The organism is Novosphingobium sp. UBA1939, from assembly GCF_002336885.1.
GTDB lineage: Bacteria > Pseudomonadota > Alphaproteobacteria > Sphingomonadales > Sphingomonadaceae > Novosphingobium.
Genome location: NZ_DDFB01000137.1, coordinates 1 through 57,671, shown reverse-complemented (window position 1 = coordinate 57,671; position 57,671 = coordinate 1). Strand labels below are relative to the sequence as shown.

The following is a 57,671-nucleotide window of genomic DNA, read 5'->3' as shown; positions in this document are numbered from 1 at the left end:
CGCGCTGAGGGCTGTCCTGTCCATAGCCGGATACGGAGCAATAGACGATATCGGGGCGCAGTTCGCGCACCGCATCATAACCGAGTCCCAGCCGCGCGATCACCCCTGGGCGGAAGTTCTCCAGCAGCACATCGCTGCGCGAAACGATGGCGCGGGCAATGCCCAGATCGGCTTCGTCCTTGAGATCGAGCGCGATCGATTTTTTGCCCGCGTTGGCGGCGATGAAGGCGGGCGCCATGCCGTCGAAACGGCGATCCGAGCCGTAGGAACGGAACCCGTCGCCGCGTTTGGGCTCGATCTTTATCACCTCTGCCCCCATCTGCCGCAGCAAGTGGGATGCGTAAGGCCCGGCCATGACGTGGCTGAAATCGGCGATGCGGATGCCCGCAAGCGGCTTGGTCATGGTTTCTCCGGAAATTGCTTGCGAACGACGGTCCAGCCCGTTCCCGCGCAAAGACCGCAGGGATCGCCCGCGAACATCGCGCCGGCGCGCTTGCTGCCCTTCAACTGCCAATCAAGCCAGGCCACCCCGACGCGCGCATATTCGCCCCCGTTGACCATTTGGTACGTGCCGCCATGCCCGGTCGGCAGGTTGCCGTAGAACACGGGAACGTGATCGATGCGATTCACGTCGTCCGTGCCGTTGGGATAGGCGATATCGGTCGGTCCGCCCAGGATATAGGCAACGGGCGTATGCAGCTTGCGCAGATCATCCTTGGTCACGGGAACGCCGCTGATGCCGGTGTTCCCGCGATTATAGACACCGCTGTTCATCACCATGACGGTCTTCACGCGCGGATCCGCGCCGGCGACAATCGCCTGCAATCCGCCGCAACTGTGCCCCATCACCGCGATGCGGGTCGTATCGATCCGCCCCTTGAACGATCCCGCCCGGTCCGCGCGCACGGCCCAGTCGATCGCCGCGACCAGCTGCCCGGCGGTCGTTTCGTCCGGCGTCGGACGCGGCGGCGGGAACGCGACCGGTGGGCCATCGGGCAGCCGATCCAGTGCGGGACTTTCCACACCCGGCGCGCCGTTGGCGATCACGAAATAGCCATGGCTGGCGATCTCGCGCAGGAAATGGCTGGCGGAAAGCCCATTGTTCTTGCACCCGCCGTTCCCCCACAGCACCAGCGGCAAACGCTGGCGCGGAAGGCGGGCCGGGCGGTAGATCGTATAGCCCGGCGCATCGGCGCGGCTTTCCGCGACCGCTGGCCAGGCACCGGCGCCCGCAGGCGCGCCGATAACCCCCGGCCCGTGTGGAGCATCCGCCGCTTGCGCGGACGCCATCGTCGCGACCAGCCCCGCCAGGACGATCAATCGTTTCATGATTTGCCCCCACATTCGATCCGGTCGCGGCCGCGCACGGCGGCGCGCGCGGTGCGAAACGCTCTCATTCCATCAAGGCCAAAACGCGCGAGCGCCCGGGCATTGGCTTCGGAATCCCGCAGATAAAGCGCATCGAAACGCGCCTGTTCGGACGGAGAAACGCCGCTGATCACGACATGCCGCGCGCGCGCCTCCTCCATACCCTTGTCCAGCGCGACACGGATTTCCCGCGCCAGCGCCGCTTCCCATACGGGTTGAGCTTCGGTCAGGATGGCGCGTTCCTCATCCGTCAGCCTGTTCCAGCGCGCAGCCCCCATTGCCCTTGCGGGATAGGCACCGCGCGGGACAGCCAGCGTGTTGTAATACCTGGCCACTTCCGCAAAATGCAAAGCCTTGAAGGTATCGCCTGGCGCGATCACGCCATCAATGACGCCCTTGGCCATGGACGAATAGACATCCGCCATCGGCATGTTGACGGGATCGGCTCCAAGCGATTCCAGCACCGTCAGCAATTCCGTCGGCGCCCGCAAACGCAGGCCGCGCAGATCGGCAAGGCTGCGCACCTGCCGGTTTGTCGTAACGATGCCAGCCAGCGATCCGCCCTGAACCGCCAGAACCTTGAGGCCCTGAAGCTCGCGGCCGATTTCAGGCTCCGCAGCGGCGATGCAGCGATAGAGCGCAACCTGCGATTCCACGCTATCCGCGCCGCTGTAGAAGCCGGTCTGGATGCGCAGCAGATGGGTGCCGCCGCGCGCGTAGATCGGCGTTATCAACCCCACGTCCGCCACACCGTGACGGAGTTCCTCCATCGACATATCCGATGAAAGCAGCGCGCCCGACCAGCTGGGACGAATCCGGATACGGCCGTGCGAGCGCTGCTCCACGAACGCCATCCACGCCTGATCCGCCTTGCTGAACGGATGGTTCGGGCTGTACGGCGTTGCATAGGTCAGCTCGGTCACACCCGGCGAAGCTGGCCGCGCGCAGGCGCTGATCAGCATTGCCAGGGCCAGCACCAGGCGTTTCACGCAAGCCCCCGCGCGACCAGGAAATCGGCAACCAGCGTCACCATGCGGTCGTGATTCCAGTTCTTGGCATCGACCATGTCCGCGTCGATCGAAAGGACGGGGACGCCCGCCGCTTCCAGCGATTGCGCGGTGATCTTCGTGCCCGATTGCGAGAGCCGGTTGTCCGGCGGCAACAGCACGACGCAGGCATCGATCCCGCAGCGCTCCGCCTCGCTGGTCATCCAGCCGTTCATCCACGGCGGAAGGTGCAACACCTCGTTCATCGAGCAGATACGGCTGGCCAGGGCATCCATCGGGCGTCCGTGCAACTCGCGGATATACTGCGGCCCGGCGAACGGCATGTACATGGACCAGACGAACACGGCGCCGAGCCGCTCTTCCAGCGCCTGGTAGAAGCCCGGGTCGTGCCACACCCCGGCACCGATCCACATCAACCGGATCTTCTCATGCGCGGCGGTGCCCGCCCCGCTGGAGATGCGCTCCATCACTTCATCGCGGAAGCGACGAGCATGATCCACCGCCCAGTCCGATCCCCGGTGCCATTGCGGGATCATGGTGTTGGGCATCTGTTCGGCGATGGATACCGGGCACGGACGCGCGCGGCCGATCGCCTGCGCGGCCTCCCAGATATACCCTTCCTGCTCGTTGATCCGCTCCATCAGGTGATGGAGCCTGGCTTCGTCGAACTTGCGGCCGGTGCGATTTTCCAGCAGCGCGATAAGGTCGCGCATCTCGGAAACCATCAGCGCGATGCGGTCGGCATCGTAGATTTCCTGCCAGTCGTTGCGGGAATGCGCGAACCAGCGCGGGTCCTTGTGCTCCCACGCGGGGGCCTCCATCGGGAAGAACTCGCTGCCCAGCGCCTCGGCCCACTGGCCGAAGACGTGCTGGATGCAATCGCAGGTCATCCGCGCGACCAGAACGGTCGGCTTGGGCAACCCGCCCCACGGCGCGGATTTGGGATCGTTGGCCAGCGTGCAAGCAAGGCCCAGCGAACAATACTTGCAGCTGTTCTCCGGAAAGCCATGGCGCGCCATCACTTCGAAGTACTGGTTCGAAAGCTGCTTGGCCGAAATGTAGGCCGACCACCACTGGTTGGTGATGATCGGGATGTCCATCACGTGAAAGATCTCGTGCGGCGTATCGGCCTGGACGATGGCGAAAGGTTCGCCTTCATCCACCACCCGGCGCTTCAGATCGATGCCGAACTGCTTCTGGTAGGCGTTGGCGGCGGCGGTGCAGGCCAGGTCCTTGCGGCTGCGCTGTCCGGTGGCTTGACTCATTGGAATACTCCTGCCGCTTCGAGTTCGGCGATGCGGGCTTCGGACAGGCCGCAAAGGTCACGGGCGATGGCGTGTACGTGTTCGCCCATGCGCGGTGCGCGGAAGGGCGCGGGCCGATCCCGGGAGAACAGGATCGGCGTGGCGATATGGCCAAATGGCCCCAGCAGAGGATGATCCAGCGGCACCAGCGCACCCCGCCCCGCCAGCTGCGGATCGGCATCGATCATGTCCTGGCAATCCTGCACCACGCCGCACGCGATGCCGGCCGCCTGCAGTTCCGCCGCGATCGCCCGATCTTCCCGCACGGACGTCCATGCCGCAATGTCGTTGCCTGCGATCGCCGCCAGCCGCGCCCGGTCCTCTTCCCCAAAAACGGTGATCGCCACCCACCGGTCATCGCCCAGCGCCGGGAACACATCCTGGAACAGCACGCGCGGATCGGCGTTGCCCGCCCGTTGGGGACGTTCGCCACGCTTGGCTGCCGCGAGATAGTCCCGCATCTGCTGCACGCAGATTTCGTACATGGAGGCATCGATATGGCAGCCGAGGCCGGTTTCCCGCCGGTGCTGGAGCGCCGCCGCGACCGAGCCCGCCATCACGAAGGGCACGATCACGTCGCCATAGGGGACGGCCCCCGGGATCACCGGATCGCGATCGGGATAACCCGTCAGGAAGGTGCGCCCGGAAAGCGCGCCACCGGTGCCGTCCACGCCCCATTCCTGCGCCAGCGGGCCGGTCTGGCCGAAGACGCTACCCGATACCATGACGATACCGGGGTTGCGCGCCGCCAGCGCATCGTAGTCGAGGCCCAGCTTCCTCATCGTACCGGGCGAGAAGTTTTCGACGACGACGTCGGCCCAATCGATCAGCGGATCGATCAGTTCGCGCGCCTCCGGCTTTTTCATGTTCAAGGAAACACTGCGCTTGGACGAATTGAGATGCGCGAACCAGGGCTTATCGTCCCAGTTGCCGGCCTGCGATGCCGAAACCTGCACGTCCAGCCGCGCCAGATCGGGCCGCGTGCGGCTTTCGATCTTCACCACCTCGGCGCCGAGATCGCCAAGCGTCTTGGTCGTGATCGAACCCACCAGCGCCCAGGCGAAATCCAGCACGCGCACGCCCGCAAGCGGACCGGGGCGAATGCCGGCATGGACGGCGGGCGCCGCTGGCGTGGTCCCCGGACGGAACGTCGCAAAGCGGTCGGGCAATCCCGATGGCGTGTCAAAGAAGGAGCGCGCGGCAAGATGGGGATCGGCCAGCACATCCGCCGGCTCGTTCGCCACGCACGCGTTGATGCCGCGCCGCAGCCCCTCGATGGCGATTTCCCGCTTCGTGCGCGAACGGAAGAACGCGTCGATCGCGGCTTCCCAGATCGCCCGCGTTTCCGCTGGCAGCGTCGAACGGTTGTACGCCAGCCAGTCCGTGCCGCGCAGCGGATTTGGCATACCGGCATCGTCGATCCAGTCGGACAGCGCCTGGTTGGCGGGCGCGCCCAGCCGCCCCGTCATCAGCGAATGGAAGCACCAGCCGTCCGCCAGCCGCCAGATCGCGCGGACAGTGGCCTGGCCATAGGCCAGCGCTCCACCAACGCGCGCAAGCTTGCGCCGGTCGAATTGCCAGCACAGCACGCCGTTGAAATTGCGGCTGAACGCGACCTGCTGGATCGAGACATCGACATGCTGCCCCTTGCCGTGCGTGCCGCGTGCATAATGCGCGGCCATCGCGCCCGATGCCGCAACCATGTCGGCGTGGAAGGTGCAAGCGTCGCCCGCCTCTTTCACCGGCGGCAGCCCCGGCTCTCCGGTAACGCGCAAAGCGCCGCCCATTGCCGAGGCAACCAGCTCCCCACCCTTCCAGCGGGAGCGCGGGCCGCCGGACCCGAAAGGCGTGACCGACACGTGAATGGCCGCGTCCGGCACGGCAACGCCAGCCAGCCCTTCCAGCCCGATGTCATCGATCACGAACGAGGCGCCTTCGACCGCGCCGCCAAGCTCGGCCCCCAGAGAGACCAGGAACCGTGCGAGAGGGCGTTCCGCCATGCCGCCGAGCACGGCGACACGATGGCCAGCAAGCGGTATCATGCGGCGCCTCCCTGCAGGAAAGCGGCGATCTCGGCCTCCACGCCATCGTTCGCGCGCCAATCGCGCCGCGTCAGGATCAGCGCGGGAATATCGATCCTTGCCAGGACATCGCGCTGCGCGGGCAGATGCCAGACGCGGGCATCGTCCTCTTCGGCGAACCAAAGCACCGCCGCCAATGCGCCGCATTCGTCCGCCTGCGCTTCCAGCGCCTGCGCGCGATCGAAAAACGCCCGCACATCCGCGCGCCTCGCGTGAAGCTGACGAGCAAGCGCGGCGAACGGATCGCCAGTGCCTTCCTCGACCGGCGGCCCCGGGTCCGCCCACGCATCGCCCAGCGTTTCACCGGCCGCGATCCAGCCGGCGCGTTCGACCATGCCATGCAGCCGGCGATCCGGGGGCGGCGTACCCGCGATCAGGCAGACCCGCCCGGGCTGCGCATCCGCCGCAGCAGTCGCATTCGCCCGGCGAACGTTGGTTTCCGCGATGCCCCGCTCAAGCGCGATCTCACCGACGCCAAGACGCTCGGCCAGCTTGCGCACGCTGGCAACCATGTGCTGTGCGCTGCTGGCACGTCCGATCTTGGCGACATCGAAGATCAACGGTTCGGGGCCGCCGACCTCGCCGAGCCGGCGCAGCTCGCTGATGTAGTAGTAAAGGCGCTGCGCGCCATCGTCGGCACGGGAAAACACCACGGCATCCAGGTGGTCGAGCCGGCCATCCAGCCAGTCTTGCAGGACGGAATAGGTCCAGCGCGGAAACTTGCTCTCCAGCCAGCGGTCTGCGGCGGGCGTTTCGCGGTCGATGTCCCAGGGAAGCAAACCGGCATGCACGCCTGTGGCGGCAAGCAGGTCTTGCGGCAAATCCGGGCCGAGTGATGCAATCATGGTCATTGTCCGAAAAGGCCCGGCAGCCACAGGGCCATCGCGGGAAACAGGATCAGAAGAAGAAGATGGACCAGGTCGCTGGCGAGAAACGGCATCACCCCCTTGAAGATGCGGTTGATGCTGACGTCCTTGGCAACGCCCTGGATCACGTAGAGATTCATGCCGAGCGGCGGATGAACGAAGCCGATTTCCATCGCGCGGGTGATGAAGATGCCAAACCAGATCGGCGACATGCCCACGCTTTCCACCACGGGCAAAAGGATCGGCGTGGTCAACAGCATCAGCGCCAGGCCATCGAGCACGGAGCCCAGCAGAAGCAGCAACCCCGCCACGACGATCAGCGTCGGTATCGTGCCCAGGGCAAGGCCGGTTACCCAATGGCCGACGGCGTCGGTAAGGCCCGTCACGCTGATGAACGTCGAGAAGACGAGCGCGCCGATGATGACCAGAAAGATCAGACCGCTGGTCCGCAGCGTTTCGGAAAAGGCGCGGAACAGCACTTCGCGCGTCAGGCGCCCCCGCCAGGCCGTGATTGCCAGAGCGCCAACCGTGCCGATCGACGAGGCTTCGGACGGGCTGAACCACCCCAGCACGATCCCGCCCAGCACAAGGCACAACAACCCGAGCATGTCCGCGATGCGCAGCATGGCCTGCCCGCGTTCGCGCCAGGTCGCCCGCTCGCTCGCCGGGGCGATCGAAGGCCGCCAGCGGACCAGCAACCAGACGACGAGGCAATAGAACAGCATCTGCGAGATGCCGGGAATCAGCGTTGCCGTGAACAGCTTCCCCACGGACTGTTCCGCGATGATGCCATAGACAATCAGCGCGCCGGACGGCGGAAGCATCTGGCCCAGCGTGCCCCCTGCCGCGACCGTTCCCGTGGCGAGCGCGTCCGAATAGCCGCGCTGGCGCATTTCCGGCAGGGCCACCAGCCCGATCGTGGCGGCGGTGGCAAGGCTCGATCCGTTGATCGCACCAAACCCCGCGCACCCGCCGATCGAGGCATAGGCAAGTCCGCCACGTCTGTGCCCGACCAGCTTGGCCGCGGCATCGAACAGGTCGCGGCTGGCATTGGCCGAAAAGAACAGATGCGCCATCAGCATGAACAACGGCAGCGTGCCCAGTTCGTAGCGTGTCAACGTTTCCACCACGATCACGCCGGCCTTGATCAGCGCGGGTTCGAAGCCCAGCGCAACGATCAACCCGCCGGCGCCGACAAGCCCCAGCGACACGCCGATCGGCACACCCGAAATCAGCAACGCGAACAGCAGGACAAGGCCGATCAGGCCGGTTTCAGGCGTGGCGAACATCAGCGCTTGCGCTCCACCAGTTGACGCGCAAGCAGGACAAGCACGGCGACAAGACCCGCGTTGAGGAACATCCTCAGCCAGCGCCACGGCACGCCGAGCAGTTCGCTCACTTCCTGGCTGCCCCACAAATCGCTGGCGAGCCACGCGGACCCCCAAAGAAGAGCGGCATAGAACGCCATCGTCAGCAATATCGAAAGGCGTTCGACGAGATGCGCTCCGCCGGGCTTCAGCCGGTCCAGCACAAGGTGAACGCGCGCGTGATTGCGCGCCAGCGTTGCGGAAACGAGCGCCAGCGTCCCAGCTACCAGCACGCCCACCTGCACAAGCTCGATCGCGCCTTTCAGCGGCAGGCCGGTGTGGCGTCCGATCACGGACAACAGATTGAGCCCGGCCGCCGCGATCAGCGCGGTGCCGCCGGTCCAGATCATGATGCGCGCAAGAACATTCATGCCGCTACCTCTTGCACGCGCCCATCGGCATCGATCCGGATACCGGGCATCCCCGCATCGCGCGTTATGCCATCGACGTAGGCGCGTATTTCTGCGGCCCGATCCGGCGGCGCCAGAACCGGCCGCCCCGGCGCTTCGACATCGACCGGGATGATCGCCGGCACGATGGCGCCATCCGCGCCCCAATCTATCCGTCCCAGGAACGCGTTCACCGCCTGCGGGTGAAACGGCGCCAGCGTATAGGCCGGATCGGGTTCGAAACCGAACAGCGCCTTGCGCCGCTGCGCCCATTCGCGGCGGGCCGGATGATCCTGCGCCGGGCTAAGCGCGCGGGTGACGACACACCCGTTGCCAAGGCCGTGAAAGATCGGCTTCCCGCGATAGAATTCGATGCCACGCACGATATGCGCATGGTGACCGATCACGACATCCGCCCCGGCGTCGATCGCCGCATGCGACACGGCGCGTTCGTAGGGGGCCAGCCGCGCGGGCGTATGGACGATGCCCTTGTGCAGCGCCACCAGCACCAGATCGGCCACGGTGCGCGCGCGGGCAATGTCCTCGCGCAGGATCGCCACCGCCGCGTCGGTCAACGCGACGAGGTTCGCAGCGGGCGCGACCGGGCTTCCGTCCGCCGTTTCGATCGGCAACCACGCGCAGCCAGCCCGGTCCGGGCCGGCCCAGGCGCTTTCGGGACCGACGCAATTGTAGCTGAGCAACGCGATGCGCCGACCGCTACGGTCCACCACGGCCGGCTCGCGCGCTTCGGCCAGTGTCAGCCCCGCCCCGGCATGGGCGATGCCGTGCGCATCAAGCCCGGCAATGGTATCGGCTATGCCTTCGGCACCGCAGTCGGCGATATGATTGCCGGCAAGGCTGACCATGGAGAACCCCGCCCCGGCGATCGCCGCGATATTTTCGGGCGGCGCGCCGGGCGCCGGGACATCCCCCTTCATCTCGGCTCCGCGCGCGGTGTGTGGCACTTCCAGATGACCGATGGCGAGATCGGCGGCGCGAACCGCAGGCGCGATTCCGTCGAGCCAGTAGGGTGCGTCCGGTTCATCAAGAACGAGATCGCCCGCCAGCACGATGGAGATCGCCTCCCGGTTCACGCCGCCTTCCCCCCTCATCGCGATCGTCAGAACGCCTTGCGGACGCTGATCGCGAACAGCCGGCCGATCGGATCGGCGGCCGTGGCGTCATACCCGCCGCTGCCGTTGCCGCTGGGCGCCAGGTTCACATAGGGCGGCTTCTGATCGAACGCGTTGCGCATTTCAAAGCCCAGAGTCATGCCCTTGTCAAAGAACCCCGTCGCGTTCTGATCGCCGATGCGCCAGCTGATCGAAAGATCGACCGGCGTGAAGCTCCCCACCGACTGCACGGGCACCGCGAGGTTGTTCTTGTACCCCCCGACGTGCGTGATCAGCACGCGCGCGCTGACCGGGCCGTGATCCCACAGGATGCTGGCGCGCGCCTTGAACTTGAGCGGATTGAAAATCACGTTCAGGCGATCGACTAGCGGCGCCGTGGGCGTGACGGCGACGCGATATTTGGTGAGATAGGTTCCCGACACGTTGAACGTCAGCGTATCCCTGTCGGAAACGTCCTTGGTCCAGGTGCCGGTAAAATCGATGCCCCGGGTAATCGAAACGCCAAGGTTCTGGCTGCGCCCGTCCACGTACAGAGTGACGTTCGCAGGGTTGCCGCCGGGAAACGATCCGCTGGCCAGCGCCACGCCTTGCGCCAGCAACTGCTGAACCCGGGCGGCGGCGGCGGCATCGCGAAGGATGATGTTGGTGCCGGCATACTGCGCCTCGTTACCCAGAATGGTCAGGTTCGACAGGTTGGCAAGCACCTGGTTGCGATAGTTCACATCCCAGTACGTGATGCCGAAGTGCAGCGTCGGGGTGGGATCGAAATCGGCGCCGATGGACCAGGTGGTTGCCGTTTCAGGCTTCAGGTTAAGATTGGGGCCGGACAGCGCATAGCCCTGCAACGGCGCTCCGCCGGCCGGGTTCTGATAGCTCTGGCCGAACAGGTTGTTGGAGTTGCCGTAGATTTCGGGGATCGTCGGCGCACGGAACGACGTGCCATAGCTGCCGCGCAGTTTCAGGCCCCGCACCGGCTCCCAATTGATCCCGAACTTGGGATTGGTGGTGCCGCCGACATCGCTGTACTTGTCGTAACGCACCGCGGCATTGAGTTCGAGCCGTTCAAACCCGGGCATCGCGTTGGCCGCGCCGAAGACCGGCACGAACAGTTCGCCATAGACCGAATCGACCTTGCGTCCAAAATTGCGGAACACGATCGGCGTGGTCGGAGCGCCGCGAGCCGATCCCAGCCCCACGGTGAAATCCTGCCTTTCGTAACCGCCTGCCAACTTCACTTCACCACCGGGCAGCGCGAACAGCGGCCCGTTGATGCGCCCTTCATACGTCTTCAACCGCCCGTTGGTCGGCGCGAGGAAGATCTGGTTGGCAAGGACAGCGCGGACCGCCGCGCTCGTGCGCCCCAGGCCATAGGGATCGAACGCGGTGGCCGGATCGCTGCTGGCCAGCGCGGCCGTCAGCGCGCCATTGTTCAGCCCGAAGTAGGAGCCGGAGAAATCGTGCGTCTTGCCATAGCCGAACAGTGCCTCGACTTCCCAGTTGTGCGGCAGCTTTGCCTTGATGCCGGGCGTGATCTGCCAGCTTTCGGCATAGCCGAACGAATCGTTGGTCGGCAGGTCGTTGCGGAAGTTGTAGTCCAGCGTGTAGCTGGTGCCGGTGAAGCCAGCCGGGCGCACAAAGAACGCGTTGGTCTGCGGAACCGTTATGCGGGCGTTGGTGAACCCGGACTTCCGGTAGAAATCGCGCTTGGAATAGAATCCGTCGTAAAAGACGCTCAACCAGTCGGTAAGGTCGTACCGCCCGGTGCTGTTCACGGAATCATACTTCTGCCGCGGCGCCAAGTCCTGGTTGGTCAGTTCGTCGCACTTGTTGAGCGTCCCTGCGACAAGCGCACCCGCGGTCGCCTGCGTCACGCCCGCCGCCGGTATCGCGTAAGTTGTGCCGTTCGCGTTGATATTGCCCGGCGCGCAGCGCGCGATGCGGTAATCCGCGCCACCGAACGGAGTCTGGTTGTTGGTGAAGAACGAACGGTTGTCGCCGCTCAGGTTGGAGCGTTCGACATGTTCGTAAGCCACCATGATCTGGCCGCGCTCGAACACCTTGCCCAGCGCCGCACCCAGCGAATATTCGTGAAAATCGCCGCGACCGCCGATGCCCGCACGCGCGAACACCTCGCCTCCATCCAGCGACCGGCGCGGAATGAGGTTCACCACGCCGGCAACCGCATCGGAACCGTAGATCGCCGATGCGCCGTCCGCCACGACCTCGACCCGTTCGACGCCCAGCGAAGGCAGGACGGAAGGATCGATCGATCGGCTGTTGTTGGTCACCCGGTGGCCATCGATCATCACCAGCGTCGCATAGGGGCCGATGCCGCGCAGGTTGACCGAGTTACCGTAAGTGATGTTGCCGCTGCCGCCGGACTGGCCGCGCGAATTCTCCGAAACGCCCAGATCGAATACCTGCGGTATTTCCTTGACCATAAGATCGACCGTTACCGCGCTGGACGCCTCGATTTCCTTCCGCCCCAGGGTGGTGACGGTGGACCCCACGGGCGCCTCGCCGCGCACGCGGCTGCCGGTGACGATGATTTCGGCGCTGCTCGGTTCGTCCTGCGCGGCGTCCTGCGCCACTGCGGGCACTGCCGCGATCGCCAGGCCACAGCTGCCGATACAGAACGCTGTCCGCAAACGCGTGATCTTATTGCCCTTCATGTTGACTTACTCCTTCCCCGCGGCCGACTGCGCGGCCTTTCCTTCCAATGATGCTCAATCGGCGACTGGCAGGTCGATCCACGACGTCCCGCGCCCGCCGCGTTCGACGGCGATGACGGGCGCTGGCGTCTGCATGATCTGCTTGAGATTGCGCTGGCGCGGATCCGCGCCGGCGATCGTCACGCGCAACCGCGCGCCGGCCGGCACGATCCGGGAAACCGGTGTAAGGTCGATCGCCAGATCGGCCTGCTGCCCCTCCGGCAGCGGCGCCACGTCGCGCTGCAGGCCGGAATGCCACGGCAGGCCCAGCGTGTTGTAAGGGGCGGCGGCCAGCTTGCGGTGTGACAGCGCCAGCCGGCCGAACGAGACGACCTCGACCTTGCCGTCAGCGGCCACTTCATCCAGATAGACGAACACGTTGGCATCCGGCTTGTCGGCCGAAACCTTCAGGCGCACCACCGGATAGCCGACCAGCTTCATCGCACGGGTCAAAGGTGCGCTGGTGTAGCTCAGTCCCTTGTCATCCATGGGCCTGGCCCAGAACGCGAAGTAGTCCGGGTCGGGCAGGTCATAGCGCACCGTGAAGCGATCGGTGCCGCGATTGGCCGGCGTGGAAGCCAGCACGCCATCGTTGACCGACCGGGCAGAGCCGCTTCGGCCGCCGTCCAGGAACCATGAGACGGGCTTGACGCCCTCGCCCGGCAAGGACCGGGAACGGACATACCCGCCCTTCCCCTCCAGGCCTTCCACCCAGTAGGTCGCGCGCGGCTCGCGCTCGATGCCGTTGTCGACGCCCTTGAGGTAGTGGTCGAAGTAGCGGCGGACTTCGCCGGTGAAATCGAACCCCGGCGGCGGCACGCAATGACTGCCGGGACCAGCCAGGAACTTCGCGCCGGGGAGATTGGCCGCGCTCAGAATCGATTGCGCGGTCGGTTCGTCCTGCCAGTTGCTCCAGAAGTAGGTGGCGATACCGGCCCGGCGGATGGCGCCCATATAGTTGTAGACGCTGGCTTCGTTCCAGAAGGCATTGCCGGTCAGCGGCGAAACACTGTCGCGATAGGGCATGCCATACCACAAGGCCGCCATCGGCGTATTGGCCGCATGCTGGGCGACGGCGGCCTTCAATTGCATGCCGTTGGCGTCGGCATCGACCGGGACGCTTGCCAGATCCTCGCTCAGCGGTTCGTCCGGCCGCGTGTTGAACTGCGCGGTTATGCCGCCTCGCTTGACGAACGCATACTTGTCGAGATCCGAGGCGCCGATGAAAACCGCCTTGAGCGATGGCGGCGCCGTGGTGGCGGTGTGAAACGTAGCCCCGCCCAGATACGAACAGCCGATCATGCCGACCTTGCCCGTGGAGAACGGCTGGCGCGCCAGCCATTCGACCAGATCGTACCCGTCCCGGGCTTCCGTCCGGTCCTGGAAACCGTGGCGGCTGCCGAAAGACGCGCCCTTGCCGCGGATGTCGGCCACGGCGACGACATAGCCCGCCGCGATGAGCGACCGGAGCGCCATCCGATCATTCAACGCCACCTCGTTGACCTTGCCGTCCTGTCCGACGAAGCGGGCACGGTATGGCGTGAACACGAAAATCACCGGTAGCGGAGCACTTTCCACCCCGCCGCCGCCCGCCGGACGATAGATGTTCACGGCAAGGCGCGTGCCATCGCGAACGGGCACATAAAGCGAGTTGCGCTGTACGTCAGGATAGTCGGCAGCGTTGCCGGGCACCGCAATTGCGGCTGCTGCCACCACCGCTACCCACCGAATCGCCTGCATGGCGCCTCTCCAAATTGTTGACAATTTGATCGGCGATCCCGACGCCGCAGGCAACGGAAAAATCGATCACAATATTGTTGACAATATTGTCCGGGGTTGGAAAACGACGAATATGGTTGAAAATCCGTCTCTCCGGGCCCCCACCGGGTCCGAAATCGCCGACTGGGTCCGGGATCGCATCCGGGCTGGCCGTTTCGTCCCCGGCCAGCGGCTCGTGGAAGTCGACATCATCCGGCAGACCGGCGCCAGCCGATCGAAAGTGCGCGAGGCCTTGCAGCGGCTGGAAGGCGAAGGCCTGGTCCAGATCGAGGAATTTCGCGGGGCGTCGGTCAAGAATGCCAGTCTGGAAGAAGTACGCCAGATCTATCGCGCGCGCGTCGCGCTGGAAGGCATTTGCGCCGGCGATTTCGCGCGACAGGCAACGCCGGAGCAGAAAGAGCGGCTGTGCGCCGTTCAGGATGCCCTCGACCGCTGCGTGGAGGATCGGGCGCCCGAACGCTTCGGACGGCTGAACGTGGAATGGCACCGGCTGATCGTCGAAGGTTCCGGCAATTCGGTGATTGCCGACCTTCTCCAGCGATTGAACGTGCCCATCCATCGCCTGCTGTTCGAAAGCTTTTACGACGACGAACGTCTGCGCACCGCGAATGCGGACCACCAGAACATGGTGAAACTGCTGCTTGCCGGGGATGCGGATGCCAGCGAACAGGCCATGCGCAGGCATATCGAGGACGGCTTCGTCACGCTTTCCAAGATCGAAAGCGAATTTTACCGGTAGGCGCGGCGACGCGGCCCTGCCCCCCTCCGCCTTCAGGCGCTTTCGCGGGCGATCAGGCGAAATCCCACGTCGATCCAGCGTTCCCGCAATGGCTCGCCGCTGCCATGCTTGCGGATCGCGGCGATGGCTTCGCGCGCGATCCGCGCGCCATCGACTTCGACCGACGTGATCGTCGGCCGCATTTCCCCCGCGATCGAACTGTTGCCGAAACCCACCACGGCAATATCCTCGGGCACGCGCAATCCGGCCGCCATTGCCTCGACGATGATTCCCTGCGCCAGATAGTCCGAACCGCAAACCACCACGTCGGGCATGTCCGGCAAGCGCCGGATTTCGGCGAAGATGCGGCGCGCATGACCAAACCGCGAAGGAACCTCCACGCTCGATTCCGTGAGAGCGATGCCCTCGGCGGCCGGCCATTCGGCGAAAAAGCCATCGCGCCGCATCTGCGCGCGCGTGCCGCTGGCCGTCACCAGATGCGGCCGGCGGTAACCGCGCGACATCAGGAAGCGCGCCACATCGCGCCCCGCCGCCTCGTGCGAGAAGCCGACCGCAAGGCCGATGGGCTCTTTGGGCAGATCCCACACTTCGATGAACAACGCGGGCGACCGGCGGACCATCGCTTCGACTTCGGGCGTGACCGGGCCGGTAAAGATGATCGCATCCACCCTGCGGCTCAACGCCGCGCGAATGAGATCCTCGGTGCGCCGGGCCGACACGCCCGTAAGCCCGAGCATGACGGTGGTGCTCGCTCCCGACAGTTCTTCCACCATCGATTGGATCGTGTCGTTGAAAATCGAGTCCGTCAGGTAAGGGATCAGCACCGCGACCATTTTCGACTTGCTGGACGCAAGCCCCCCGGCGAGCAGGTTGGGAATATAGCCGGTGGCGGCGATCGCCGCGCGGATGCGGTCGGCGGTCGCGGGCGCAACCACCGACGGATTGTTCACGAAGCGGCTGACGGTAGCCGTCGAAACCCCGGCATGCGCGGCGACATCGTCTAGCGTGGGTGATCGGCCGGGAACGTCGTTCATCCGCCTTGCCTAGCCCGCCCCGCCCCCGGTGCGCAATCGCGTTACGCGAAGCGCAAGGGAACGGAAAGCGCACCGATTTCCGGCCAGCGGCTCACGGTTACCGGACCATCGAGCGAAAAGCTGTTCGTCGCACCGAGGATCTCCTCCAGCGCCACGCGCAGCTGCATCCGGCCAAGGTGCACGCCGGGGCAATTGTGCGGACCCCGCCCGAAGGCGAGGTGCTGGGCGATGTTGGGCCTGTCGAGGATGAACGTATCGCCTTGGGGGAACACCTCCTCGTCCCGGTTGGCGGAAGCATAGACGAGCGCGATGGCCTCGTTTGCCGGAATCGTCCGTCCGCCCATTTCCACGTCGCACACGGCGGTGCGCGCAAAGCCGCGATAGGGTGTGTAAAGGCGCAGGAATTCCTCGATCGCGGCCGGAATCAGCGAAGGGTCCGCCCGCAATTGCTGCTGCAACTCCGGGTCCCGCGAAAGATGGACGCAGATGTTGCCGATCATCACCATCGGCGCGACCATGCCGACCACCAGAACCTGACGCACCGTGCCGACCAGCAGTTCCTCGGGGAAAGGCTCACCCTCGTGCCGCGCGGCCAGCAGCGCGCTCGTCGGGTCGATTTCGGGGTCCTGCGGCTGCTCGCGCCGGATGGCGATCAGCCCGCGCGCCATTTCATACAGGCGCAAGCTGGTTTCCTTCATCCGCTCCGGCGTGTTGGAATGGACCGCCAGGATGAAGGCCCGGCCCGCGTCATGCAGGGTATCGAGCCAGGCATCGGGCATGCGCATCCATTCGCCAAAGATATGGACCGGCAGATAGCTGGAAAATTCGACGCAGATGTCGCCGCCACCCTTCGCGACCATGGGGGTCAGCAGCCGCTGTGCCAGCGCCCGCGCCTTGTCCGCGTAGGCTTCCGATTTTTCCAGCGAAAGCAGTGGATTAAGAGCCTTGCGATAGGGCGTGTGCTCGGGCGGGTCGAGGTGAAGCGGCGGCCGGCGGCCCGTGTACGCCACCTTGGGCACCACGTTCTGCACAGAAGTGATGAACGTGGAAGAATCCGAGGCCGCACGCTTGACATCGTCATAACGCGTCAACGCCCAGAAACCACCCAGGCCATCGGTGTGCGCCACCGGACATTCCCGTCGCAAACGCGCATATTCGCGATGCGCGCTGTCGAAGTCCTCGGGCTTTTCTGGATCGAAATCCTGCGGAACGGTGGTTTTCATGGCGCGATGCATAAGTATCGACGAATGCATATGCAAGCGCTATCATCTTCCCTCACGGACACCGATGCCGCCGATAAAATGGGGAGAATGCGTGAAACAGCACCACGAAGCGCAGGACGTGCCGGCCGTTGAACGATCGGTGGGCCGCAAGGTGCTGCTGCATCTGGTCGTCCCGGCGGCGTTCTATGTGCTGATGGGCGCGATAGACCGCACGAACGTGGGGTTTGCCGCCCTCGATATGAACCGCGCCCTCGGCCTGTCGGGCACCCAGTACGGCTTCGGCGCCGGCGTCCTGTTCGTGGGCTACATGCTGGCGAAATATCCCAGCGTGCTGCTGTACGAAGCCATCGGGATGCGCCGCTGGCTCACGGCGATAACCGCCGCGTGGGGGCTGGCGTCCTGCGCGATGGCGATGATCTCCACCGAATGGCAACTGTATGGCCTGCGCGTGCTGATCGGTTTCGCCGAAGGCGGCCTTTCGTCGGGCACGATGCTCTATCTGAGCCAGTGGGCACCCGAGCGGTACCGTGCATCGATCCTCGCCATCCCCATCACATCCATCTCGGTGGCCCAGGTCATCGGCGCGCCGGTTTCCGGGTTGCTTCTCGATCTGGATCACCCGCTGGGGATGGAAAGCTGGCGCCTGATGTTCCTGGCCGAAGCGCTCCCGGCCCTCGCGCTTGCGGCATTCGCATGGCTGCATTTCCCGGATTCGCCGGACGATGCCCGCTGGCTTACGCCCGAGGAACGCGCGTGGATCCACGGCAACATCAAAGGCGCGTCGAAGCCTGGTGCCATGCCGGACGCGCACGCCACCGGGGCGCGCTGGGCGGTGCTGCGCGATCCGGTCGGCTGGCTGTGCTGCGCCATCTGGTTCTGCATCCTGGCTTCCAACTACGGGATCATGTTCTGGCTGCCGCAGATCGTGAAAGGCCTTTCAGGCCTGAGCGCCGGCGCCACGGGGCTGGTCGTCGCGCTACCGTGGGCGGCCAGCGGCATCGGCCTGGTCCTCAATGCGCGCCATTCGGACAAGACGGGAGAACGCTATCTCCACGTCGCCGTGCCCGCACTTTTCGGCGGACTCGGCCTGCTTGTTGCCGATTGGGCCGGCGCCAGCCTGCCCGGACTGATCGCGCTGATCATCGGGGGCGCATGCACCGGCTGCACGGTCGCGGCATTCTGGGCAATACCGACGCGGATGCTGAAGCCCGCAAGCCTGCCAATGGGCATCGTCGTCATCAACATGGCCGGCAGCCTTGCCGGAGCCACCGTGCCCCCCGTGATGGGATACCTGAAGGAAACAACCGGCTCGTTCACGCCGCCGACGCTCCTGCTGGTCGGCATCGCGGCATTGTGCGCCAGCCTGACGCTCATCGCCCGGACGGTCGCCGCGCGCGCACAGGCCGCTGCGTGAACGGTCAGGCCGGGCGCCGCCACGGCCTGCGCACGATCGCCATCCTGGCGAGCGTGGCCGCGCTCGGATCGATGGCGATCCACATGCTGGTGCCGGCCCTGCCAGTGCTGGCCGGCGAGCTGGGCCTGAATCCCGCACGCGCCCAGCAAGTGGTGAGCGTCTATCTCGGCGGCCTTGCCTGCGGCCAATTGATCGCGGGGCCTGTTGCCGATCGCTGGGGCCGCCGCCCCGTTCTCCTGCTGGGCCTGGCCTGCTACATGCTGGGCGCGGCCGGCGGCGCGCTTGCCGCGAACTTCCCGCTGCTGCTTGGCGCGCGGCTGCTGCAGGCGATGGGTGGAGCGGCCGGAGTCGTGGCATCGCGCGTCATGGTGGGCGATCTGTTCGATCGCGTGGAAGCCGCAAGCAGGCAGGCCACGCTGATGACGATCGTCCTGCTATCCCCGGCAATCTCGCCCGTTATCGGGGGGCTCATTGTGACTCACAGCGGGTGGCGCATGATCCTGGGAATGCTGGCGCTGGTGGGCGGCGCCTCGTTCGCGTCATCGTGGCTTCTGCTTCCGGAAACGCGGGACAGGACCGGTGCGCCTGCCAGCGGCTCCTCCACCGCCCATCCTCGGGCCAGTTCGGCGAGGCTTCTCAAAGGGTATGCCCGACTCCTGTCGAACCCGGGATTTCTGCTGGCGACGGGAAGTCTCGCCTGCGCCAGCAGCAGCCTCTACATGTTTCTGGGAAGCGCTCCTTTCCTGCTGATCCGCCAGTTCGGACTGACACCGGCGCAAACGGGCACGGCGCTGCTTGCCATCGCGGGCGCCGGCATCGCCGGAACGCGCCTGGTCGGCCTGACCGAGCGCCGCGGCGATGCGCTGCTGGCAGGCACAGCGATCGCTCTGGGTGGAACATTGCTTGCCACATGGCTGGCTTACCGCGGGATCATCGGCCCGGTACCACTCGTCGCCCCGATGATGTTGCTGGGCGTGGCCTCCGGCATGATCGGACCGGCCGCGATCCATGCCGCGATCTTTGCGGAGGAAGGGTTCGCGGCAACCGCGGCCAGCCTCGCCGGGGCGACGCAGATGCTTGCCAGCGGCTGCGCCATGGCAATCCTCGGCCTGTTCGCCCCGGTAACCCCGTTACGGCTGGCGTTGGCGCTGCTGCTGACAACCGCCTTTGCGTTCTGCTGCGCGCTTTCACGCCTCCCGTCGGCACACGAACAACGCAATCGCGCGCACTGACGGACGCTATCGGGTCAACGGCGTGACAAAGCATCTATGCAAGGGCTTACATATGCGTTATCGGCCAACGCCACAAACAATTCTCATGAGGGTGAGGAAACCATGACCACCATCGCACGTGCGGCGCGCCCTGCGTTGTCCATCCTTCTTTGCAGCGTTTCGCTCCCCGCGCTGGCCCAGACGGCCGACAGCCCGCAGGACGACGGCGCGCTGCAGACCATCGTCGTGACCGCCGAACGCCGCACGCAGAGCCTGCAGGATGTGCCCATCTCGGCAACGGTCCTGTCGGGCGAGGATCTGCAGAGGAAGGGCGTGTCGAACCTCAACGACATGCAGCAGGTGGCGCCATCGGTGGCGATCAACACCTTCAACCGATCGACGTTCATCAATATCCGCGGCGTCGGCATCGCGCAGTCCGCCCCCACATCCAACCCGGGCGTCGCCTATTACATCGACGGCCAGTTGATCCCGCACGAACAGTTCATCGGCCAGAGCTTCTTCGACATCGGTTCGATCGAGGTGCTGCGCGGCCCGCAGGGCACGCTGACCGGCCAGAATTCGACCGGTGGCGCGGTCTACGTCCGCACACCCGAGCCCGAGTTCGGCAGCAATTTCGCGGTGGGCGATTTCACCGCGGGCAATTATGATCGCTATCGCGCCGTCGTGGCCGCCAATATCGGCGGAGAGGACGTTGCCCTGCGCGTCGCCTACGTCCACGAACAGCGTGACAGCTACACGCGGAACATCGCCGCCAACGCGCTGAGCCAGCCCGGCAACCTCAACATGGACGCTATCCGCGCCAACCTGCGCCTGCGCGGCATGGATGGGAAGCTGAACGTCAACGTGCGCGGCGAATATTTCGACGTGCGGACCGACAACAACGCCGTGAAGAACCGGAACGACGCGGTCTCCTCCAACCCGTTCGTTATCGAGGAAGACGCCCCCTCGTTCCAGAATCAGGCCGGCTACCGGATTTCGGCCGAGGCGCGCTACGACGTGGCCGACACCGTGCAGGCGCGCGGGCTCGTTTCGTGGCAGGACGGCTTCACGCACGACCAGACCGACGGCGACCGCACCGCAACCGCGCTGCCGGTTCCGGCCAACCTGCCGACAACCGGCGCCAACACCGCGCGCTTCCCGGGCCGGGTCAGCAACGGCGATACGCGCTTCAAGACGCTGATCGGCGAAGTGAACCTGCTTTCGACCGGCAAGGGCCCGTTGCAGTGGGTGCTGGGCGCGTTCGTGATGGACGAGACCGTTCCGGTGACGCTGCTGCGCGATAACCGCAACACCACGCAGCTGCTGCAATCGAACAGCAGCATCATCACCACCGCCAAGAACACCTCGCAATCGATCTTCGGGCAGATCAACTATTACGTGACGCCTCAGATCGAACTGCTCGCGGGCGCGCGCTACAGCTGGGACAAGCAGGTCTACACCCGCTTTGCCGTTCCGGGCGCCGGCTTTACCCTGCCCTTCGTCAGCCAACAGGCCTCGAGCCAGCTGACCGGCAAGGTTGGCGTCAACTATCACTTCAACGGCAACGGGCTGATCTACCTGACCGCGTCGAAGGGCTACAAGGCGGGCGGCGTCAACCTCACGCCCAACACGCCCAACTTCAAGCCCGAGCGCAATTTCGTCTACGAGCTGGGCTTCAAGACGGAAGTCCTCGACCGCCACCTGCGCGTGAACGGCGACGTTTTCTATTCGGACTACAAGGACATCCAGCTGTCGAGCCTTGTCGGCGGCCTGCCCACCACGCAGAACGCGCTGGCCGGGCGCTCCAAGGGCGGTGAACTCGAACTGACCGCCCAGTTCGGCGGCTTCGCCGCCAACGCCGGCGTCGGCTATCTCGATGCCAAGTTCAACAATTCGGCCTGCATCTCCGATACCAACGCGGCCGGCACCGATCCCGGCTGCCCCACCAACCTGCGCTTCGTGCCCAAGGGACGGGTGCTGCCCTTCTCTCCGAAATGGACGGTCAATGCCGGCGCGCAATACACGCTCGCGCTGGCGGGCGTGGACGTGACGCCGCGCATCCAGTGGTCGCATCTGTCGCGGCAGAATGCCACGCCCTTCCCCAGCGTGAACACCCTGGTTCCCGGACGCGACATCTTCGACGCGCGCCTGACGTTCGACCTGGGCAAGAAGTACAAGCTGGAAGCCTTCGTCAACAACCTGACCAACAAGACCTACATCGCCACGCAGATCCAGAACAGCTCAAGCGCGGACGGCGGCATCATCTATGGCGCCCCGCGCACCTACGGCCTGCGCATCAAGGTCGAGATCGGCAACTGACGGCAACGGAAGGACGTGATGCGCACCGTGTTCAAGTCCATCCGGTTCCACCACGTCCTGCCCGCAATCGCCGTCCTGACGCTTGCCCTTTCGGCGGGCGCGCGGGGCGGCGATGCGCCGGACCGCTGGTGGGCACCGGGCGAAGGCCGGGTGTTTCCGGCCGAGCTGGACTACGACAACGCCAACGGCACGTTACGCGCGCTGCTTGTCGACGGCCCGATGCCGACGAAGGACCACCCGTTCTTCGAGCCCCTCGGCCCTAACGGCCGCGCCTGCGTGACCTGCCACCAGCCGGCCGATGCCATGAGCCTGTCTGCCGAAAGCGCCCGGCGGCAATGGGAGCGCACCGGCGGCAAGGACCCCTTGTTCGCGGCCTACGACGGCTCGAACTGCCCCACGTTGCCGCAGGCGGAACGGGCATCGCATTCGCTGCTGCTGGAACGGGGGTTGATCCGCATCGAACGCCCGTGGCCGGTGCGGCAGTTCAATGGCCAGCCGGTGACGCCGGACTTCTCGATCGACGTGGTGCGCGATCCGAACGGCTGCAACAGCGGTCCGCACTATGGCCCGGCGGCGGGCAGGATCTCGGTCTATCGCCGGCCGCGCCCGGTCGCCAACATGAAATACCTGCTGGCGGTCGGCTTCCCCTATGACCCCAAGCAGGGCTACGCGCTGCCGCTCGATCCGGATACGGGCAAGCCCGAATCCGGCAATCTCATGGCGGACAACCGCGCCGGCAACCTGCGCATCCAGATGGAAGACGCCGCGGCCAGCCACCTGCAGATGCTGCGCAGGCTGACGCCCGAGCAGCGCAGGCGGATCGAGGATTTCGAACTGCGCATCTTCACCGCGCAGCAGGCAAGCAAGACCGGCGGTGCGGTCAACACCACCGGCGCCCGGGCCGGGCCGGCGCGCTTGCGGGATTCGCAGCCCGGCGCGCTCGGCAGCATCGGGGAGCCGGTGTGGAGCGAATTCACCGGCTGGGAAAAGATCAGCGCGGAAGATGCGCGCACCCTGACCCCACAGCAACTGGCCTTCCGCCAGTCCGTAGCCCGTGGCGCGCGCGTGTTCCGCGAAAAGATGTTTCTCATCACCGATACGGCCGGCATCAATTCCCGCATCGGCTTCGGCAATCCGGTGCGCAATTCGTGCGTGTTCTGTCACAACATGAGCCAGATGGGGAACGATGTGGCGCCGGGGCAGGTCGACCTCGGCACGACGACGCTGCCCTTCGCCGATCCCTGGGCCGATCTGCCGCTGTTCAAGGTCACCTGCCTGAAAGCGCCGCACCCGCATTATGGCCGGGTCATCTTCACCTATGACCCCGGCTTCGCGCTGACCAGTGGCCGCTGCGCCGATGTCGGCAAGATCACGCTGCAATCCATGCGCGGGCTGTCCGCCCGCGCGCCGTACTTCTCCAACGGCTTGGCAAAGGACTTGCGAGGGATCGTGGACTATTACGAGCGTCGCTACTCCATCGGCTATACCGAGCAGGAGAAACAGGATCTCGTCAATCTGATGAGCGTGCTGTGATGAAACGGATCGCGATTGCAGCCGGATGGTTCGTCGTGCTGGCGGCGCCGTTGTCGGCACAGGCGCAACAGGCGGGCGAACTTGTCCGCTTCATCGCCTGCCCCGTCTATCGCGATGCCGATTCCGGCCGCAAATCGGGTTGCTGGCTGGCGGACGACCGCGAAAGCGGGATCCGCTACGACGTGAGCCAAAGCCCCTACAAACCCGACTGGAACCGCGAAGTGCTGGTGGAAGGCCGGGTCTCCGCCGACCCGCCGACGCCCTGCGGCGCGACGGTGCTGGACCCGGTGCGGACTTCACGGCTGGAGACGCCCTGCCCGCGCCACATGCTGCCGGCGGAAGGATACGCGGGCCGGCGCTACAAGCTGCCCCGCCGCAACATCGATCCGCTATCCGTGCCCCGGAAAGTGCCGCCCGGTCCCTACGCCGAGCGCACGTTCCCGGTCTATTTCGAGTTCGGCAACGACTTCCTCGTCTATCAGTACGACGACTGGCTGATCGATAACGCGGTCACCTGGATTCGTGCGGCTCACCCCAGGAAGCTTGTCGTCACCGGATTTGCCGCAACCGACCCGACGCCCGTGTCCGGCCGCACTATCGCGGAGCCGGCCGGCCTTGCCGCCGCGCGTGCCGCCAGCATCGCCGAAACCCTGCGGCGGCTTCTGCCGGGCATGATCGTGGAGACCCGCGCGCAAACGGGCGCCCTGCCCACGGACGAGCCGGAAGCGGACGGGCTACCCGGACAATCGCAACGCCGCGCGGAAATCCGCGCGCTGTTCTGAACACGGCCGATAGCGCGGCAGCCCAGCAGGACCGCCGCCTGCAAGCGGTTTGCGCACGATTACGCGAACAGGCTGCCCACGTCTTCGCAACGATCCAGCGTGAGGATCGCGGCCGCCAGACGTTCCGCCTGATCCCGGCCACGCGGCAACGCGGCATGGGCAAGGCAATCGACAAACTTCGCGTGCTGCGCCGCAGGCGGCAGCGGCCGCGCCGGGCAGCCCAGCGCATCGGGCACCATCGCCTCCAGGAACGTCCCATCGTGGAGCCGGATGCCCATCGCCCCGCCGGTGCCCCGCTGCCAGGCCGGCGCCTTCGCAACACGCGGCCGCACCAGCGCCGATAGGGCCAGCACCTGCTGGTCGCCCAGCGTGTCGGCGCCGAAATCGTCGAGGCCGACGCCACCTCTTGTCAGCGCCAGCGCCGTCGTAAACGGTATGGAAAACTTCGCGTCGATCGCGACGGCCGGCGCCTGTTTGCGCTCCAGCGGATCGACCAGCATGTGCTGCACCTCATCGACCTCCACATCGATGCCGGCGACTGCGGCCGGGGCAAAACCGTGCCGGGCGCGCAGATCGAGCGCCATTTCGATAAACGGATGCGTTCCCCGGCAACTCGGCCAGGGCTTGAATGTCAGCTCCGTACCCCAGAAATGCGTACCCAGCCGATCGGCAAGATCGTCGGCCGAAAAGGCGCCACCGGCGTAAAGCGCGTAGAACCCGGCCTTGCCCTCCAGCGGGGCTTCGAACCCCGCAACCCCCTCTCTCGCCAGTAGCACCGCCGTAAGCGCGGCCTGGGCGGGAAAGGCCTCGCGCACCGCCCGCAGCACCGTCCTCCGGCTGTGTTTGATCTCGCCCGGCATGGTTGCCTGACACAGGACCATGGACAGCGCGTCCTTCACCTGCGCGGCATTCAGCCCCAACAGGTTGGCCGCCCCGGCGACGGCACCGTAGGCCGCGACGATGGGGGGCGGATACCATCCTCCCTCCTCCATGGGCTGCCTGAGCGAAAGCGCCATCCGGCAGGCGATGTCGCCACCGACCGCCAGCGCCGTCAGGAAGCGCCGGCCATCCACCGGGCCTTCGGACTGCGCCAGCGCCAGCAGCACCGGGACGAGCGAGGCGTTGGGATGGGCCGGCGCGCGATCAAACGCGTCCTCGTAATCAACCGCATGGGCAAGGGCGCCATTCGCCAAGGCGGCGCCGACCGGCATGGCGCGTATGCCGGTACCAAGAATGCTGCACGGCCCCTCTCCACCGCGCGCGGCCAGCGTCACGAACGGCTGCGCTTCGTGCGCAAGGCCACTGGCGGCGTAGATCACCCCGGTTGCGTCCAGACATGCGCGGGCGGCGGCGGCGCGCGCATCGTCGGGCAAGCCCTCCCAGCGCATCGCGGCGATGTGCCGGGTCAGCATGTCACTGATGCCGGTTTCGGGCGACGCCATCATCGCCCCGCCAGCCGGGGGGCGAGCGAGAGCAGTACGATCGCCGCGATCAGAATGCCGGCGCCCACGAGTTCGGCCGGGCGCGGCATCTTCAATCCCCAGAACAAGGCGAGCAGAACCGATCCGCCAACCCCGGCGACCAGGCTCGCCGCGCGTTCCAGCGGCACGCAATAGGCATTTTCGCGCGGGTCCAGCAGGATCAGGATCGCCAGCACCGAAATCAACGTCAGCGTGCAGCCGATCCAGAACAGCGGCCACAGCACGGGGTCCGTCCACACGCTGACGAAGCCCCAGGCAAGCTCGCCCGATTGGCCGCCGATGCCGGACGCGGACATCAGTGCGAGCGCTGCCACCGATAAGGGCAGCGCGATCATCTTTTCCTCGACGAAGTAGCGTCGGACTGAGGCGGCATCTCCGGTCTTGGAAATCTTGGTCATCACCGCGAGCCGGAGGAAATAGCCGATGGTGTAGAGCACGACCGTCGCGATCGCGATGGGCGGCAGCTTGAGGCCGCCCCGATCGGTCAAGGTGATGAGCAAGGCCAGCAGCACCATGGCCAGCGCCGCCCAGCTCCACCAGCGTACGCGGCGTCCGAATACCATGTCCACCAGCGGCGCGATAACCAGGACATCGCCGCGCATGATGAGCTGGATGAACGGGATGCTCACATCCCGGATCGTGAACGACAGCGGCACCGTGAACAGCACGAGCGCGGTCCCCAGCCCCGAAAGCAGCGTATAACGCGTCGGCACGGGCAAGCGCATGCCGGCCACCCGCACGGCGTGGGCATCGCGGTGCCATCCCGAAATCCAGATGAACGCCCACGTCAGGACCATGCTGATGATCAGCGAGGCCGGCAGCGTTTCCAGCCCGGTCAACGGCCGTCCCAGGCCGGGATGCGTTACCGAGGTGACCAGACGCGTGACGATGACGTTCGGCAGATAGGCCAGCAGATAGAGGAAGACCGTGGCTTCCATCGGAAAAGCGGCCAGCGACAACCGACGGTGGCGCGCGCTCATTGCGCCGCTTCCACGATGACCATGTCGCTTTCCACGCGATAGCGCGCGTTGAGCCCCGCCTCGTCCGTCACCGCAGCCATGTAATCGATCACCGCCGCGAAATCCGCGGTCCCCGGCGCAGGCACGCGCGGTACCGCGTCGCGGCCAATCACCAGGGGCAGGAAGCCGGCCTGCCGCACCCGGCCATTGGCGATACCCAACCGCGCGATCATCGACAGGCGCGCGGCTTTGGGGAAATTGTAAAGGCTGTCGAAATCGGGCTCCCATTCCTCCGCCAGAACGCGGATTTCATTGAAGCTCTTCGATGCCGCATGCGCCGGGTCCATCCGCAGGTCGGTCGCGAAGTTGCACAGCGAATAGAATACCGGTCTGCCGTCGATCACCTCGCAGCCCTTCAGGATATGGGCATGGCCACCGAAAATGGCATCAGCCCCCGCGGCGATCGCCGCACGGGCAACGTCGCGCTGATAGTCCGCGATCACCGCGCGCACGAAATGAATGCCCCAATGATGCGAAACAAGCACGACATCCGCTTCGCGCTTCGCCGCGCGGATATCCGCCTCCATCGCGGCAAGATCGGCACGATGGGGATAGGTGTGGATGCGCGGCGGCGTGCCTGGCTGATCGTGCTCGATCTGCTCATAAACCGTGAAGGCGCGCATCGGCGCACAGCCCGGCCGGCGCTCGTCCGCCCAATAGCTGTGCGGCAGAATACTGGAATAGGCGAGGAAGGCGACGCGCGTTCCGTCAGGAAGCTGCCGTAGCACCGGGCGGCGCGCCTCGACGATATTGGCCCCCGCACCGACCACACTGATGCCGGCCGCCTGCAGATGCCCGCGCGTTTCGAAGAAGGCGTCGACGCCCCAGTCCATCACATGATTGCCGGCCATGGAAATCACGTCGAACCCGGCCCGGCCAAGCGCTGCGGCGCCTTCGGGACGGGCCAGTACGGCGTGGCGCGCCTGCGGAAGCCTTACGCCCCGTTCGGCGAAGCTGGTTTCAAGCTGGCCAAACACGATGTCGGCGCTTTGCAGGAGATCGGCTGTGCCCGCAAAACAGGCGTCATAGTCATCGCGATCCATCGCAAGGTCGCCCGTGGCGAGAACGGTGTGGATCACGATCTTCTCCCGCAGGCCATGCGAAACGGAACCGGCGATGGCCTCTTTTCATCGGGCTACCGCGCCAACGGAACGAGCGCAAGCGCTTACATCATCGACGCCCGGAGGCCCGGCTCGCGGTGCAGATCACCGCGGGCGATCACACCCAACAAAACGCCGCCCGGCCAGTGAGGGAGCCGGGCGGCGTGGATGGCGCGGAGGGATGCCCCCGCGCCAGATCTGGAAGGGGGGTCAGTACACGTAGCTGGCGCGGAACAGGAACGTGCGGCCCGGCTCCATGTAGTCCTTCTGGTAGCTCGGGTTGTCGCCCTTGGTGGTGTAGTATTTCCACCCGCCCAGGATGTTGCCCACATCGAAATCCAGCGCGAAGTGCTTGTTGAAGTTGTAGCGCGAATGGAAATCGAGGCTGCGGTTGGGCTGGACCCACTTGTCGACCGCGTTGTCGCGCAGCGATTCGATGTACTTGCCGCGATAGTTGTACGAGAGCTTCGCCTCGACGCCATACTTCTGGTAGGTCAGCGCCGCGTTATAGATCAGGTGCGGCGTGTTGACGAAGCGGATCGGCTTGCCGGCGCGATAGGCAAGGCCCGTTTCCGCGCTGGACTTCTGCACGGTGATGTTGCCCTCGATGCCGAAGCCGTCGAACGGCGGCGTGATGCCCTGCAGCCCCTTGGTGATATTCAGCTCGACGCCGTAGATCGTCGCCCTCTGCCCGTTCTGCGGCTGGTCGATCACGACGGTGCCGACCGAAGTGTTGGCGTTGACCTCGTTCCCGCCGGTGAAGATGAAGTTCGAGATGCGCTTGTAGTACACGCCCGCCGAAACGATGCTGGTGGCATCGGGATAGGTTTCCAGCGAGAGATCGAGGTTGAGCGCACGCGCCGCCTTTAGATCCGGGTTGCCGCGCGAGATGCCGACCACTTCGCCCTTGGAATTGCGCGAAACCGACTGGCTGGCGGCGATGAACCCGTATTCGGGCGGGGAATAGCCGGTCCAGATCGCGGCGCGGACGACATTCTTGTCGTCGGGGCGCCAGATCGCGGTCACGCTGGGCAGCAGCACGTTGTAGCCCCGGTCGGTCGCGATGAAGCCGCTGCCGGCACTGTCGTCGGACCAGCCGACGTTGTGCGTCTCGCGGCGTTCGAAGCGCGTGCCGGCGATCACCTGCAGCGCGTCAAAGTGGAAATGAGCAAGGGCATAGGCGGCATAGACGCGCTCGGTGCCGCGCTTGCGCTGCGTCAGATCGGGCAATCCGCTGTCGGTGAAGCCGTTGGCCTTCATCGCGGCATTGATCGCGGCGACCACCTTGTCGCGGTTGAACACGTCGCCGTAATAGTACTGGCCGCCCAGCACGCTCATCACTTCCTTCTGGACGAGCCCCGACTGCTTGAGGTTGAGGCCATCGAGCGGCGTGCCCGAAAGATCGCCGCCGTAGCCGGGATAGTAATCGTACTGGCGCTTCGACTGGAGGAACTTGGCCCCGACCTTCACGTAATCGAGCACGCTGCCTTCGAAATTATAGCGCGCATCGAACCGGAAGGCGATGCGGCTGTCCTTCTGGCGATCGCGCGATACGTTGAGCCCGTCGAACGGCAGCAGCGACGAGTCATGTTCGACATTGGCGGCGGGGCCGGTCAGGTCGACGTGCGGAAAGCGCGGATCGGCCGAGACCCAGTCCAGCCCCTGCGCGTTGAGCGGATAGGTGCACTTGTCGCAGTTGTAGCTGATCGAATAGCTTTCCGGCGTGGCGCGCGAACCGCCCGAATAGCTGGCGTCGTAATCCAGTTGGAGCCGACCGGCGTCGGTGTGGCCGCCCAGGTCGATCGTGTAGAGCGTCTGGTTCTGGTCGATCGTCGAGAAGTTGCGCGCGAACTGGAACGCCTGCGGGTTCCACACGCCGGAACGGCCGTTGAGCGACCAATACTGGCTGGAATTGCGGTCAGCGTCGGTAATCACGCCATCACCGTCGGCATCGACGATCTGGCTGGTGGTATAGCTGTAGATGCGGCCCTTGGCGCCGGTGCCGATCACCGCCTTGTCGGGCTGGACCAGCGTGGTGTCATTAAGGTTCACCTGCGTCAGCCGCGCGGTCTTGCGGCTGCGGTAGTCGGTCACGTCGTTGGTGCCGCGCTGTTCCTGGTGCGAATACTGGCCGCGCAGGTAAAGCTGCGTGTGATCGCCGTGATAGTCGAACGAGACGTTCCCGCCATAGCGCTTCTGCTGCAGGCGGCGGTAATCGAGATCGATCCCCGGCAGATGCATGTTGCTCTGGTCGATCGCTTCATGGCTGTCCTTGCGCCAGCGATAGGGTTCCCATTCGCCGTCGTTTTCGGTTTCCTGCCCGTTGCCGTGGTTCATCCCGTAGTTGGCGGAGATGAACACGCCGAAGCGGCCATCAGCGAAGCGCTTGCCGAAATCGAGCTGGCCCTGATAGGTGCCCGCCGCTTCGCCCGCGTCCTTCGCCTGCTGGTTGAAGCCGGCCGCGCCATAGGCGCGCAGCGTCAGGTCGTTCTGGAAATCGAACGCGGTGGGCGTGCGGAAATCTATCGAGCCGCCGATGCCGTCACCATCCTGGTCGGGGGTCAGCGTCTTGGTCACACGGATCGAGGCAAGGCCGTTCGGGGGCAGCACGGTGAGCGAAACGTCGCGGCTGCCCGGATCGGTCTGCGCCACGCGCACGCCGTTGATGTAGACCGCGTTGTACGTGCCCGAAAGACCGCGAATGGCCACGTATTCGCCCTCGCCCGTGTCCTGGTTCACGATCACCGACAGGCCGGGAATGCGGGCCAGCGCATCGGCCACGTTGGCGTCGGGCAGCTTGCCCAGGTTGTCCGCCGAGATGATGTCGATGACGTTGTCGGCCTTCTTCTTCTCCTCGATCGCGGCCACCGTGCTCAGGCGCTGGCCGGTGACCGTTATGGAATCGGGCGCATCGGCCGCTTCGTCGGCGTGCGCGGCGGTGCCGGCAACGATCGACGCGATCGCCACAGACGCCCGGAACAGCGCGCGGCCCTGCCGCGCGCGCTTGTAACCTGCCATGTCGTTTCTCCCCAGGAACGCAAGAACCCCGACTGCGCCCCGCACCGGCGGGACGATCCGAAAAGGCAAGGCGCACCCGTTGCCGGAAGCGGAGAGCTTCCGGCCGGTGGGGCGTCTGCGAATCGATTTTTCAGTCAACTGGTATAAACCAGTTTGCCATTACATCGGCGTTACAGCTTTCGCGCCTGCATCAAAATATGGAACGGCCCCCGCGCAGGAGCCCATCGTCGCACCACTTTCAACCTTCGGGTAGCAGCAGACCCGCAAGCAGCGGGCGATATGTTTCCAGATCGGGAACCTGCCAGTCCTTGCGCTTGCCCAGATCGTCGAAGCGGCGAAGCTGGATCGCGTCCTCGAACCAGCGGTTGCTTCGGAAAGAGGCCACTTCATCGGGGTTCATCGCGCCGCCCTGCAGTTGCAGGCTGAGCAGCGAAGCGCCGCTGAGGCCTTCCGCATAACCCGGCTCGACCGCGCAGAGATAACGCTTGGCATCGACATGCAGGCGGACCGGCTCGGTCACGTCAGGCGCGAAGAACGGAGAAAGAAACGCAGCCCCCGTCACCTCGTGACGCGCATCAATGCCTTTGTGCTCCGCAGCATTTCCCGCATCGTCAATGAATTGCCCGATATCGTGCAACAGCGATGCCGCCACCATGGCAGGCGAGCAGTCCTGCGTCCGCGCCAGGTGCCCGCATTGCAGCACGTGCTCGAGCTGGGAGATCGCCTCGCCGTAGTGATGGTCACCGAATTCATTGATAATCCGGAAAATCCTGTCAATTCTGGTCGTCGTCATTCGGTTTCCCGTCATTCCTGCCGCGGCAATGCAAGGCCTGCACATCGCTTTATGCAGCCCGGCACCGCTCCGGGCGTCGTCAATCTGTAGCAGTTTTGGACTATACCAAAAATATGACTGGCTGGCGACATTTACAGACCGGCTGACGGCAACGGAGAAAGGCACGGGCATGAGCAGAAGCGGCGGCAACCGGCGCGATTTCCTCAAGGCGACGGCGCAGGCGGGCAGCGTGGCGGGCGCGCTTTCGGCAGGCGGACTGTGGTCGGGCCTGATCGATCGGGCGCTGGCGATCGCGCCGGCGGGCCACACGGGCTCGATCATGGATGTCGAGCACGTGGTCATCCACATGCAGGAAAACCGTTCGTTCGATCACTATCTCGGCATGTTGAACGGCGTGCGCGGGCTGGGCGATCCCCGCCCGCTGCGCCTGCCGGGTGGACGCGCCGTGTGGGCACAGCCTTCGGACCAGCATCCCGACGGGCATGTCCTGCCCTATCACGGCGATTCGCACACGACCCGCTCGTTCACCGTCGACGGCGCGGACCAGTCGCACCGCGAGAACATGCACATCTTCCACCGGGGCCGCTACGACCGCTGGGGCCACACCGGCGAACTGCACAACCGGATGCTGCACTACACCGCCGGCGACCTGCCGTTCTACTATGCGCTGGCAGACGCCTTCACCGTCTGCGACGCCTATCACTGCTCCACCATGACGCAGACCTATCCCAACCGGCTGCACCTGTTCACCGGCTGCAACGGTGGCGGCACGGTCGGCGGTGATCCGGAAATGAGCAACTACGGCGAGGACGAGACGCCCAGCGCCGACATGGCGACCGACCAGCCGTTGCGCGCCGATGCCTATCGCTGGACGACTTATGCCGAACGGCTGCAGCAGGCCGGCATCGCGTGGAAGGTCTATCAGGAATACGACAATTTCGGCGACAACCTGCTCTCGGTATTCCCGCCGTTCCGGCCCTGCCCGCCCGATTCCGACCTATACCGCCGGGGGCGGGCCTGGGTCAGCGAACATCGGCAGGGGCCGGACCGCACCCGTTCGGACGGCGAACAGCTCGTCGCCGCGTTCCGTGCCGACGTGGCGGCGGGCCAGCTTCCGGCGGTCTCGTGGATCGTCACGGCGGCGGACCTGTCCGAACACCCCAAGGCCGAACCGTCCAAGGGCGAACACGTCACCGCAAAGCTGATCGAGGCGCTGATCGATCACCCGGAAGTCTTCGCCAAGACTGTGTTCATCCTCAACTACGACGAGGCCGGGGGCTTCTTCGACCACATGCCGCCGCCGGTGCCGCCGGTGGGCGATTATCGCGGGCACAGCACCGTGCCACTCGACGGCGAGATGAAGGACTGGTCGGCCGAAAGCGCCTGGGCCGCCGAACATGGCGCGCGCCACCCCATCGGGCTGGGCATCCGCACGCCGACGATGCTGGTCTCGCCGTGGAGCCGGGGCGGTTTCGTCTGCTCAGAACTGTTCGACCACACCTCGGTCCTGCGCTTTCTGGAGGGGCGCTTCGGCGTGCGCGAACCCAACATCAGCGCGTGGCGCCGCGCGGTATGCGGCGATCTGACGTCCGCGTTCGATTTCACGCGCGCCGATCCCTCACGCCCGGCGCGCGCGCTGCCCGATACCGCCGATTTCCGCGACCGCGTGGCCCGCTCGGCGGCGGGCACCGCCAACGCCATTCCGGCGCGGCAAGAGCCCGCCGCGCAAATGCCCGGCCAGCGCCCGCATCGCCCCCTGCCCTATCGCCTCGCGGTGACGGGCGAAGTCACGCCCGCGCGCCGCTTCCGCCTGTCGCTGGCGAACACAGGGACCAAGGGCGCGGCTTTCACCGTCCACGACAACACCGACCGGCAGGAGCCATGGCACTACACCATCGGCGCGGGCGACCGCTTCGCCAGCGAACAGTGGCACGATGCCCCCCTCCCCGCTGCCGACGCAACCGCCGACGCCTATGACCTCACCCTACGCGGCCCTAACGGGCTGTGGCGGCGCTTCGCCGGGCCACTTGGCGCGCACGTTGAGGCGCTGTGTATCGACCGGCCGGAAATGGATGCAGTGGAACTCGTGCTGGTCAATCGTGGAGCCGCGCCAGTGACGTTCGCGATCGCGCTCGATCCCGCCTACCGCGCGCAGACCGCGCCGATCCGCTCGGTGTCCGTGGCGCCGGGCAAGCGGGTGAGCGACCTGTGGCGGCTTGGCCCGAGCGACAACTGGTACGACCTCACCATCCGCACCGACAGCGAACCGGCCTTCCTGCGCCGCTTTGCCGGCAAGGTGGAAAACGGCCGCGCCGGGCGGACCGATCCCGGCATCGGCCCGATGCGCATCGAGGCCTGACCGCGTGCGGCGCGGTTGGCTGGCGGCGGGCGTGGCGCTCGCGCTCGCGGCAACCTCGGGCGCAGCGCAGGCGCCTTACGTGGCGCCGGCGCGCGTGCCGGACGGGGTGGCCGTGCTGCCCCTTCCCCCCGCGCCGGGCAGCCCGCAGGACAACGCCGATGTTGCCCTGTATCGGGCCACCCGCGCGCTCGAGGGAAGCCCGCGCTGGCGGATGGCGACCGACGACGTGACCAATGCGCCGCTCGATCGCTATGCCTGCGCCATGGGGATGCGGATAGATGCCCGCCGCGCGCCAGCGCTGGCCGCGCTGCTCGACCGGATCGGCACGGGCGAGATGGTGGGGCCGGTGAAGGAGCACTATCGCAAGGCGCGGCCCTATCTGGGCACGGACGCGCCCATTTGCGAGCCGCGCACCGATCATCTGGCGCGCAACGGCGATTATCCTTCGGGCCATGCCGCGAACGGCTGGCTGGAAGCGCTGGTGCTGGTTCAGTTGCTGCCCGATCGCGCCACACCGCTGCTCGCGCGCGCCCGCGCCTACGGCGAAAGCCGCGTGATCTGCGGTGTCCATTCGCACAGCGCGGTGCAAGCGGGCTGGCTTGCCGGCAGCGCGATGTTCGCGATGCTGCAGGCCTCGCCTGCCTATCACCGCGATCTTGCCGCTGCCGCGCGCGAACTGGCAAGGCTGCGCGCGCATGCCCCGGTGCCGGACCCGACCGCCTGCACACGGGAAGCCGAATTGGTCGGGCAAGGACCCGGCCGCTAGCCGCCGGCGCCGGCATCGTCCAGGCGATGCATACCGCGCCCCGAGGCTTCGCATCCGCCTTGCCCTTGACTTGCCGCACCAAGCTTGCCACACCGTTTGCATTCGAATGCAAATCCGAAGACGGAGAGTTGAGTGGCAATCTATCTCAAGCGTGGGGCGACGGCGGAAGCGAAGGCCGAGGGCGACCGGAAGGTGCGCGATACGGTGGAAGCGGCGCTGGCCGACATCGAGGCGCGGGGCGATGCGGCGGTGCGCGAGATGAGCATCCGTTTCGACGGATGGGACCGCGAAGACTATCGCCTCTCGCAGGCCGAAATCGATGCCGCGGTCGACAGCCTGACCGCGCAGGAGCGCAAGGACATCGAATTCGCACAGGCGCAAGTGCGCAACTTCGCGCAGATCCAGCGCGATTCCATGAAGGACGTGGAAGTCGAAACGATGCCCGGCGTGGTGCTGGGCCACAAGAACGTGCCGATCAACGCCGCCGGTTGTTATGTCCCGGGAGGCAAGTATCCGCTGCTGGCGTCGGCGCACATGTCGGTGATCACCGCCAAGGTGGCCGGCGTGAAGCGCGTCGTCACCTGCGCCCCGCCGTTCCAGGGCAAGCCCGCCCGCGCCATCGTGGCCGCGCAAGCCCTGGCCGGGGCGGACGCGATCTATGCGCTGGGCGGCATCCAGGCGATCGGCGCCATGGCCATCGGCACGCAGACGATCGACCCGATCGACATTCTGGTCGGCCCCGGCAATGCCTTCGTGGCCGAAGCAAAGCGCCAGCTGTTCGGCCGCGTGGGCATCGACCTGTTCGCCGGGCCGACCGAAACCTTGATCATCGCCGACGAGATCGGCTGCGACCCGGAAATGGCCGCCACCGACATTCTCGGGCAGGTGGAACACGGCCCCGACAGCCCCGGCGTGCTGCTGACCAACAGCGAGAAGTTCGCGCGCGAAACGATGGCCGAGATCGAGCGCCTTTTGCAGATCCTGCCCACCGCCGATCATGCCCGCAAGGCGTGGGAAACCTATGGCGAGGTCATCGTGGCCGAAAGCTACGAGGAAATGGTCAGGATCGCCGACGAGATCGCCAGCGAGCACGTGCAGGTGATGACCGCCGATCCGGATTATTTCCTGCAGAACATGACCAACTACGGCGCCCTGTTCCTGGGCGCGCGCACCAACGTCAGCTTCGGCGACAAGGTGATCGGCACGAACCATACGCTGCCGACGAAGAAGGCGGCGCGCTATACCGGCGGGTTGTGGGTGGGCAAGTTCCTCAAGACCTGCACATACCAGAAGGTGCTCACCGACGAGGCGAGCGCGCTGGTGGGCGAATATTGCAGCCGGCTCTGCGCGCTGGAAGGCTTTGCCGGGCACGGCGAACAGGCCAACCTGCGCGTGCGGCGCTATGGCGGGCGTGACGTGCCCTATGCCGGGCAGGCAACCCCGAGCGAACTGACGCGCGCCTGATGCTGCCCGCCACGCCGTCTTTCCGCCTCGACGGGCGCCGGGCCCTGGTGACCGGTGCCGGCAGGGGCATCGGGCTGGCGATGGCGGCGGCCCTTGCCGAGGCGGGCGCGGCGGTCACGCTCGCCGCGCGGACGCAAGGCGAAATCGAGCAAGCAGCCGCCGCCATCGGGCAGGCGGGCGGCGTGGCCGAAGCGGCCGTCCTCGACGTGGCGGACATGGGCGCGGTTGCCGCCTTCTTCGAAGGCCGGCCCGCGTTCCACGTCCTTGTCAACAACGCCGGAACCAACCGCCCCATGCCGATGTGGCAGGTGGACGAGGCCGATTACGACGCGGTGCTGGACCTCAACGTGAAAGCGGCGTTCTTCGTGGCGCAGCATTGCGTAAAGGCCATGCTGCGTGATGGCGTGAAGGGCAGCCTGATCCATATCGGCAGCCAGATGGGCCATGTCGGCGGGCCGAACCGGAGCCTGTACTGTGCCAGCAAGTGGGCGCTGGAAGGCATGAACAAGGCCTTCGCGCTCGACCTTGCGCCGCACGGCATCCGCAGCAACACTATCGCGCCAACCTTCATCGAGACGCCGATGACCAAACCGTTCTTCGAAGACGAGGCATTCCGGGCCAGCGTGCTCCAGAAGATCAAGCTGGGCCGGCTCGGCACCGTGGAAGACCTGATGGGCGCGGCGCTGTTCCTCGCCGGCGATGCCAGCGCAATGGTGACGGGCACCAGCCTGGTCGTCGATGGCGGATGGACGGCGGAATGACATTCAAGGCACGCTTGAACGCCGGCGATTTGCTGGTCGGCACGTTCATCAAGACCCCATCGCCCATCGTGGTGGAAGTCCTGGCGCTGACGGCGCTGGACTGCCTGTGCCTCGATGCCGAGCACGCGCCGTTCGACCGGCGCGATATCGACCTGTGCGTCGCGCTGGCCCGCGCGGCGGACAAGCCGGTTCTGGTCCGGGTGCCGGTCACGTCGCCCGAACAGATCCTTGGCGCGCTGGACTGCGGAGCCACCGGCGTGGTCGCGCCGCACGTCCGTTCCCGGGCGGAGGCGGAAGCGCTCGTGCGGTACGCGCACTATGGCGCGGGTGGCCGGGGCTATGCCGGATCATCGCGCGCGGCGGGCTATACCACGCGGACCATGGCAGATCACTTGGCCACAAGTGCGGCCAATACCGCCGTGATTGCCCAGATCGAAGATCCCGAAGCGGTGGACGCCATCGACGAGATCGCCGCCGTGCCGGGCATCGACGCGCTGTTCGTGGGACGTGCGGATCTGACCGTCGCCTATGGCGCGTCCAGCCAGGACAACCCGCAGGTGATCGCCGCCGTCGAAAAGATCTGCGCCGCCGGGCGCCGCCATGGCCGCCCCGTGGGCATGTTCGTGGCGCGGGCCGAAGACGTCCCGCTGTGGCGGCAGCACGGCGCGACGCTGTTCCTGCTGGAATCGGACCACGCCTTCCTGCTCAAGGGCGCCGCTGCCCTTCTGGACCGCACGCGCGCGTGACCGGACCGCCGGCCAGCATAGCGGCCGCGGCGACGATGCTGGCGCGTGGGGAAACCACCGCCCGTGCCTTGCTGGATCAGGTGCTCGAGAAGCTGGATAGGGACGGCGATCGCTTCCACGCGATGCTGGCGTTCAATCCGCACGCGGCGCGGGACGCGGAGGCCGCCGACCGCGCCCGGTCGCAGGGCACCGCAGCGGGGCCGCTCCATGGCATTCCGCTGGTGCTCAAGGACAACATCGATCTTGCCGGTGTGCCCACCACATCGGGCTGCCGCGCGCTTGCCGGCGCGATGCCCCGGCGATCGGCCATAATCGTCGAACGCCTGCGCGATGCGGGTGCGGTAATCGTCGGCAAGACCAACCTGTCCGAATTCTCGTTCGAAATCCGCTCGCGCAGTTCGCTGGGCGGCGACGTCCTCCATCCCCGGGCTCCGCACGCCAGCGCCGGGGGATCGAGCGGCGGCGCCGCCGTTGCCGTGGCTCAGGGCTATGCGCTGGGCGGGATCGGCACGGATACCGGCGGTTCGATCCGAATCCCCGCAGCCTACAACGGGCTGGTCGGATTCCGGCCCGCCCACGGCGCGCTGCCGATGCAGGGCATCGCCCCCCTCGCCCCGTCCACCGACACGGTCGGCCCGATCGCCCGAACGGTGGCGGACGCCGAATTGCTGCTCGCGGCGATGGGCCACGGTGTGTCCGTGTCCGCGCTGCCACGCCGGATCGGGGTGGTGCGCGAGGTGTTCGGCGCCAACGCCGCCGTGGATGCTGTATGCGCCACCGCGCTCGACCGGCTGGCCGAAGCGGGCGTCACGCTGGTTGACCTGCCCGCGCTGCCGGCCAACCTCAACCCCGGGCATGGCGAGCATATCGTGGATGCCGAGTTCGCGACGGCCTTCGATGCCTATCTCGCATCGAACTTCCTGCCCGGCTCCGCCCCTGCCTCGCTCGATGCGATCGTTGCCGGAGAGGCGTTTTTGCCCGATCATGCCAAGGCGCTCGCCGCGCGGATCGCGGCGAAGGACCGCGAAACCGCCAGCATCCTGGCACGGCACCAGGCCCTGGCAGGGCATCTCGGCGCGGCCTGCGCGGCGCTAGCTATCGATGCCCTCGTCTATCCGACCTCGCAGGCCATTCCGGACGATCTGGAAAACCCCAAGGGCGGCTGGGCTCCCGAGCTGGCGGCGCGCAGCGGCTGGCCGGCGCTGACGGTCTGCGCCGGGTTCGCCGCGAACGGCATGCCCGTGGGCATCGAGTTCCTGGCCCCGGTGGCCAACGAGGGCGCGCTGTTCGCCCTTGCCCGGCTGATCGAGGCAACGGCCGTCTAAACCCGGCGATTCCGCCTCTCTCGCATTTCCGAATTTTGACGGCTTCGGTTCGCCCCGTGGCCGGCGAACGGCGCTTGCCGCGCGCACAAAAAATGACCGGACCCGATCAGGGCCCGGCCAGAGGGAGAACAGACAATGACGGGGCGGGAACCTGTCCCGCCCCGCGTGAAGATCAGAACTTCGTGCCGACGCGGACGCCGTAGGTACGCGGCGCGCCATAGGAGACTTGCATGCGCTGGCGGCGACCGATCACGCCGCTCAGCAGGACCGCGCGGTTGGTGAGGTTGTCGCCATAGATTTCCACGAAGGTACGGTCGTTCTTGTCGCTCCAGCGCAGCGAGGCATCGAACTTGTCGTAGGACTTCTGGAAATCCAGCGGGGTGTTGCGGTCGGTGACGTAGTAGCTGCTCGAATGCAGCCAGGTGCCCATCGGCGACAGCGTGCCGGCATCGCCGAGATCGAGATCGTAGGACACCGCAACGGTCGACTTGAACTTCGGCGACTGCGGAATGGACTTGCCGGCAAGGTTCAGCGAGACCGGGTCCGTGCCATTCGACAGGCCAAAGAAGTTGTTGCCGCTGATATAGCTCGTGTACTTGGCGTTCATGAACGCCGCGGTCGTGTCGATGTGCAGGCCAGCCACCGGATTGAGGCGCAGCGCGACTTCACCGCCATAGCTGCGTGCCTTGCCGGCCGAACCGAAGTAGGACACCAGCGGCGTATAGACGTTGATCTGCAGGTTCGAGAAGCGGTTGTAGAACACCGACGCCTCGATCTGGCCCTTGCCGCCAAGGATCAGCGACTTGACGCCGCCTTCATAGGCCGAAACCTTCTGCGGCGCATAGGAAGCCGGGATCAGCGGGTTGCCGCCGGTGTCGTTCACGCCGCCGGACGCGAAGCCGGTGGACGCGGTGGCATAGATCATCGTCGAACGCGAAGGCGTGAACTGGATGCCCGCGCGCCAGGTCCAGCTGTTGAAGCCCGGCGAACCCTTCGTCGTCACATAGGGCGTGACGAAGTTGTAGGTGCCCGGCGCCGCGTCCGCGTAGTCGGAGAAGATGAAGGCCTTCTTTTCGTGGCTGTAGCGCAGACCGCCGATCAGCTTCAGCTTGTCCGGCACGATGGCGTAGCTGGCCTGACCGAACGCGGCATAGGCGTTGGTGGTGATGTCCGAATCCGCCTTGAAGCCATTGGTCGTCGCGCCCGGCGCGGTGATCTTCTGCTGGTAGGTCTCGAAGATCGAGTCATGCAGGTAATAGCCGCCGATCAACCATTCGAGCGGAGAGCGCGAGTTCGAGGCGAGTTGAATTTCCTGCGAAAACGCGTTGGACCGGGTGTTGGGTTCCTGGATGCCCGAGCCGTAGCCATAGGCTTCGAACACCTTGCTCGACTGGTCGTTGTCGGCGCTGCGATGCGCGCGGAAGTGGGTGTAGCCGGTGATCGACTTGACCGTCGCGAACCCGAGATCATAGGCGATCTGGCCCGAAACGTAGTCTTCCTTGATGTGTTCGAAAGGCTGATAGTCCCAATCGTTGGTCCACGCGCCGCCGGTGACCGGCAGGCCCACATCGCGCCCGGCAACGTTGGGCGAACCGTTGGGCACCGAGGGGTTTACCGCCAGGGGGCTGCCGTTGATCGACTGATAGCCCGTGGCCGGGTTGATCAGCGTGCCCGCGACCTTGTAGCCATAGGAACCCGCGCCCGCATCGTCACGGCGCCAGGTGCCAGCCCGCAGCGTCACTTCCAGGCGGCTGTCGGGCTTCCACTTCAGCACCACGCGCTGCGCGTTCTCGTTGAGGTCGTTCAGCACGACGTCCGACGTGGTCGAACGGACATAGCCATCGTGGCGCTGGAACACGCCGGACACGCGCAGCTGCAGCGTGTCGGACACGGGGATGTTGACGTATCCGTCGATCCGGGCCGAGTTGAAATTGCCCTTGTCGATATTGATGCCCGCGCCAAGATCCTTCGTCGGATCGGACGTGACGACGCTGACGTTGCCACCGAAGGTGTTACGGCCGTACAGCGTGCCCTGCGGACCGCGCAGCACTTCCACGCGGGCCACGTCGAACAGCGGAATGCTCTGCTGCTGCGTGCGGCTCTGATAGATGCCGTCGACATAGAAGCCGATCACGGGGTCGGTCTGGGCGGAAACGAGGCTGGTGCGGACGCCGCGAATGGCCGGGAACGAGTCCGAACCCTGCGAACCCCAGGTAAAGCCGGGCGTGGCGAATTCGACGCGCGAGATGTTGTTGGCGTGCAGCCGCTCAAGCGCCTCGCCAGACAGGGCGGTGACGGCGATCGGCACGTCGCGCAGGCGTTCGCTGCGGCGCTGCGCGGTCACGATGATGTCCCCACCCACATCGGCCGATGCACCGGCGCCGGCGTCAGACTGCGGCGCGCCCTGCGCCAGAACCGGTGAAGCGGTCAGCGCCATCGCGATGGCGGACGCCCCGAGGCAGAATTTGCGATGCATCGATTACTCCCCTTTCCCTCATTGGAATTTGACAGGAACTTATCGAGCCCGCGCCAACCCGTCGATATCTTTTTGCATTCGAAGTCACATTTTGTGATTGCGCATCGACCTGTTCAAAATAATCCTTATATCTCTGTATTTTAACTTCCATCAGCCGCACATATTGCGGCAGCACAACCTCGTTAAGACGCGCAGAAATGCCGCCCTCGTGCGACATTTTAACAACATATCTGATACCGAATGCATCGATCCGGTTGCCATCAGGCAAAGCGCGCCGATTCTCCGATGATCAACTCGCCCGAAAACAGACGCTGTTCCGCCGGAACGGATGGATCGTCGAGTCGCTCCATCAGCATCGCGACCGATGCTTCGGTCATCCGGTTGACCGGCTGGCGGATCGTCGTCAGGCGGTAGCTTTCCCACATGGCGGGGCCGGACCCGTCGAAACCCACGATCGAAAGGTCCTGCGGTATGCGCCGGGCGCAATCCTGGCGCGCGCCGTCCATGGCGCCGATGGCCATCATGTCGCTGCCACAGACGATCGCGTCCAGCTGGGGTCTTTCCTGCAGGAGGGAGATCAGCCCCGCTCGTCCGGAAGCGTAGCTGTAGTCTCCGCGCACCACCGGAACATCGGTCATGCCGGCCGCCGCCAGGGTAGCCAGAGTGGCCTGGCGCCGTTCTTCGCCGACATAGCTGTCTTCGGGGCCGGCAATGACTCCGAAACGGCGATGCCCGCTGTCCAGAAGGCGCGTCACCAGATCGCGTTCGCCCTGGGCGGAATCGCACCGGATCGAACCGGCTCCGCCACCGCTGGCCATGCGGTTGTAAAGCACCACCGGAATGCGGTGACGGGCAAATTCCGCCAGCTGGTCGTCCGACAGACGCACCGCCGCGATCACGCCGTCCACCGAATGGCGCCAGATCTGGTGGATGATCTGGTCGACATCGCTTTCGCTGCGCAGGCTGAACAGAAGAACGCGCATGTCGCGATCGGTCAGGCTGGCGCACAAGCCCGCCAGCACTTCCGGATAGGTAAGGTTGGTGTTGCTCGAGATCAACACCGCCACAAGGTGGGTACGCTTGGAAATCAGCGCCTGCGCGAGCGCGTTCGGCTTGTAGCCGATCTCCGCCGCGACCTTCAGGATTTTTTCGCGCTTCGCCTGCCCGATCGAGGCGTTGGGCGCGAAACACCGCGAAACCGCCGACTGCGAAACCCCGGCAAGGCGCGCGACATCATAAGAGGTCGGCCGCCGCCCGGCCTTCGCCAGAAACGATTGAGCATCCGTGTCAGACTTGGTTTTCGCCATGAGATCCCGTCGCGCTTGCACTTGCGGCACTTCTAGGCCGTCGGTCGCAACAGGCAAGTTCGGCGTCGGATTAGGGCGGCGACACTGTCGCGCACAAGGGGCATGACAATTGCATTCGAATGCAATATACGGGCGCGCAGATTCCACCACAGGAGCGTATCCATGAGTGTCCCAGCCCCGCGCGGCTTCGAGAATCGCACGCGCTATGCCAAGGCCCCGGCGCGAGACCAGATTGCCGACAGCAGTTCGGTTTCGGATCTGGTCGCCGGCGTGCTGCGCGATGTGCGCACCCGCGGCGACGCCGCCGTGCGCCAGTATTCCCGCGAGTTCGACAAGGCCGATCTCGACCAGTTCGAAGTCAGCGCCGCCGATCGCGCCGCCGCGGTGGCGGAACTCGATCCGCAGACCCGCGCGGACACCGAGTTCGCGATCGAGAACGTCCGCCGCTTCGCCGAAGCCCAGTTGGGGACCATCCTGCCGCTGGAAGTCGAGCCTATGCCGGGCCTGCACCTCGGGCATCGGGTGATTCCCATCGAGCGCGTCGGGGCTTATGTTCCGGGTGGTCGTTTCCCGCTGTTGTCGGCCCCGATCATGACGATCGTCCCCGGCAAGGTGGCCGGCTGCAGCGAAGTGGTGGCCTGTCTTCCCCCCAACGCGCACCGCGCCATGATCGCCGGGTGCCACCTCTCCGGCGCCGACCGCATTTTCCGCATCGGCGGCGCACAGGCCATCGCGGCCATGGCGTTCGGAACCGAAAGCGTGCCGCAGGTCAACAAGATCATGGGCCCCGGCAACGCGTTCGTGAACGAGGCCAAGCGCCAGGTGTTCGGGCCGGTGGGCATCGACCAGCTGGCCGGACCTTCCGAAATCTTCGTGGTGGCCGACGAGACCGGCGATCCCGAACTGATCGCCACCGATCTGCTCGGCCAGGCGGAGCATGACATCCGCACGCGCGTGGGCCTGATCACCACCGACAGCAAGTTGGCCGAAGAAACCGTGGCCGCCGTGGAGCGCCAGCTCAAGACGCTCGCTACCGCCGCCGTCGCCAGCGAAAGCTGGCGCGATTACGGCGAAGTGGTGATCTGCGCGGACGAGGCTGCGATGATCGCCTACTCCGATTACGTGGCCGCCGAACACCTGCAGGTCCACACCCGCGATCCGCACGCCTTCTCCCACAAGCTGCGCAACTACGGGTCGCTGTTCATCGGTGAAAACGCCAGCGTGGTCTATTCCGACAAGAACGTGGGCACCAACCACACGCTGCCCACCATGGGCGCCGGCCGCTATACCGGCGGCCTGTGGGTCGGCAGCTACGTGAAGATCGCCACCCACCAGTGGCTTGACGATAGTGCGGTGCGCGCGGTCGCCCCGCCGGCGATGCGGCAGAGCGGCAGCGAAGGGCTGGAAGGCCACCAGAAGGCGGCCGCGATCCGCCTCGAACGCCAGAAGGCCAACGCCTGATTTCGTCCGCAGGCCGTCACCGCGAGACGCCTCGCGGTGACGGCCGGGATATCATCGGACCGACAGCCCTTCGGGACACGCAAAGAGGCCCGCGAACCACCAGGTTCGCGGGCCTTTTCACATGCCGTCGAGGGGCTCAGCCGAAGATCGGCGCCGCCGGACTGTCGGTTCCGCGTACCACAAACGCCTTGGCCGGCACCGAAGCGGTGTTCCGGAACGCATGGGCGAGGCCGGTCGGGATGGTGAGCGTATCGCCCGCCCCCAGCAGAAGCGCTTCGCTGCCCCAGCTTACCTCCAGCGTCCCTTCCTGCACGATCAGCACTTCCGCTTCGGCGCGGGCGTGCATCGGAACATAGGCCCCGGTCTGCAACGTCAGCAGGCGCAGCTGGAACCCGTGCGGCCACCAGCCCGCAATCGGGCCAGCCGCGAAACCGTCTCCGCTGGCGCCCACCGCGATCAGACCGGCCTCCTCGACGCCTTCGCGCGCGAGAGGCGAATCCGGATTCGCCACGGCATCGCCCCAGCGGACGATACACTGCATCAGCTTCTCGATCGGCGGGGTGGCGAGTTCGCGCAGTTGGTTCTCGTCGAGAGGGGCCTCAAGCTCCATCTGGCGCAGGGTGTGCTCACCCTCGCTGGTATCGATCAGTTGCCCGCCCTTGACGAGCTTCAGTCCGAATCCTTCGGCCGCCTCGAACACCGCCGGCGCCCAGGTGACCTTGCCCGGATCGTCTTCGCCCAGCACGGTGAACAGCATGCCCAGGCCATCGTCGATCTTTTCGAAGCCGCGGAACATGTGGATCGGCACCGACACGACGTCGCCCGGTCCGATGTCCAGCGTGCCATCCTCGCGGTTCGGCCCGAACAACAGCCGCCAGTGCCCGGAATGGACCATGAAGACCTCGGCGGTATCATGGCTGTGCTGCGAATTGACGCAGCCGAAGGGCTGGCGCGCCGCCCCGATGTTGAAACCGTGCTTCTCGGTTATGTGCACGAACTGGTCGGTGCTTTCGGACACGCCCGGACCGATGATTGTGAAGTTCTCCTTCTCTGTCGACCCCGGCGTGCGGGTATCGATGAAGGCGGTGCGGCAAGGCACGAGATCGGCATAACGCACCAGGCGCTGCGCCATGGCCTCTCGGGTCCACTCGGTCACGATAAGCTCCAAACTTGATGTTGCATTCGAATGCAAATCTGGTAGGTCAAGACCGGGGAAAGCGCAAGGCCGAGTTTTCGCTTTTCGGATTAGGCCTGCACTGAAACGAGAAAAGAGACCGCCTTCGATGCTGCCGGCCGAGAGCACCGTACCCGTCCTGTTCCTGCCCGGAACATTGTGCGATGCGCGCGTTTTCGCCGCGATCTCGGGCGCGCTATCCGCCGAACGCACGCTTCATGCCGATCTGACGCAAGATACGTCGGTGCAAGACGCGGCCGAAAGGCTGCTGGCGACGGCTCCGGAGCGGTTCATCGCCGTGGGTTTTTCTCTCGGGGCCATCGTTGCGCTGGAACTCGCCGCCCGTGCGCCGCACCGGATCGCGGCCATGGCCCTGATCGCCGGCAACGCGCGGCCTGTGCCGGAGGCCGATCATGCCGCCCGTCGCGCCGCGGTGGCCGGTGTCGATCCCGCAACGCTCGTCGGCGAACAGCTCTGGTCACGGTATGTCCACCCGTCGCGCAGCGAGGAAAAGTGCCTTCGTGCCCTGATCATCGCCATGGCGAACGCGTGCCCGCCGGGTACGGCCGAACGGCAGACCGAAATCGCGCTTTCACGCCCCGACAACCGCCCGCGCCTTGCCCGCTTGGACATGCCGACACTCGTGCTGTCGGGCGCGCAGGACGTCGTCGCGCCCGAAGATCTGCAGGCCGAATTGGCCAACGCCCTGCCCCACGCGACGTGGACCGAGGTTGCCAATGCGGGGCACTTCCTGCTTCTTGAGCAACCCGCCGCCTGTTCCGCCGCGTTTTCCACCTGGCTCGGGCAGGTCGATCTTCACCAATCGCGCGCAGAACGTCAGTGCGCAGACATCTCAACCTATTCCAACGCCTCGGAGGTATCGTGACCGAAAGCAATCCCAAGCCCGTAAAGCCGGTCGAATCCGCGAAAGCGGCCGCGCCCTCCGGCGGCAGCGTCCTCCAGGTGGAACGCCGCGATTTCACGCAGCTGGTACCCGAAAACCGGCCGCGGGTGCAGTCGATGCGCGGGTTCGACGAATCCTATACCGACATCGTCGACTACATCATCCGCTGCACCCATCGCATCTGGGACGAGCGCGACGTGGGGCTGATCTACAGCCACTACACCCACAACTGCGTTGCCTACACCACGCTGGGCACGATGTATGACCGCGAAACGCACATCCGCGACACGATCCAGCGGCTTGTCGAGTTTCCCGACCGCCGTGGCATGGCGCAGCAGGTGATCTGGCGCGGCAACGACGTGGACGGCTTCTACACCAGCCACATGACCCACGGGCTTGGCCGCCACTCCGAGTTCGGTTCGTGGGGCAAGCCCACCGGCCGGACGTTCTGCACCCGCACGGTCGCCGAGTGCATGATCCTGGAAAACAAGATCTACAAGGAATGGATCGTCCGCGACAACATGGGGCCGCTGATCCAGGTCGGCGTTGACCCGCAGGTGTTCGCCGAAGGACTGGCGCGGAAGAAGTTCGAAAACGGCGAGACGGTGCTGGACCTTGCCGAGAACCGGCGCCTGCTGGGCCAGTATCCGCCCGAAAGCGAAGCCGACCTTTCGATCGCCCACAACGAAGGCGAGGAACAGCTGCTCCGCTGGCTGCACCACATCTACAACAAGCGCATGTTCGGCCTGATCCGCGACATCTACGCGCCCAATTGCCAGTGGCATGGCCCCTTGATGCGCGAACTGGGCGGCGTTGCGGCGGTGCTGCAGCAGACGATGCGCCTGGTCGCCCTGATCCCGGATTGCGCCTTCGTGCCGCAGCATATCTGCTCGGTCGACAGCGAAGAGGGCGGCACCAAGTATGCCCTGCGCTGGACCATGGACGGTCACCACATGGGCTACGGCTCGCTCGGCGCGCCGACCGGCCACCACCTTTCCGTGATGGGCGTCACCCACTTCCACATTCGCGACGGCAAGATCGTCGACGAATGGGTTGTCTATGACGAACTCTCGATGCTGGTGCAGATCAAGCTCGCCGAACTGCAGCGCGCCGCCTGAGCGCATCCGTGCTTGCCGTGCGGCCCCCACCGCGCGGCAAGCCCTCCCGCCCTCCCGTTCAGCGGACCGATCCCATGTCCATTCCCGCCGCTTCCGTTCCGCTGCCGCACTCCGATCCAGCCTCGGCCGAACCCGGCCTTGGGCGTCAGGTGCTGGTCTTCGTGCTGCTGCTTGCCTGCGAGTTCCTCTATGGCTGGGCCTGGAACACGGTGGACGTGCTGCGGCCCTATATCCGGGAATCGCTGGGGCTTTCGCTGATCGAGGCGGGCTCGGCCTATTCGGCGCAGGGCGCGGGCGCGCTGACCGGGGCCATCGTGCTGGGGCAGATCGCGGATCGCATCGGGCGGCGCCGCGTCCTGTCGGGGCTGGTGTTCGGCTACGGCGTGCTGCTGCTCGCCGGCATGATCGTTGCGAGCTACCCGCAGCTTCTGCTCCAGCGCTTCCTGCTCGGCTTCTTTGCCGGCGGCTCGTTTCCGGTAGTTGTCGGCATCTACATCAACCTGTTCCAGCCGACCTTGCGCGGGCGCCTCGCCGGCACGCTCAACGCCGCCTTCAGCCTGTCGATCGTCGTGCTCGGCGTGGCGATGGGGCTGGTCGCGCCGGGCAACTGGAAGCACCTGCTGCTGATCGGGGGCATTCCTCCCCTCGCCCTGGCGCTGCTTGTCCTTGCCGCCATCCCCACAGGATCGCGCATGGATCGCGGGGCGCGCGGCGGGGTATCACGCCTGCCGGTCAGCGAACTGTTCGCGCCGGGTCTGCGCCGGCAGACGCTGATGCTGGCGACCATGGCCGGTCTCAATTTCTTCGGCTACGCGGCGTTCAGCGGCTGGCTCACGACCTACCTGACCGGCGAACGCGGGTTCAGCGCCCAGACCGCCGGCGCGCTGGTCGCCTGGCAGTTCAGCGGCAATATCGTGGGCGGCTTCTTCTGGGGCTGGGCCGCCGATCGCTTCGGGCGCCGCTTCAACGCCATCGGCTTCCTCATCGCTTCGGGCGCGATCGCGGTCTATCTGCTGGGGCCGGCGGACCCGACGGTGCTGAAAGTGGCCGGGCTCATCTATGGCGCCGCACTGTGCTCCAGCGTGATCTGGGGGCCGTGGATGGCGGAACTCTATCCGCCCCATCTGCAATCGACGGCCGCCTCGATCTTCAACTGGGGCCGGGTGATCAGCTTCTTCGCGCCGATCATCACCGCGCAGATCGCGCAGTCCTTCAGCCTGGCAACCGCGATGCTGCTGGGTGCAGCGTCGTTCACAACGGCAGCCGTAATCTGGCTTACGCAGCGGGAAACGCTGCAGCGGAGCTAGGCGGCAACCGACTCTTCCCCTCCCGCATAGCGGCGATTGCCAGACATGCACGATAACGCTACCATGGCTGTCAATGCATTGATGCCGGAGGACGCGTAGCGCATCTCCCCTGCATCGATCGACGACAAGCGCGAAGGCGCTGCGCCCCGGGAGAGTGCAAGGAAGCCATGGCCCACATTCTGGACGAAGTCCTGCCGATACTGGGCGGAATCCTGGCGCCACACGGTCCGCCAGCACCGGGCGCGGCGGCCAGCTATGTGCCCGGCGACTTCAGCGTGCACTTCTTCCTCCAGCTCGCACTGATCATCCTGGCCTGTCAGGTCGTGGGCCGGATCGGGCGGAAGTTCCTCGGCCAACCGCAGGTGGTGGGCGAGATGATCGCGGGCGTGCTTCTCGGTCCTTCGCTGCTGGGGTTGCTCGCGCCCGGCCTGCAGGCGGCCATCTTCCCTGCGGAAACGCGCAATGTGCTGTATGCAGGGTCGCAGCTTGGCGTGGCGCTCTACATGTTCCTGGTGGGGCTGACGTTCAGCCCCACGCACTTCCGCGCGAAGGCGCGCAGCGCGGCCGCGGTATCGGTCTCGGGCATCGCGGCGCCGTTCGCGATCGCGGTGGTCATCACGCCGTTCCTGCTCGACGTGCCGGGCCTGTTTGCGGCGAACATCGGCCGGACCAGCGCCACGCTGTTCACGGGCGCCTGCATCGCGCTGACGGCCTTCCCGATGCTGGCGCGGATCATCAACGAGCGCGGCCTGTCCGAAAGCCCGCTGGGCACGCTCTCGCTCACCGCCGGCGCGTTCGACGATGCCGCGTCATGGTGTGTGCTGGCGGTGGTGCTTGCCACGTTCGGCGGTGGCGCGGGAATCGCGGTCGTCGCCATCGGGGGAGCGCTTCTCTACGCGGGCCTGCTGTTCGCGTTCGGCCGGCGCCTGCTGGCCCCGCTGGGCCACGCGGTCGAACAGCGCGGAGAAATGAGCATGGCCGTGCTGGCCACCGCGCTGATGCTGCTGTGCCTGTCAGCCTTCCTGATGGACGCGATCGGCATCCACGCCATCTTCGGCGGGTTCATCCTGGGCGTGTTCATGCCGCGCGGGCTTTTCGCCGAAGAGCTGAAGCGCAGGGTCGAGCCACTCACGGTGGTCATGCTGCTGCCGATGTTCTTCACCTATTCGGGGCTGAACACGCGCATGGACATGATCGGTTCGTGGCCGCTGTTCCTGATGGCGCTGGGCATCCTGGCCGCGTCGATCCTTGCGAAGTTCGGGGCCTGCTACCTCGCCGCGCGGCTGTGCGGAGAGGACAATCCCACCGCGCTCGGTATCGGCGCGCTGATGAACTCGCGCGGGCTGATGGAACTGATCATCATCAACATCGGCCTGCAGAAGGGCCTGATCGGGCCGACGCTGTTCGCGATGCTGGTGTTCATGGCGATCGTCACGACGATGATGGCCGGCCCGTTGTTCGAACTGGTCTACGGCTCGCGCCGTGTGGCGCGGGACGGAATCGCCGTACCGGCCGAGTGACCGGTCCGTGCCAGGGTCAGGTCATGAGGCTGTCGTCGGCCAGTACGTCGCATAGCGCTCATGGGCGATCCTGAAATAGGGCACGAGGCGGACCGGCGCGCCCGTCGATGACGGCACGGTGAAGTGCAGCGCCTCCGGGCCGGGGCGAATCCGGCCCAGGATATCCTCCGGATCGCCAGCCAGTTGCGGCGGCGTGAACGGGCCATCGTTATAGGCGCCATAGAGGCGTTCGTTGACGATCACATCGGCCCCCTCCGCCAGACCTTCATGGCCGAGCGCACCGGCCAGCACGAGCGGCCCGTAGGTAAAGGCCACGATGTCCGGCGCGGCGGGCGCGCGGTCGATCGCGAGGTGCATGGCCAGCACCAGCTCCACCTGATCGCCGTTTTCCCAGACGCGGCGCACGTCAACGAAGCGGCCCGGGCGCAGCGACCGCGCGACCTCGCGCCCGTTCACGAGCACGGTCGCCTCCTTGCTCCAGCGCGGGTGGCGTAGCTTCAGCGTCGCTTCGGTCGGGCGCTTCAACGTCCATTGCAGCAAGGTCGACGGGCGTTCGGGGAAAGCGGTGGTCTGGGTCAGCACCGCATCGCGTTCGGCCCAGCGCACGGTCGAGGGGATGAACAGGTTCACGACGATACTGTCGTCACCCCGGAAATAGATCGAATCGCGATACTTGACGTGGTTCTCCATGCCCGTGCCGGTGCAGCACCAGAACGAATCCTCGGGCGTATGGTACAGCTTCATGTAGCCCGGCCGTGCCCCCTGGAAATAGGTGACCATGCCGCTGTCCGGGTCCTGCGACGCAAGAATGCCGTTGTACAGCACGCGCTCGTAGTAATCGGCATAATCGGCCTGTGGATCGCGCAGGAACAGCGCGCGAGTCAGGCGGAGCATGTTGTGCTGGCAGCACGTCTCGCCGCCCTTCGCCGAGAACACGTGGCTGGCGAAATCGGCCATCGGGAAGAAGTGTTCGTTGTCGCCGTGGCCGCCGGTCGCGAACGAGCGGGTCTGCGCCACCGTCTTCCAGAAGAACGCGGCGGCGTTGCGGTAGGCGGCGTCACCCGTGGCTTCGTAGACGCGTGCGAAGCCGACGATCTTGGGGATCTGCGTGTTGGCATGAAGCCCGTCGAGATGATCGCGCTCCTGCGAGAGCGGCTCCAGGATCGCCTTGTGCGAAAAGCGGCGGGCAAGATCGCGGTATGCGGGCTTGCCGGTCATGGCATGGAGATCGGCGAAAACCTCGTTCATGCCGCCGTGCTCGGTATCGAGCATCGCCTCGAATTGCGCGTCGGTCAGCGGGGCGGTGGCGATCACCGCCCAATCGGCAAGGCACAGCAGAACCTCGCGCGATCGGGCGCTTTCCGCCAGCAGCGCGCCATCGCGCAGCCCCGCGAAGATCTTGTGCAGCGTGTACCAGGGCACGCCCGTGATCGGCTCCCCGCGCAGATGCGCCGCAACCAGCGCTGGCCCCTTGGGAAACGCGCAGACCAGGCCGGTGCCCGACGCCCGCTGGCATGCGGCCAGTTCGTCGGCGATGTAGTCCACCCGCTGCCGGAAGCGGCGATCACGGGTCGATCGCCACGCCAGCGCGCAGGCCGACAGATAGTGGCCAAGCGTATGGCCGTGGCAGTTGATATCCTCCCAGATGCCCGCAGATTCCCAGCCGCCATAGACGGGTGCCCTTGGCGCGAGCCCCGCGTTGACCCGGAAGTTGTGCAACAGCCGGTCGGGCTGCAGCCGCAGCAGATAGGCTTCGGTCCTGCGCTGGGCGTGCAGGAACGGGCCTTCGCCCAGATCGACGTCGGCCAGATCGAAAGGCCGCAGCGCCGGCGCGGGCACGCCTCCGGCCGGTGCGGGCGTCGCCCCTTCCACGGCGGCCGGCGCAAGGCCGGCGGCCAGTGCCGCGGTCGCGGCGGAACAGAGGAAGTCGCGGCGCGAATGGCCGCAGCAGGAAGCGTGGTTCATGGTTGTCCCTCGCACGGGTCCGAACTCAGTCCGGCCGCGATCCATCCGGGCGAAGCAGGGCGGCTTCCCCCCAGTTGACCGGAATGTCCGCGGCACTGGCGCTCGCCTGGCGGGTCACCAGCTCGACGATCCTGACCCCCGCGATGTCCGCCGACAGCGGTTGCGCCGGCTCGCCCCGCCGCAGCGGCCGCGATCGGGCCAGCAGCCGGCCATCGCCGTACACCAGGAACGTGACGGGCGCCGCATCGGGCGCGGCGGAATCGTCGATCCCCACCCGCGCGCGGAACTGGCGGTAGCCCCCGCTGCGCACTTCCAGCCGCGAATTGGCAAGCACGCCGATGCCGTTGCCAAGCCATTGCCCGGCGATGCGCTGCGGCTGGTCGAACGGCGTGCGGTCCACCCGCGCGCCGCCCCAGCCGCCATAGCGCGGGAAATCGCCCTTGCCGCGCGTGCCCTGCCATTGCAGCGGCGCGCGGTGGACCAGCGGGTCGGGTTGCGGCGTCCGCACCCCGTCCACCGCCGGATTGACGCTGCCGGGCTGCTCGGACAGGTAGACACCGTCCGCCAGCAGGCGTGTTCCCCGCGCGGTGAAGATCAGCGTTTCGCGCGACGCAAGGTGCAGTTCCTTCTCGCCGGTGAAGCGGGATTGCACGCCCGACCACAGATCGGTCAGCCCGATCTCCGCCGCATCGGCGAAGGCCAGGTGTGCGGCGGTCAGCTTCATGTCCACCGGACCGCTGCCCCGGTTGAACACCGCCACCGCCTTGTCGCCGCTCGCCAGCGTCTTGACGAAGATCTGCACCTCGTCGCTATCGAACGCGAGCGTCGCCTGGTTGCCGGCCGGGTCCTGATCGATCGCGATGATGCGTTCGTTGCCCAGCAGTTCCAGCAACGCCGGCGATGCGTGGCGCAAGTCATAGCCAATGGACAGCGGCGCGTTGACCATCGCCCACAGCGCGAAGTGCGATCGCGCCTCGGTCAGGTGATGCTCGTCGAAATCGCCGGTGCCGACGAACAGCATGTCGGGATCGTTCCACGAGCCGGGGTGCGCATAGAGCGGCCGGCGCGCGACGGTATCGAGATTGTGCAACATCCTGGCCCAGCTCGGCGCAATGTCCTCGCTGGTGCGCGAAATGCCGCCGACATCCTTGCCCCAGGCGCGCACGTCGGCGGAGCCCCACAGGCAGATCGAGAAGATATAGTGGCCGTCGGGCCGGTAGCGCTGGATCGCATCGGCCACTTCGCCATAGAGGCGCCGCACCGCAGCCACGTCGGTCCGCGCCACGGTATCGGAATCCACCAGCGGCGGCAGCGCGCGATAACGCCCGGAGCGGACTTCGGGATGATCCGCCGGCAGCCCGCGAATGCCGCAGCCGTCCACCTTGATGAAATCGAAGCCCCAGTCCTGGAAATAGAGCCGGATGTCCTGATCGATATGGCCATAGAGGCCGACTTCGCGCTCCGCCACGCTGCCCTCGGGCTGGTTCGGCATCGTCGAGGTATAGACCTGCCCGCACGAATTGCGCCCGATATCGCTGTAGATGCCGGCCTTGAATCCCATCGCGTGCAGGCGATCGGTGAAGGGGCGCAAGCTGGGATCGCCCCCCGGCACGATGGTCGAGGGAAACTGGGCCGTGCGGGGCATCATCCGGCCGTCCGGCTGGCGCCGCTTGAGCCACCAGCCATCATCGAGATTGATGTAGCGATAGCCTTTGGCGGCAAGCCCCGAACGGAGGATCGCCTCCGCCGAACCCATGATCTTCTCCTCCGAAATGTCCGAGGTGAAGGCGTTCCACGAATTCCACCCCATCGGCGGCAGGGCGGCATCGCCACGTTCGTTGGCGGTCCACCGCCCGGTGGGGTCCAGTGGGTCCGCCGAGGCGGAAGCCGGGACATGGGCCAGCGCCAACGCGGCGATGGCGGGCGCGATCCGGTGCAACCGGCGCTTCACCGCTTCAATTCTCGGCCGAAGAAGGGCAGCACCTCGTCCTGGAAGCGGAAGGCGACACGGCTGACATGGGTGCCGGGATAGATGGTGAAGCTGTTCGCCACCCCGTAGCCATCGAGCAGGTCGTGGAGCTTCTGCGCATCCACCTTCAAGCTGTCCTGATCGCCCACGTCGATCGCGATCGCGCGATACTGGCGGAGGTTGCCGATGTATTGATCGGCAAAGGAGAGCGGCGCGTTGGCCGCCCACCGGGCGATGACGTCGGGCCTTGTCACGCCGTTCTCGACGGGCAGGTCCAGGTAGAGCGGCGGCTTCTTCGGATTGGGAGACCAGGCCGCCGCCACCGCGAACTGGGCGCGCAGCGGGAACGGAAGCTTCGCCGAATCCGCCGGCGACGTCACGCTGGCCAGCGCGGCCGCCGCTTCCGGGGTGAGCGGATCGGCGGCGCGGGCCGAAAGGCAGCACGGCGACATCATGTAGAGCGCGCCGAACGTGTCGGCATGCTTCATCCCGATCCGCGCCGTGCCATAGCCGCCCATCGAATGCCCGGCGAGCCCACGGCTCAGGCGATCGGGTATGGTGCGGTAATGCGCATCGACATAGCGGACCAGATCGCGCGAAACGAACGTCTCGAAATCGCCCGTGGTCATCGAGCCCGAATACATCGACCCGTTGTAGGCGGTCTTGGTATCGGGGATCACCACGATCATGTCCGGCAGGCCCTTGGCATAGGCGTTGGCGATCGTCTGCGGCACGTGGATCTCCTGGACCCATTGTTCGGCGCCGATCGAATAGCCGTGCAGCGCATAGAGCACCGGATAGCGCCGCTTGGGCTGGGTGGCGTAGCTTGGCGGCAGCACGACGAGCACCGTCCGGTCCGCCGCCTCGCCTTCCAGATTGCCTTCGAGCGCCGCGCCGTGGACCGTGATGGTCTGCACCGTCAGCCGCGGCGCGCCGGCGACGACCGGCGGACTCTCGGTCACCGCCTGGGAAAACGCCGGGGACGCCGCGAAACTGGCGCCCATGAGGACAAGCCCGGCGAGAAGACCTTTCCGATTGAATAACAAGGATTTGCCCACGTTCAGTTCCTTTCCTTCACGACGCGCCCGGTGCCAGTTGCAGGCCCGGGCCGTTCAGTATCACGCTCTTCCCCGGCGCCGGCCGCACGCTGCGGCGCGCATCGCCACACCGGACGACCAGCGAACCGGGGACATCGGCGGTCAGCACCGCCCGTTCCAGCCGTCCGCCCCGCCACGCGATATCGACGCCAATCGCCCCGCGCGCGCGCAGGCCGCGCACCGATCCGGACGGCCAGGCGCGCGGCAGCGCGGGCAACAGCAGCAGTTTCCCGTCGCGGCTCTGCATCAGCATCTCGGCCACGGCGCGGGTGCCCCCGAAATTGCCGTCGATCTGAAAGGGCGGATGCGCATCGAACAGGTTGGGATACGTGCGCTCGGCCCCCAGCAGGAAAACGAGGATGCGATGGGCATGGTCGCCATCGCGGAGCCTGGCCCACAGGTTGGCCCGCCACGCTGTCGCCCAGCCGGTCGATTCATCGCCGCGCAGCTCCAGCGACCGCCGCGCCGCGCGCGCCAGCGCCGGGGTCGTATCGGGATCGATCTGGCCGCTGGGAAACAGGCCATAGAGATGGGAGACGTGCCGGTGATGCGGATCGGGGGCGGCGGCGTCCCAATCGGCCTGCCATTCCTGCAGCTGCCCCTGCGCGCCGATGCGGTCGGGCGCCAGCCGCGCGCGGGTGGCGCGGAGCTGCGCCGCGAAACCGGCGTCGGTATGCAGGATGGCGGCGGCCTGTGCCGTCCGGTCGAACAGGTCGCGCAGGATCTGCTGGTCCATCGCCGGCCCCGCGCACAGCGAAGCGCCCCGGGGATGCTCGTTCTCGGGCGACAGCGACGGGTTTGTCACGAGATATCCGCTGGCCGGATCGGTCTGCAGCGTATCGAGGAAGAACAGCGCCGCCCCGCGCATCAGCGGATAGACCGTGCGCAGATAGCCGATGTCGCGCCCGTAGTCGTAGCGGTCCCACAGATGGAGGCACAACCACGCCCCGCCCATCGGCCACAGGCCGTATTGCGCGCCGTCGATCGGGGCCGTGGCCCGCCAGCCATCGGTATTGTGATGCGCCACCCAGCCGCGCGCGCCGTACATCTCCCGCGCCGTGCGTTCGCCCGTGATCGCCAGTTCGCGGACCAGTTGCACGAGCGGCGCGACGCATTCCGGCAGCGCGGTCACTTCCGCCGGCCAGTAGTTCATCTCGGTGTTGATGTTGAGGGTCCATTTGGACCCCCACGACGGATTGGTCTTCTCGTTCCACAGCCCCTGCAGATTGGCCGGGAAGCGCGAGCCNNTAGTTCATCTCGGTGTTGATGTTGATCGTGTACTTCGAGCCCCATGGCGGCTGCGGCGCATCGTTCCACAGCCCCTGCAGGTTGGCCGGCGGGCCGCCGGGGCGCGACGAGCTGATCAGCAGGTAGCGCCCGTAATCGAAATAGAGCGCCGCCAGCGCCGGGTCGTCCGTGGTTGCACCGGCGCGGATGCGTTCGTCGGTGGGGCGGTCCGCCGCCGGGGTGCGGCCCAGGTCCAGGCGGACGCGGCGGAACAGCCGCCGGTGCTCGGCCGCCGTCTCCTCGGCGATGCGGGCAAAGCCCTTGGGCGCAGCGCGCTCGATCTGCGCGGCCGTGGTGCTAGCGGGATCGCCGCCGACATCGTCGAAACGGCGGTAGCTGGTGGCCATCGCGACGAGGATGGTCACCGTATCGGCACCGCGAACCGCCAGCCGCTCGCCCCGCGCCTCGGTCGCGCCGCCCTGCGCCATCACGCGGACGGCCGTGGCGAAGCGCAGCGCGCCGGCCACGCCGTTCTCCGCCGGGCCTTGCCCGGCAAGCCGGATCGTGTCGCCGGTCGCGGTAACGGTGCCCCGCTGCGGCGTGGTCAGCGCCACGTCGAGATCGATCCGCCCCGGCCGGTCGCAGGTCAGTTCGATCGCGATCACCTGGTCCACCGGCGAGGCCACGACCGCGCGGCGGTAGCGGAGGTATTGTGTGGCGAACCGCGTGGTGGCGAGCGCCGCGTCAAGGTCCAGCTCGCGCCGGTAATCGACCAGCGGGCCAAGGCCGGGCAGGTCCAGTAGCAGATCGCCGATCGGCTGGTAGGACATCTGGCCCAGCGGCGTGGCCATCAGCCGCGCGTTGGCCAGCGCTTGCGCTTCCGCGAATTGCCCGGCGAAGATCAGCCGGCGTACTTCCGCCAGCGCGCCCTTTGCCCCCGGATTGACCGGATCGTAGGGGCCACCGCTCCAGAACGTCGCCTCGTTGAGCGCGATCCGCTCGTGCCCGCCACCGCCGAACACCATCGCCCCCAGCCGGCCGTTGCCCACCGGCA

42 protein-coding genes and 1 pseudogene (1 of these 43 running past the window's edge) are annotated in these 57,671 nt (G+C 66.3%); 17 read left to right on the top strand and 26 right to left on the bottom strand.

Annotated elements, in window-relative coordinates; translation table 11 throughout:
- The 11 genes in view from B3547_RS18045 to B3547_RS17995 are tightly spaced (at most 56 nt apart) and all read right to left on the bottom strand, a layout consistent with a single transcriptional unit that may run on beyond the window.
- On the bottom strand, window positions 1-403 hold the 5' end (the start) of the coding sequence (locus B3547_RS18045) for a CaiB/BaiF CoA transferase family protein (RefSeq protein ID WP_292965398.1). 758 nt of this gene lie to the left of the window's left edge; 403 of the gene's 1,161 nt are visible here — the first part of the coding sequence; its start codon is at window positions 401-403; its stop codon lies beyond the left edge, outside the window.
- Window positions 400-1,329 (bottom strand): hypothetical protein, encoded by a 930-nt coding sequence (locus B3547_RS18040; RefSeq protein ID WP_233497279.1) that lies wholly within the window; start codon window positions 1,327-1,329, stop codon window positions 400-402. Before B3547_RS18040 ends, B3547_RS18045 begins: the two co-directional genes overlap by 4 nt.
- Window positions 1,326-2,357, bottom strand: a complete 1,032-nt coding sequence (gene dctP / locus B3547_RS18035; RefSeq protein WP_292965393.1) for a TRAP transporter substrate-binding protein DctP — start codon at window positions 2,355-2,357, stop codon at window positions 1,326-1,328. The genes B3547_RS18040 and dctP overlap by 4 nt, the downstream gene beginning before the upstream one ends.
- On the bottom strand, window positions 2,354-3,640 hold the full coding sequence (locus B3547_RS18030) for a 2-hydroxyacyl-CoA dehydratase subunit D (protein WP_292965391.1): 1,287 nt from the start codon (window positions 3,638-3,640) through the stop codon (window positions 2,354-2,356). The genes dctP and B3547_RS18030 overlap by 4 nt, the downstream gene beginning before the upstream one ends.
- Complete coding sequence (locus B3547_RS18025; protein ID WP_292965388.1) at window positions 3,637-5,721, bottom strand: CaiB/BaiF CoA-transferase family protein; 2,085 nt, start codon at window positions 5,719-5,721, stop codon at window positions 3,637-3,639. The genes B3547_RS18030 and B3547_RS18025 overlap by 4 nt, the downstream gene beginning before the upstream one ends.
- Window positions 5,718-6,551, bottom strand: a complete 834-nt coding sequence (locus B3547_RS18020) for a hypothetical protein (protein WP_292965385.1) — start codon at window positions 6,549-6,551, stop codon at window positions 5,718-5,720. Before B3547_RS18020 ends, B3547_RS18025 begins: the two co-directional genes overlap by 4 nt.
- A 56-nt stretch (window positions 6,552-6,607) precedes the next feature.
- Window positions 6,608-7,915 (bottom strand): TRAP transporter large permease, encoded by a 1,308-nt coding sequence (locus tag B3547_RS18015; RefSeq protein ID WP_124808912.1) that lies wholly within the window; start codon window positions 7,913-7,915, stop codon window positions 6,608-6,610.
- Window positions 7,915-8,364 (bottom strand): TRAP transporter small permease, encoded by a 450-nt coding sequence (locus B3547_RS18010; protein WP_292965382.1) that lies wholly within the window; start codon window positions 8,362-8,364, stop codon window positions 7,915-7,917. The genes B3547_RS18015 and B3547_RS18010 overlap by 1 nt, the downstream gene beginning before the upstream one ends.
- Window positions 8,361-9,476 (bottom strand): CapA family protein, encoded by a 1,116-nt coding sequence (locus B3547_RS18005; RefSeq protein ID WP_292965380.1) that lies wholly within the window; start codon window positions 9,474-9,476, stop codon window positions 8,361-8,363. The genes B3547_RS18010 and B3547_RS18005 overlap by 4 nt, the downstream gene beginning before the upstream one ends.
- A gap of 26 nt (window positions 9,477-9,502) precedes the next feature.
- A complete protein-coding gene (locus B3547_RS18000; protein WP_292965378.1) occupies window positions 9,503-12,187 on the bottom strand; it encodes a TonB-dependent receptor domain-containing protein in 2,685 nt (894 codons plus the stop codon).
- Between the two features lie 54 nt (window positions 12,188-12,241).
- Complete coding sequence (locus B3547_RS17995; RefSeq protein ID WP_292965376.1) at window positions 12,242-13,966, bottom strand: CocE/NonD family hydrolase; 1,725 nt, start codon at window positions 13,964-13,966, stop codon at window positions 12,242-12,244.
- A 25-nt stretch (window positions 13,967-13,991) separates the two neighbouring features.
- Here B3547_RS17995 and B3547_RS17990 point away from each other — a divergent pair, with 25 nt between their 5' ends.
- The gene (locus B3547_RS17990; protein ID WP_292965374.1) at window positions 13,992-14,744 is read left to right on the top strand and encodes a GntR family transcriptional regulator; all 753 of its coding nucleotides are present in this window, start codon (window positions 13,992-13,994) and stop codon (window positions 14,742-14,744) included.
- A 32-nt stretch (window positions 14,745-14,776) separates the two neighbouring features.
- On the opposite strand, the gene B3547_RS17985 is transcribed toward B3547_RS17990, so the two are convergent.
- Together B3547_RS17985 and B3547_RS17980 are read right to left on the bottom strand one after the other, a co-directional pair.
- Window positions 14,777-15,778, bottom strand: coding sequence for a LacI family DNA-binding transcriptional regulator (locus tag B3547_RS17985; protein ID WP_292965372.1), 1,002 nt, complete (start codon window positions 15,776-15,778; stop codon window positions 14,777-14,779).
- Between the two features lie 41 nt (window positions 15,779-15,819).
- Window positions 15,820-17,001, bottom strand: a complete 1,182-nt coding sequence (locus B3547_RS17980; protein ID WP_233497274.1) for a cytochrome P450 — start codon at window positions 16,999-17,001, stop codon at window positions 15,820-15,822.
- Between the two features lie 91 nt (window positions 17,002-17,092).
- Here B3547_RS17980 and B3547_RS17975 point away from each other — a divergent pair, with 91 nt between their 5' ends.
- From B3547_RS17975 to B3547_RS17955, 5 genes are all read left to right on the top strand, one after another.
- Complete coding sequence (locus tag B3547_RS17975; protein ID WP_292965369.1) at window positions 17,093-18,415, top strand: MFS transporter; 1,323 nt, start codon at window positions 17,093-17,095, stop codon at window positions 18,413-18,415.
- On the top strand, window positions 18,412-19,647 hold the full coding sequence (locus B3547_RS17970; RefSeq protein WP_292965367.1) for an MFS transporter: 1,236 nt from the start codon (window positions 18,412-18,414) through the stop codon (window positions 19,645-19,647). The genes B3547_RS17975 and B3547_RS17970 overlap by 4 nt, the downstream gene beginning before the upstream one ends.
- A gap of 102 nt (window positions 19,648-19,749) precedes the next feature.
- Complete coding sequence (locus B3547_RS17965; RefSeq protein ID WP_292965364.1) at window positions 19,750-21,945, top strand: TonB-dependent receptor; 2,196 nt, start codon at window positions 19,750-19,752, stop codon at window positions 21,943-21,945.
- An 18-nt stretch (window positions 21,946-21,963) separates the two neighbouring features.
- Window positions 21,964-23,478 carry a hypothetical protein gene (locus tag B3547_RS17960; protein WP_292965361.1) on the top strand — a complete coding sequence of 505 codons (1,515 nt, stop codon included), beginning with the start codon at window positions 21,964-21,966 and terminating at the stop codon, window positions 23,476-23,478.
- On the top strand, window positions 23,478-24,260 hold the full coding sequence (locus B3547_RS17955) for a hypothetical protein (protein WP_292965359.1): 783 nt from the start codon (window positions 23,478-23,480) through the stop codon (window positions 24,258-24,260). The genes B3547_RS17960 and B3547_RS17955 overlap by 1 nt, the downstream gene beginning before the upstream one ends.
- Before the next feature lie 59 nt (window positions 24,261-24,319).
- Here B3547_RS17955 and B3547_RS17950 read toward each other — a convergent pair whose 3' ends face one another.
- The 5 genes from B3547_RS17950 to B3547_RS17930 form a co-directional block, all read right to left on the bottom strand.
- Window positions 24,320-25,705, bottom strand: coding sequence for an MmgE/PrpD family protein (locus tag B3547_RS17950; protein ID WP_292965356.1), 1,386 nt, complete (start codon window positions 25,703-25,705; stop codon window positions 24,320-24,322).
- Window positions 25,702-26,721 (bottom strand): hypothetical protein, encoded by a 1,020-nt coding sequence (locus tag B3547_RS17945; RefSeq protein ID WP_292965354.1) that lies wholly within the window; start codon window positions 26,719-26,721, stop codon window positions 25,702-25,704. The genes B3547_RS17950 and B3547_RS17945 overlap by 4 nt, the downstream gene beginning before the upstream one ends.
- Window positions 26,718-27,839: a CapA family protein gene (locus B3547_RS17940; protein ID WP_292965352.1), complete on the bottom strand. Its 1,122-nt coding sequence runs from the start codon at window positions 27,837-27,839 to the stop codon at window positions 26,718-26,720. The genes B3547_RS17945 and B3547_RS17940 overlap by 4 nt, the downstream gene beginning before the upstream one ends.
- A gap of 231 nt (window positions 27,840-28,070) precedes the next feature.
- Window positions 28,071-30,878, bottom strand: coding sequence for a TonB-dependent receptor (locus B3547_RS17935; protein ID WP_292965350.1), 2,808 nt, complete (start codon window positions 30,876-30,878; stop codon window positions 28,071-28,073).
- Between the two features lie 238 nt (window positions 30,879-31,116).
- The gene (locus tag B3547_RS17930; protein ID WP_292965348.1) at window positions 31,117-31,671 is read right to left on the bottom strand and encodes an HD domain-containing protein; all 555 of its coding nucleotides are present in this window, start codon (window positions 31,669-31,671) and stop codon (window positions 31,117-31,119) included.
- A 169-nt stretch (window positions 31,672-31,840) separates the two neighbouring features.
- Between B3547_RS17930 and B3547_RS17925 the strand changes: the two genes are divergently transcribed.
- From B3547_RS17925 to B3547_RS17900, 6 genes are all read left to right on the top strand, one after another.
- The gene (locus B3547_RS17925) at window positions 31,841-34,030 is read left to right on the top strand and encodes a phosphocholine-specific phospholipase C (RefSeq protein ID WP_292965346.1); all 2,190 of its coding nucleotides are present in this window, start codon (window positions 31,841-31,843) and stop codon (window positions 34,028-34,030) included.
- A gap of 4 nt (window positions 34,031-34,034) precedes the next feature.
- Complete coding sequence (locus tag B3547_RS17920) at window positions 34,035-34,796, top strand: acid phosphatase (protein ID WP_292965344.1); 762 nt, start codon at window positions 34,035-34,037, stop codon at window positions 34,794-34,796.
- 132 nt (window positions 34,797-34,928) lie between these two features.
- Window positions 34,929-36,260: a histidinol dehydrogenase gene (hisD, locus tag B3547_RS17915; protein ID WP_292965342.1), complete on the top strand. Its 1,332-nt coding sequence runs from the start codon at window positions 34,929-34,931 to the stop codon at window positions 36,258-36,260.
- Entirely contained in the window at window positions 36,257-37,021 is a 765-nt protein-coding gene (locus B3547_RS17910; protein ID WP_292965920.1) for an SDR family NAD(P)-dependent oxidoreductase, read from the top strand. The genes hisD (B3547_RS17915) and B3547_RS17910 overlap by 4 nt, the downstream gene beginning before the upstream one ends.
- Complete coding sequence (locus B3547_RS17905; protein WP_292965340.1) at window positions 37,018-37,767, top strand: HpcH/HpaI aldolase family protein; 750 nt, start codon at window positions 37,018-37,020, stop codon at window positions 37,765-37,767. Before B3547_RS17910 ends, B3547_RS17905 begins: the two co-directional genes overlap by 4 nt.
- Entirely contained in the window at window positions 37,764-39,092 is a 1,329-nt protein-coding gene (locus B3547_RS17900) for an amidase (protein WP_292965337.1), read from the top strand. The genes B3547_RS17905 and B3547_RS17900 overlap by 4 nt, the downstream gene beginning before the upstream one ends.
- Window positions 39,093-39,264: 172 nt before the next feature.
- On the opposite strand, the gene B3547_RS17895 is transcribed toward B3547_RS17900, so the two are convergent.
- Together B3547_RS17895 and B3547_RS17890 are read right to left on the bottom strand one after the other, a co-directional pair.
- Window positions 39,265-41,568 carry a TonB-dependent receptor gene (locus B3547_RS17895; RefSeq protein ID WP_292965334.1) on the bottom strand — a complete coding sequence of 768 codons (2,304 nt, stop codon included), beginning with the start codon at window positions 41,566-41,568 and terminating at the stop codon, window positions 39,265-39,267.
- Window positions 41,569-41,828: 260 nt separating this feature from the next.
- Window positions 41,829-42,875 carry a LacI family DNA-binding transcriptional regulator gene (locus B3547_RS17890; RefSeq protein ID WP_136957859.1) on the bottom strand — a complete coding sequence of 349 codons (1,047 nt, stop codon included), beginning with the start codon at window positions 42,873-42,875 and terminating at the stop codon, window positions 41,829-41,831.
- Window positions 42,876-43,037: 162 nt separating this feature from the next.
- Here B3547_RS17890 and hisD (B3547_RS17885) point away from each other — a divergent pair, with 162 nt between their 5' ends.
- On the top strand, window positions 43,038-44,336 hold the full coding sequence (gene hisD, locus B3547_RS17885; protein ID WP_125953246.1) for a histidinol dehydrogenase: 1,299 nt from the start codon (window positions 43,038-43,040) through the stop codon (window positions 44,334-44,336).
- 136 nt (window positions 44,337-44,472) lie between these two features.
- On the opposite strand, the gene B3547_RS17880 is transcribed toward hisD (B3547_RS17885), so the two are convergent.
- Window positions 44,473-45,492: a cupin domain-containing protein gene (locus B3547_RS17880; protein WP_125953245.1), complete on the bottom strand. Its 1,020-nt coding sequence runs from the start codon at window positions 45,490-45,492 to the stop codon at window positions 44,473-44,475.
- Window positions 45,493-45,619: 127 nt separating this feature from the next.
- On the opposite strand from B3547_RS17880, the gene B3547_RS17875 reads away from it, so the two are divergent.
- The 4 genes from B3547_RS17875 to B3547_RS17860 all read left to right on the top strand — a co-directional run bounded on the left by B3547_RS17875 (window position 45,620) and on the right by B3547_RS17860 (window position 50,359).
- A complete protein-coding gene (locus tag B3547_RS17875; RefSeq protein ID WP_292965326.1) occupies window positions 45,620-46,396 on the top strand; it encodes an alpha/beta fold hydrolase in 777 nt (258 codons plus the stop codon).
- Window positions 46,393-47,532, top strand: a complete 1,140-nt coding sequence (locus B3547_RS17870; RefSeq protein ID WP_199558035.1) for an ester cyclase — start codon at window positions 46,393-46,395, stop codon at window positions 47,530-47,532. The genes B3547_RS17875 and B3547_RS17870 overlap by 4 nt, the downstream gene beginning before the upstream one ends.
- Window positions 47,533-47,606: 74 nt before the next feature.
- On the top strand, window positions 47,607-48,839 hold the full coding sequence (locus B3547_RS17865; RefSeq protein WP_292965323.1) for an MFS transporter: 1,233 nt from the start codon (window positions 47,607-47,609) through the stop codon (window positions 48,837-48,839).
- A gap of 167 nt (window positions 48,840-49,006) precedes the next feature.
- A complete protein-coding gene (locus tag B3547_RS17860; protein WP_292965321.1) occupies window positions 49,007-50,359 on the top strand; it encodes a cation:proton antiporter in 1,353 nt (450 codons plus the stop codon).
- A gap of 21 nt (window positions 50,360-50,380) precedes the next feature.
- Here B3547_RS17860 and B3547_RS17855 read toward each other — a convergent pair whose 3' ends face one another.
- The 5 genes and pseudogenes from B3547_RS17855 to B3547_RS22100 form a co-directional block, all read right to left on the bottom strand.
- Window positions 50,381-52,324 carry a glycoside hydrolase family 127 protein gene (locus tag B3547_RS17855; protein WP_292965319.1) on the bottom strand — a complete coding sequence of 648 codons (1,944 nt, stop codon included), beginning with the start codon at window positions 52,322-52,324 and terminating at the stop codon, window positions 50,381-50,383.
- A gap of 25 nt (window positions 52,325-52,349) precedes the next feature.
- A complete protein-coding gene (locus B3547_RS17850) occupies window positions 52,350-54,275 on the bottom strand; it encodes an NPCBM/NEW2 domain-containing protein (RefSeq protein ID WP_414690581.1) in 1,926 nt (641 codons plus the stop codon).
- A complete protein-coding gene (locus B3547_RS17845; RefSeq protein ID WP_349676503.1) occupies window positions 54,272-55,255 on the bottom strand; it encodes an alpha/beta hydrolase in 984 nt (327 codons plus the stop codon). Before B3547_RS17845 ends, B3547_RS17850 begins: the two co-directional genes overlap by 4 nt.
- A 112-nt stretch (window positions 55,256-55,367) precedes the next feature.
- Window positions 55,368-56,606 (bottom strand): glycosyl hydrolase family 95 catalytic domain-containing protein, encoded by a 1,239-nt coding sequence (locus B3547_RS17840; RefSeq protein ID WP_414690590.1) that lies wholly within the window; start codon window positions 56,604-56,606, stop codon window positions 55,368-55,370.
- A gap of 187 nt (window positions 56,607-56,793) precedes the next feature.
- Window positions 56,794-57,642, bottom strand: a pseudogene (locus B3547_RS22100) (glycoside hydrolase family 95 protein); the annotation flags it as partial.
- Window positions 57,643-57,671: the final 29 nt, after the last annotated feature.

Bases quoted from the DNA above. Each gene is read 5' to 3' on its own strand.
- B3547_RS17985 (WP_292965372.1), bottom strand. From the start codon at position 15,778: ATGAACGACGTTCCCGGCCGATCACCCACGCTAGACGATGTCGCCGCG.
- B3547_RS18025 (WP_292965388.1), bottom strand. From the start codon at position 5,721: ATGATACCGCTTGCTGGCCATCGTGTCGCCGTGCTCGGCGGCATGGCG.
- B3547_RS17950 (WP_292965356.1), bottom strand. From the start codon at position 25,705: ATGATGGCGTCGCCCGAAACCGGCATCAGTGACATGCTGACCCGGCAC.
- B3547_RS17865 (WP_292965323.1), top strand. From the start codon at position 47,607: ATGTCCATTCCCGCCGCTTCCGTTCCGCTGCCGCACTCCGATCCAGCC.
- B3547_RS18015 (WP_124808912.1), bottom strand. From the start codon at position 7,915: ATGTTCGCCACGCCTGAAACCGGCCTGATCGGCCTTGTCCTGCTGTTC.
- B3547_RS17855 (WP_292965319.1), bottom strand. From the start codon at position 52,324: ATGAACCACGCTTCCTGCTGCGGCCATTCGCGCCGCGACTTCCTCTGT.
- hisD (WP_125953246.1), top strand. From the start codon at position 43,038: ATGAGTGTCCCAGCCCCGCGCGGCTTCGAGAATCGCACGCGCTATGCC.
- B3547_RS17955 (WP_292965359.1), top strand. From the start codon at position 23,478: ATGAAACGGATCGCGATTGCAGCCGGATGGTTCGTCGTGCTGGCGGCG.
- B3547_RS17960 (WP_292965361.1), top strand. From the start codon at position 21,964: ATGCGCACCGTGTTCAAGTCCATCCGGTTCCACCACGTCCTGCCCGCA.
- B3547_RS17925 (WP_292965346.1), top strand. From the start codon at position 31,841: ATGAGCAGAAGCGGCGGCAACCGGCGCGATTTCCTCAAGGCGACGGCG.
- B3547_RS17875 (WP_292965326.1), top strand. From the start codon at position 45,620: ATGCTGCCGGCCGAGAGCACCGTACCCGTCCTGTTCCTGCCCGGAACA.
- B3547_RS18040 (WP_233497279.1), bottom strand. From the start codon at position 1,329: ATGAAACGATTGATCGTCCTGGCGGGGCTGGTCGCGACGATGGCGTCC.
- B3547_RS17935 (WP_292965350.1), bottom strand. From the start codon at position 30,878: ATGGCAGGTTACAAGCGCGCGCGGCAGGGCCGCGCGCTGTTCCGGGCG.
- B3547_RS17905 (WP_292965340.1), top strand. From the start codon at position 37,018: ATGACATTCAAGGCACGCTTGAACGCCGGCGATTTGCTGGTCGGCACG.
- B3547_RS18000 (WP_292965378.1), bottom strand. From the start codon at position 12,187: ATGAAGGGCAATAAGATCACGCGTTTGCGGACAGCGTTCTGTATCGGC.
- B3547_RS17980 (WP_233497274.1), bottom strand. From the start codon at position 17,001: ATGAAAACCACCGTTCCGCAGGATTTCGATCCAGAAAAGCCCGAGGAC.
- B3547_RS18010 (WP_292965382.1), bottom strand. From the start codon at position 8,364: ATGAATGTTCTTGCGCGCATCATGATCTGGACCGGCGGCACCGCGCTG.
- B3547_RS18030 (WP_292965391.1), bottom strand. From the start codon at position 3,640: ATGAGTCAAGCCACCGGACAGCGCAGCCGCAAGGACCTGGCCTGCACC.
- B3547_RS17965 (WP_292965364.1), top strand. From the start codon at position 19,750: ATGACCACCATCGCACGTGCGGCGCGCCCTGCGTTGTCCATCCTTCTT.
- B3547_RS17895 (WP_292965334.1), bottom strand. From the start codon at position 41,568: ATGCATCGCAAATTCTGCCTCGGGGCGTCCGCCATCGCGATGGCGCTG.
- B3547_RS17945 (WP_292965354.1), bottom strand. From the start codon at position 26,721: ATGAGCGCGCGCCACCGTCGGTTGTCGCTGGCCGCTTTTCCGATGGAA.
- B3547_RS17860 (WP_292965321.1), top strand. From the start codon at position 49,007: ATGGCCCACATTCTGGACGAAGTCCTGCCGATACTGGGCGGAATCCTG.
- B3547_RS17995 (WP_292965376.1), bottom strand. From the start codon at position 13,966: ATGCAGGCGATTCGGTGGGTAGCGGTGGTGGCAGCAGCCGCAATTGCG.
- B3547_RS17890 (WP_136957859.1), bottom strand. From the start codon at position 42,875: ATGGCGAAAACCAAGTCTGACACGGATGCTCAATCGTTTCTGGCGAAG.
- B3547_RS17930 (WP_292965348.1), bottom strand. From the start codon at position 31,671: ATGACGACGACCAGAATTGACAGGATTTTCCGGATTATCAATGAATTC.